The sequence below is a fragment of the Rhizobium sp. BK602 genome (assembly GCF_014195095.1).
Lineage (GTDB): Bacteria > Pseudomonadota > Alphaproteobacteria > Rhizobiales > Rhizobiaceae > Rhizobium.
Genome location: NZ_JACIBC010000007.1, coordinates 230,686 through 288,356, shown reverse-complemented (window position 1 = coordinate 288,356; position 57,671 = coordinate 230,686). Strand labels below are relative to the sequence as shown.

The 57,671-nt window shown below is 63.5% G+C and carries 49 protein-coding genes and 2 riboswitches (1 of these 51 running past the window's edge); of the genes, 29 read left to right on the top strand and 20 right to left on the bottom strand.

Translation table 11 applies throughout. The features are described from left to right. A protein-coding gene (locus FHX11_RS23085; protein WP_184361384.1) for a 5'-nucleotidase, lipoprotein e(P4) family crosses the window boundary here: on the top strand, window positions 1-765 show its 3' portion. It extends 96 nt beyond the left edge of the window; 765 of the gene's 861 nt are visible here — the last part of the coding sequence; its start codon lies off the left edge, out of view; it ends in the stop codon at window positions 763-765. Between the two features lie 264 nt (window positions 766-1,029). On the opposite strand, the gene FHX11_RS23080 is transcribed toward FHX11_RS23085, so the two are convergent. After that, window positions 1,030-2,325 carry an ABC transporter substrate-binding protein gene (locus FHX11_RS23080; RefSeq protein WP_184361381.1) on the bottom strand — a complete coding sequence of 432 codons (1,296 nt, stop codon included), beginning with the start codon at window positions 2,323-2,325 and terminating at the stop codon, window positions 1,030-1,032. 152 nt (window positions 2,326-2,477) lie between these two features. On the opposite strand from FHX11_RS23080, the gene FHX11_RS23075 reads away from it, so the two are divergent. From FHX11_RS23075 to FHX11_RS23060, 4 genes are all read left to right on the top strand, one after another. Further along, window positions 2,478-3,500 (top strand): LacI family DNA-binding transcriptional regulator, encoded by a 1,023-nt coding sequence (locus tag FHX11_RS23075; protein ID WP_184361377.1) that lies wholly within the window; start codon window positions 2,478-2,480, stop codon window positions 3,498-3,500. Window positions 3,501-3,539: 39 nt separating this feature from the next. Further along, window positions 3,540-5,396: a DUF2264 domain-containing protein gene (locus tag FHX11_RS23070; protein WP_184361374.1), complete on the top strand. Its 1,857-nt coding sequence runs from the start codon at window positions 3,540-3,542 to the stop codon at window positions 5,394-5,396. Further along, window positions 5,393-6,415: a hydroxyacid dehydrogenase gene (locus tag FHX11_RS23065; protein ID WP_184361371.1), complete on the top strand. Its 1,023-nt coding sequence runs from the start codon at window positions 5,393-5,395 to the stop codon at window positions 6,413-6,415. Before FHX11_RS23070 ends, FHX11_RS23065 begins: the two co-directional genes overlap by 4 nt. Before the next feature lie 114 nt (window positions 6,416-6,529). Next, window positions 6,530-7,117: a transglycosylase SLT domain-containing protein gene (locus tag FHX11_RS23060; RefSeq protein ID WP_184361368.1), complete on the top strand. Its 588-nt coding sequence runs from the start codon at window positions 6,530-6,532 to the stop codon at window positions 7,115-7,117. Here the strand turns inward: FHX11_RS23060 and FHX11_RS23055 are convergent, their stop codons facing one another. From FHX11_RS23055 to FHX11_RS23040, 4 genes are all read right to left on the bottom strand, one after another. Then, the gene (locus FHX11_RS23055) at window positions 7,118-8,383 is read right to left on the bottom strand and encodes a Gfo/Idh/MocA family oxidoreductase (RefSeq protein ID WP_184361365.1); all 1,266 of its coding nucleotides are present in this window, start codon (window positions 8,381-8,383) and stop codon (window positions 7,118-7,120) included. It abuts the gene before it with no gap. Window positions 8,384-8,557: 174 nt separating this feature from the next. Next, entirely contained in the window at window positions 8,558-9,970 is a 1,413-nt protein-coding gene (locus FHX11_RS23050; protein WP_184361362.1) for a mandelate racemase, read from the bottom strand. A 92-nt stretch (window positions 9,971-10,062) separates the two neighbouring features. Further along, a complete protein-coding gene (locus tag FHX11_RS23045; RefSeq protein ID WP_184361359.1) occupies window positions 10,063-11,211 on the bottom strand; it encodes a Gfo/Idh/MocA family oxidoreductase in 1,149 nt (382 codons plus the stop codon). A 240-nt stretch (window positions 11,212-11,451) separates the two neighbouring features. Further along, entirely contained in the window at window positions 11,452-12,147 is a 696-nt protein-coding gene (locus FHX11_RS23040) for a TetR/AcrR family transcriptional regulator (protein WP_184361356.1), read from the bottom strand. Window positions 12,148-12,329: 182 nt separating this feature from the next. Here FHX11_RS23040 and FHX11_RS23035 point away from each other — a divergent pair, with 182 nt between their 5' ends. From FHX11_RS23035 to ugpC, 6 genes are all read left to right on the top strand, one after another. Beyond that, entirely contained in the window at window positions 12,330-13,613 is a 1,284-nt protein-coding gene (locus FHX11_RS23035; RefSeq protein ID WP_184361353.1) for an ABC transporter substrate-binding protein, read from the top strand. Window positions 13,614-13,674: 61 nt separating this feature from the next. After that, window positions 13,675-14,586 (top strand): sugar ABC transporter permease, encoded by a 912-nt coding sequence (locus tag FHX11_RS23030; RefSeq protein ID WP_348649729.1) that lies wholly within the window; start codon window positions 13,675-13,677, stop codon window positions 14,584-14,586. Window positions 14,587-14,614: 28 nt separating this feature from the next. Beyond that, on the top strand, window positions 14,615-15,463 hold the full coding sequence (locus FHX11_RS23025; RefSeq protein WP_184361599.1) for a carbohydrate ABC transporter permease: 849 nt from the start codon (window positions 14,615-14,617) through the stop codon (window positions 15,461-15,463). Window positions 15,464-15,535: 72 nt separating this feature from the next. After that, window positions 15,536-16,561, top strand: coding sequence for a Gfo/Idh/MocA family oxidoreductase (locus FHX11_RS23020; RefSeq protein WP_184361347.1), 1,026 nt, complete (start codon window positions 15,536-15,538; stop codon window positions 16,559-16,561). A gap of 7 nt (window positions 16,562-16,568) precedes the next feature. Then, entirely contained in the window at window positions 16,569-17,639 is a 1,071-nt protein-coding gene (locus FHX11_RS23015) for a Gfo/Idh/MocA family oxidoreductase (RefSeq protein WP_184361345.1), read from the top strand. Between the two features lie 44 nt (window positions 17,640-17,683). Next, a complete protein-coding gene (ugpC, locus tag FHX11_RS23010) occupies window positions 17,684-18,763 on the top strand; it encodes a sn-glycerol-3-phosphate ABC transporter ATP-binding protein UgpC (protein ID WP_184361343.1) in 1,080 nt (359 codons plus the stop codon). Between the two features lie 195 nt (window positions 18,764-18,958). On the opposite strand, the gene FHX11_RS23005 is transcribed toward ugpC, so the two are convergent. The 7 genes from FHX11_RS23005 to epmA all read right to left on the bottom strand — a co-directional run bounded on the left by FHX11_RS23005 (window position 18,959) and on the right by epmA (window position 27,305). Then, window positions 18,959-21,430, bottom strand: coding sequence for a glycoside hydrolase family 2 protein (locus tag FHX11_RS23005; protein WP_184361340.1), 2,472 nt, complete (start codon window positions 21,428-21,430; stop codon window positions 18,959-18,961). Between the two features lie 73 nt (window positions 21,431-21,503). Further along, window positions 21,504-22,463, bottom strand: a complete 960-nt coding sequence (locus FHX11_RS23000; protein WP_184361596.1) for a DUF1839 family protein — start codon at window positions 22,461-22,463, stop codon at window positions 21,504-21,506. Between the two features lie 8 nt (window positions 22,464-22,471). After that, window positions 22,472-23,380, bottom strand: a complete 909-nt coding sequence (locus tag FHX11_RS22995; protein ID WP_184361337.1) for an amino acid--[acyl-carrier-protein] ligase — start codon at window positions 23,378-23,380, stop codon at window positions 22,472-22,474. Window positions 23,381-23,385: 5 nt separating this feature from the next. Further along, window positions 23,386-24,579 (bottom strand): acyl-CoA dehydrogenase family protein, encoded by a 1,194-nt coding sequence (locus FHX11_RS22990; RefSeq protein ID WP_184361334.1) that lies wholly within the window; start codon window positions 24,577-24,579, stop codon window positions 23,386-23,388. After that, the gene (locus FHX11_RS22985; protein WP_184361331.1) at window positions 24,579-24,830 is read right to left on the bottom strand and encodes an acyl carrier protein; all 252 of its coding nucleotides are present in this window, start codon (window positions 24,828-24,830) and stop codon (window positions 24,579-24,581) included. Before FHX11_RS22985 ends, FHX11_RS22990 begins: the two co-directional genes overlap by 1 nt. Before the next feature lie 361 nt (window positions 24,831-25,191). After that, window positions 25,192-26,244 (bottom strand): lysine-2,3-aminomutase-like protein, encoded by a 1,053-nt coding sequence (locus FHX11_RS22980; RefSeq protein WP_184361328.1) that lies wholly within the window; start codon window positions 26,242-26,244, stop codon window positions 25,192-25,194. Further along, complete coding sequence (gene epmA, locus FHX11_RS22975) at window positions 26,241-27,305, bottom strand: EF-P lysine aminoacylase EpmA (protein ID WP_184361593.1); 1,065 nt, start codon at window positions 27,303-27,305, stop codon at window positions 26,241-26,243. The genes FHX11_RS22980 and epmA overlap by 4 nt, the downstream gene beginning before the upstream one ends. Before the next feature lie 151 nt (window positions 27,306-27,456). On the opposite strand from epmA, the gene efp reads away from it, so the two are divergent. The 3 genes from efp (at window position 27,457) to FHX11_RS22960 (ending at window position 28,792) form a co-directional block, all read left to right on the top strand. Further along, window positions 27,457-28,026 carry an elongation factor P gene (efp, locus tag FHX11_RS22970; protein WP_184361325.1) on the top strand — a complete coding sequence of 190 codons (570 nt, stop codon included), beginning with the start codon at window positions 27,457-27,459 and terminating at the stop codon, window positions 28,024-28,026. 132 nt (window positions 28,027-28,158) lie between these two features. Next, the gene (locus FHX11_RS22965) at window positions 28,159-28,386 is read left to right on the top strand and encodes a DUF4160 domain-containing protein (protein WP_184361322.1); all 228 of its coding nucleotides are present in this window, start codon (window positions 28,159-28,161) and stop codon (window positions 28,384-28,386) included. Continuing rightward, the gene (locus FHX11_RS22960) at window positions 28,379-28,792 is read left to right on the top strand and encodes a DUF2442 domain-containing protein (protein WP_184361319.1); all 414 of its coding nucleotides are present in this window, start codon (window positions 28,379-28,381) and stop codon (window positions 28,790-28,792) included. The genes FHX11_RS22965 and FHX11_RS22960 overlap by 8 nt, the downstream gene beginning before the upstream one ends. Before the next feature lie 10 nt (window positions 28,793-28,802). On the opposite strand, the gene FHX11_RS22955 is transcribed toward FHX11_RS22960, so the two are convergent. Continuing rightward, on the bottom strand, window positions 28,803-30,653 hold the full coding sequence (locus tag FHX11_RS22955; protein WP_184361316.1) for an ABC transporter ATP-binding protein/permease: 1,851 nt from the start codon (window positions 30,651-30,653) through the stop codon (window positions 28,803-28,805). A 166-nt stretch (window positions 30,654-30,819) separates the two neighbouring features. Here FHX11_RS22955 and FHX11_RS22950 point away from each other — a divergent pair, with 166 nt between their 5' ends. The 4 genes from FHX11_RS22950 (at window position 30,820) to FHX11_RS22935 (ending at window position 34,604) form a co-directional block, all read left to right on the top strand. Next, entirely contained in the window at window positions 30,820-31,662 is an 843-nt protein-coding gene (locus tag FHX11_RS22950) for a MoxR family ATPase (RefSeq protein WP_184361313.1), read from the top strand. Further along, window positions 31,662-32,084, top strand: a complete 423-nt coding sequence (locus tag FHX11_RS22945) for an NUDIX domain-containing protein (RefSeq protein ID WP_184361309.1) — start codon at window positions 31,662-31,664, stop codon at window positions 32,082-32,084. Before FHX11_RS22950 ends, FHX11_RS22945 begins: the two co-directional genes overlap by 1 nt. Window positions 32,085-32,359: 275 nt before the next feature. Then, window positions 32,360-32,437, top strand: a riboswitch (SAM riboswitch). Window positions 32,438-32,486: 49 nt separating this feature from the next. Continuing rightward, window positions 32,487-33,413, top strand: a complete 927-nt coding sequence (metA, locus tag FHX11_RS22940; RefSeq protein WP_184361306.1) for a homoserine O-succinyltransferase — start codon at window positions 32,487-32,489, stop codon at window positions 33,411-33,413. Window positions 33,414-33,416: 3 nt separating this feature from the next. Continuing rightward, on the top strand, window positions 33,417-34,604 hold the full coding sequence (locus FHX11_RS22935; RefSeq protein WP_184361303.1) for a VWA domain-containing protein: 1,188 nt from the start codon (window positions 33,417-33,419) through the stop codon (window positions 34,602-34,604). 318 nt (window positions 34,605-34,922) lie between these two features. Here the strand turns inward: FHX11_RS22935 and FHX11_RS22930 are convergent, their stop codons facing one another. Then, window positions 34,923-35,480 carry a DUF308 domain-containing protein gene (locus FHX11_RS22930; protein WP_184361299.1) on the bottom strand — a complete coding sequence of 186 codons (558 nt, stop codon included), beginning with the start codon at window positions 35,478-35,480 and terminating at the stop codon, window positions 34,923-34,925. Between the two features lie 141 nt (window positions 35,481-35,621). Between FHX11_RS22930 and FHX11_RS22925 the strand changes: the two genes are divergently transcribed. The 6 genes from FHX11_RS22925 (at window position 35,622) to FHX11_RS22900 (ending at window position 41,381) form a co-directional block, all read left to right on the top strand. After that, window positions 35,622-36,209, top strand: a complete 588-nt coding sequence (locus FHX11_RS22925; protein ID WP_184361296.1) for a TetR/AcrR family transcriptional regulator — start codon at window positions 35,622-35,624, stop codon at window positions 36,207-36,209. A gap of 210 nt (window positions 36,210-36,419) precedes the next feature. Continuing rightward, on the top strand, window positions 36,420-37,445 hold the full coding sequence (locus tag FHX11_RS22920; RefSeq protein ID WP_184361293.1) for an aldose epimerase family protein: 1,026 nt from the start codon (window positions 36,420-36,422) through the stop codon (window positions 37,443-37,445). Window positions 37,446-37,568: 123 nt separating this feature from the next. Continuing rightward, a complete protein-coding gene (locus FHX11_RS22915; protein ID WP_184361291.1) occupies window positions 37,569-38,342 on the top strand; it encodes a GntR family transcriptional regulator in 774 nt (257 codons plus the stop codon). Then, on the top strand, window positions 38,339-39,370 hold the full coding sequence (locus tag FHX11_RS22910) for an SIS domain-containing protein (protein WP_184361288.1): 1,032 nt from the start codon (window positions 38,339-38,341) through the stop codon (window positions 39,368-39,370). The genes FHX11_RS22915 and FHX11_RS22910 overlap by 4 nt, the downstream gene beginning before the upstream one ends. Further along, window positions 39,370-40,527 carry an N-acetylglucosamine-6-phosphate deacetylase gene (gene nagA / locus FHX11_RS22905; protein ID WP_184361285.1) on the top strand — a complete coding sequence of 386 codons (1,158 nt, stop codon included), beginning with the start codon at window positions 39,370-39,372 and terminating at the stop codon, window positions 40,525-40,527. Before FHX11_RS22910 ends, nagA begins: the two co-directional genes overlap by 1 nt. Before the next feature lie 125 nt (window positions 40,528-40,652). Then, on the top strand, window positions 40,653-41,381 hold the full coding sequence (locus FHX11_RS22900; RefSeq protein WP_184361283.1) for an SIS domain-containing protein: 729 nt from the start codon (window positions 40,653-40,655) through the stop codon (window positions 41,379-41,381). Between the two features lie 6 nt (window positions 41,382-41,387). Here the strand turns inward: FHX11_RS22900 and FHX11_RS22895 are convergent, their stop codons facing one another. The 5 genes from FHX11_RS22895 to FHX11_RS22875 all read right to left on the bottom strand — a co-directional run bounded on the left by FHX11_RS22895 (window position 41,388) and on the right by FHX11_RS22875 (window position 49,177). Beyond that, on the bottom strand, window positions 41,388-44,567 hold the full coding sequence (locus FHX11_RS22895) for a multidrug efflux RND transporter permease subunit (protein ID WP_184361280.1): 3,180 nt from the start codon (window positions 44,565-44,567) through the stop codon (window positions 41,388-41,390). After that, the gene (locus FHX11_RS22890; RefSeq protein ID WP_184361277.1) at window positions 44,564-45,742 is read right to left on the bottom strand and encodes an efflux RND transporter periplasmic adaptor subunit; all 1,179 of its coding nucleotides are present in this window, start codon (window positions 45,740-45,742) and stop codon (window positions 44,564-44,566) included. Before FHX11_RS22890 ends, FHX11_RS22895 begins: the two co-directional genes overlap by 4 nt. Window positions 45,743-46,087: 345 nt before the next feature. After that, entirely contained in the window at window positions 46,088-47,920 is a 1,833-nt protein-coding gene (locus FHX11_RS22885) for an ABC-F family ATP-binding cassette domain-containing protein (RefSeq protein WP_184361274.1), read from the bottom strand. Between the two features lie 2 nt (window positions 47,921-47,922). Beyond that, on the bottom strand, window positions 47,923-48,576 hold the full coding sequence (locus FHX11_RS22880; RefSeq protein ID WP_184361271.1) for a thiamine diphosphokinase: 654 nt from the start codon (window positions 48,574-48,576) through the stop codon (window positions 47,923-47,925). A 73-nt stretch (window positions 48,577-48,649) separates the two neighbouring features. Next, on the bottom strand, window positions 48,650-49,177 hold the full coding sequence (locus FHX11_RS22875; RefSeq protein ID WP_184361590.1) for a MarR family winged helix-turn-helix transcriptional regulator: 528 nt from the start codon (window positions 49,175-49,177) through the stop codon (window positions 48,650-48,652). 215 nt (window positions 49,178-49,392) lie between these two features. Here FHX11_RS22875 and FHX11_RS22870 point away from each other — a divergent pair, with 215 nt between their 5' ends. The 5 genes from FHX11_RS22870 to FHX11_RS22850 all read left to right on the top strand — a co-directional run bounded on the left by FHX11_RS22870 (window position 49,393) and on the right by FHX11_RS22850 (window position 56,376). Then, window positions 49,393-50,928 (top strand): MDR family MFS transporter, encoded by a 1,536-nt coding sequence (locus tag FHX11_RS22870; protein WP_184361268.1) that lies wholly within the window; start codon window positions 49,393-49,395, stop codon window positions 50,926-50,928. A gap of 83 nt (window positions 50,929-51,011) precedes the next feature. Next, window positions 51,012-51,129: riboswitch (TPP riboswitch) on the top strand. 49 nt (window positions 51,130-51,178) lie between these two features. Next, window positions 51,179-52,204, top strand: a complete 1,026-nt coding sequence (gene thiB, locus FHX11_RS22865; protein ID WP_184361265.1) for a thiamine ABC transporter substrate binding subunit — start codon at window positions 51,179-51,181, stop codon at window positions 52,202-52,204. A 7-nt stretch (window positions 52,205-52,211) separates the two neighbouring features. Continuing rightward, on the top strand, window positions 52,212-53,852 hold the full coding sequence (gene thiP, locus FHX11_RS22860; protein WP_184361262.1) for a thiamine/thiamine pyrophosphate ABC transporter permease ThiP: 1,641 nt from the start codon (window positions 52,212-52,214) through the stop codon (window positions 53,850-53,852). Then, complete coding sequence (locus FHX11_RS22855; protein WP_184361259.1) at window positions 53,845-54,573, top strand: ATP-binding cassette domain-containing protein; 729 nt, start codon at window positions 53,845-53,847, stop codon at window positions 54,571-54,573. The genes thiP and FHX11_RS22855 overlap by 8 nt, the downstream gene beginning before the upstream one ends. 402 nt (window positions 54,574-54,975) lie before the next feature. Then, the gene (locus tag FHX11_RS22850; protein WP_246781127.1) at window positions 54,976-56,376 is read left to right on the top strand and encodes a M48 family metalloprotease; all 1,401 of its coding nucleotides are present in this window, start codon (window positions 54,976-54,978) and stop codon (window positions 56,374-56,376) included. Window positions 56,377-56,541: 165 nt separating this feature from the next. On the opposite strand, the gene FHX11_RS22845 is transcribed toward FHX11_RS22850, so the two are convergent. Further along, complete coding sequence (locus FHX11_RS22845; RefSeq protein WP_184361257.1) at window positions 56,542-57,402, bottom strand: RNA polymerase factor sigma-32; 861 nt, start codon at window positions 57,400-57,402, stop codon at window positions 56,542-56,544. Between the last annotated feature and the right edge of the window lie 269 nt (window positions 57,403-57,671).

The window sequence follows — 57,671 nt, the reverse complement described above, 5'->3', positions numbered from 1 at the left end:
CCGAACGACAATCTCAATGCCGTCCTCTGGGACCAGACCTCGGTCGAGGCCAAGGCGAATGCGCTCGGCGCCTATGCGCTCGGCCGCATCCGGCTCGACGAGGCCCTCGCGGACAAGAGCTGGACCGCAGCCCCGGTGGAACAGACGGGTAGCTTCCAGGATCTGCCGCCGGCTGTCATCCTCGACGTCGACGACACCGTGCTCAACACCTCGCCCTATCAGGCCCAGAATGTCATCGCCGATACCGGCTTCACACCGGACAGCTGGACCAAATATGTCAACGCCCAGCAGGACAGCCCCATTCCTGGCGCCGTCGAGTTCACCCAATATGCGGCGTCCAAGGGCGTCAAGGTCTTCTACGTCACCAATCGCACCGCCGACGAAGAAGGCCCGACCGTCGAGGAAATGAAGCGCTTCGGCTTCCCGATGGGCGACAATGTCGACACCTTCCTCAGTGCCAAGGAACAGCCGGACTGGGGCTCGGCCAAGGGCACGCGCCGCGCCTTCATCGCCAAGAACTATCGCATCCTGCTGCTGTTCGGCGACAATTTCGGCGACTTCACCGACGACTACAAGGGCACGGTCGAGGAGCGCCAGAAGGCCTTCGAAGCCAATGCCGCCCATTTCGGCCACGACTGGATCGCCATCGCCAACCCGACCTACGGCTCCTTCGAAAGCGCGCCCTACAAGGGCGACTACAAGCTGCCGGCAGACCAGCAGCGCAAGCTGAAACAGGATGCGCTGAAGCCCTGGGACGGGAAGTAACGATCCTCGATAGAAGCTTGTCAGGTGGGTTCACGCTTACCGTAACTCTGTGCCTGGCCCCTCACCCCAACCCTCTCCCCGCATTGCGGGGAGAGGGGGCTCTATAGTGCCCATCGCCGCTTCTGTTCGTGTGGTGAGGCCGATTGTTTTGCGCTGTCGTCCCTTCTCCCCGCCTGCGGGGAGAAGGCTAGGATGAGGGGCCAGGCACAGAGGTGCGGCAAAGTCGGCCTCACCTGACCTTCACCCCCATAGCCAGCTATCCACTCAACTCTTCCGCTTCAGCTTCGCCGCCCCTTCCTCCACCAGTCTCTTCGCCGCCTCAGCGACCGTGATCTTGCCGAAGGCGAGCTGGTCGGCGACGGGGCGCATGACGTTCTGGTCGAATTCGCCCGAGCCGAGTGGCGCCGGTGCGGGATAGGTGCCGACCTGATCCTTCAAGAGCTCAACATATCCAACCGTCTGCTGTTCCACCGGATTGAGCGTCGGCAGAATGGCGGCGCGCACGGCCGGCGACATCGGCACGCCGCGCTCGACGCCAAGGATCTTGCCGGCGTCGGGATCGTTGACGAAGAAATTGATGAATTTCGCAGCCGCCTCGCCATTCTTGCTGGTGGCGCCGACGCTCCAGATCAGCGCCGGGCGATAATAGTGGCCGGACGGCCCGCCCTTCTTTTCGCGCGGCAGCATGGTGACGGCGAGCTTGCTCTTGACCACAAGCTGATAGCCGACGAGCTGGTTAGAATAGGCCATGCCGATGGCCGATTTGCCCTGTGCCAGGCAATTGCTTTCGATGGTGTTCTGATCCAGCGTCTGGACGTCGGGCGAGACCGTGCCGCCGCGCTGACGCAGGTCCTCCCAATAGGAATACCATTCCTTGGCGTCGTCGACGCCGAAGCCGAGCCCGCCATCCTCGGAATAGAGGCTCTTGCCGCGCTGGCGCAGCCAGACATCGAGGACGTAATTGTAGCGCGCGCCATAGGGACCGCCCCAATAGGCCCGCTTGCCGGCCGCCTTGGTCAGCTCCACGACGAGATCGGCATAGTCTGCCCATGTCGTGGTCGGGCTGGGCGGCGTCAGGCCGGTCTTCCTGAAGATCTCCTCGTCGTAGAACATCGCGAAGGAATTGAGCCCGAGGCCGATGCCATAGAGCTTGCCGTCGACGGTGGTGAGCTTCAGCACATCCTTGCCGAAACTGTCGACATTCAGCGTCGAAGGCACGAACTGGTCGAGCGGCATGCAGGCGCCGCGCTTGGAATAGTCCGAAATCGTGCTCGGCTCGAGCTGGAAGACGTCCGAGATGTTCTGGCTGGCCATGCCGGTCGCGAGCTTGGCCCAGTAGCCGTCGCCGCTGATGCTCTCGCCGATGACGGAAATATCGGGGTTCTTGGCATGGAACAGCTCGGCCACGGCAACCGTGCGCTTGCCGCGATCCGGCGAGCCCCACCACATCGCCCGCAATTGCGTCGCATCGGCAAAGGCCGGCGTCGCTCCCCCACCGAAAGCGAGGCCGGCGGCGGCTCCGGCAGTTCCGATCATGAATGAACGGCGATTCATGCGCATGAGATTCCTCCTTCTCTTGCGTTGCTATCCGCGACGATCTCCCCGACGCCTTCTGCGGACAAATTCCGCGTGAGGATATGCAACTTCATTGCGAAACGCAATAAACAATCTTTTTCTTGCAAATTTGCATAATTTGCATAATTGTTGCGCCTATGAACGAACTTCGATCCAAACGCATCACTCAAGCTGATATCGCCGCGAGGGCCGGCGTTTCCGTCTCCACCGTATCGCGGGTGCTGACCAACGAGCCCGGCATCAGCGACACGATCCGCCAGCAGATCTTCAAGGTGGCGAGTGATCTCGGCTATCCGCTGAAGGCGGCAGCCGACAGCATGCCCGGCGGGCTGGCGCTGATTGCCAGCGACAGTGCCACCGGCGGTCTCAGCGTCTTCTACGAAGGCATTCTCGAAGGCCTGCGCGCCGGTGCCGCCGAGCGCGGCATGCCCTTCGACATCCGCCTGGTGCGCGAAGCCCGAACCTCGCCGGAACATATCCAAGAGCAGTTGCAGGCGACCGGCGCCGAGGGATTGTTCCTCGTCGGCATCGACCCGCCCGACGAGCTGCGCCCCTGGCTGGAACAGAGCGGCACGCCGACCGTGCTGGTCAACGGCACCGATCCGAAGCTGCGCTTCGACGGCGTCTCGCCCTCGAATTTCTTCGGCGCCTATGCCGCGACCCGCCGGCTGCTCGATGCCGGCCATCGCCGCATCCTGCATTTCACCGGTTCCCACCGCCAGACGATCCGCGAACGCGTCCGTGGCTTCGAGGCGGCGATCGCATCGGTGGACGGCGCCGAGGGCCGGCTCGTGCCGATGACCTTCCGCGGCAGCTCCAGCCAGGAGGCCCACGACACCACCGCCGCGATCCTTGCCGGGGATCGCAGCTTCACCGCCGCCTTCTGCATGAACGATTTCATCGCCGTTGGCGTGCTCGATGCCGTCACCGAAGCCGGTCTGCGCGTGCCTGAGGATTTCGCCATCGTCGGCTTCGACGACCTGCCCTGCGCCCTGATGACCCATCCGCGCCTCGCCACCATGCGCGTCGACCGCGCCGCCCTGGGACGCGAGGCGGTCAACCTGATGATCGCCCGCTTCCGCGACCGCGACGCGCCCGCCCGCCAAGTCTGCCATGCCGTCATACCCGTTCCCGGCGGCACGCTTCCGCCCGAAACCTGAGCCGCATCTCCGCGAGACGGCCATAGAAGAGCAGAACCGATGACCTACGATCCCGTCAGCACCAATCCGCTCGCCGGCAATCCGCTGGCAAACCGTGCCGACATGCGCCGCGCGCTGACCGACCTGTTCGATCCGCTGCTGCCCTATTTCTCTAAAGGGAATGCCCGCGTCCGCATCGACGCCGCCGGCGCGCATTTCGATCGCGCCGCCGCCGATCTCGAAGGCTTCGCCCGTCCGCTCTGGGGGCTCGCGCCGCTCGGCGCCGGCGGCGGCGATTTCGCCCACTGGCACCGCTTCGCCGAAGGCCTCGCCAACGGCGTCGACCCCGACCATCCGGAATACTGGGGCACGGTCAACGGTCGCGACCAGCGCATGGTCGAGCTTGCCGCGCTTGGCTTCGCGCTCGCCCTGGTGCCGGAGAAGATCTGGGAGCCACTGAACGCCCGCGCCCGCAACAACCTCATCGCCTATCTCAAGCACGCCCGCACATTCGACTATGCCGATAACAACTGGCGCTTCTTCCGCGTGCTGGTGGATATCGCCCTCGACCGGCTGAGCGCCAGCTTCGACCACAGCCTGACCGAGGCCTATCTCAACGAACTGGATGGCTTCTATATTGCCGATGGCTGGTATCGCGACGGCAATATCCGGCGCATCGACCACTACGTCCCCTTCGCCATGCATTTCTACGGGCTGATCTATTCCAGGCTCGTCGACGACGACCGCGCCGAGCGCTACCGCGAGCGCGCCACCCTCTTCGCCAAGGACTTCCGCCACTGGTTCGCGCCCGACGGCGCCACCATCCCCTTCGGCCGCAGCCTGACCTATCGCTTCGCCTGCGCCGGCTTCTGGTCGGCGCTCGCCTTCGCCAATGTCGAGGCGCTGCCCTGGGGCGAGGTGAAGGGGCTGTGCCTCCGGCACCTGCGCTGGTGGGCCGACAAGCCGATCGCCAATCGCGACGGCACGCTGCCGATCGGCTATGCCTATCCCAACCTGCTGATGTCGGAGAACTATAATTCCGCCGGCTCGCCCTATTGGGCCTTCAAGGCCTTCCTGCCGCTGGCGCTTGCCGACACGCATCCCTTCTGGACGGCAGAGGAAAAGCCGCAGGATGATAAGCCGGCTATCGTCTCGCTGAAGCACCCCGGCATGGTGATCATGCGCAGCAGAGACGACGCCGTGGCGCTCTCTTCCGGCCAGGAGAACCAGCAGATGCGCTTCGGGGCGGAAAAATATGCGAAATTCGCCTATTCAGCCCGCTATGGCTTCAGCGTCGAGAGCGACGAGCGCATCTTTGCCGGCGCCGCCTTCGACTCGATGCTCGCCTTCAGCGATGACGGCCTGCACTATCGCGTGCGCGAAACCAATCAGGAGGCGAAGCTCGCCGGCGACACGCTCTACGCCAAATGGTCGCCCTTTGCGGATGTGACCGTCGAGACATGGCTGATCCCGGCCGCCCCCTGGCATGTCCGCCTGCACAGGATCGTCTCGCCGCGGCCGCTGCAGACGGCCGAAGGCGGCTTCGCCATCGCCCGGCGCGATTTCGAGGCCGATACGCTCTCGGCCTCACCGGACGCGGCCTATGTCGTCGGCGCGGAGGATTTCAGCGGCATTCTCGATCTCGGCTCGACCGTCGCCCGCAACGGCGTGGCACAGAAGGCGCCGCCGAACACCAATCTGATCGTCGCCAAGACGCTGGTGCCGCAGCTGCGCGCCACGATTCCGGCGGGCGAAACCATCCTCGTCTCCGCCGCTCTCGCCGAGCGCGATCCCTCGGCCCTCTCCCGCGCCTGGACCAAACCGCCCGCAAGGCCGGACATCGACGCCCTGCGTGCCCTGATCGCCGAGAAAGGCATCACCGTCAGCGCCATCGAAGCGCCGGGGCGCCTGCCATGACACCATCCGCCTCGCGCCCGACCATTGCTTTTGCCATGCAGCCGTCGCGCACGCAGCATGTGCTGCCATCAGCCTTGATCCAGCGCCTCGATACGATCGGCCGCGTGCTCGATAGCGCACCGATGCTGCGCTTTGACGACGACAGGGCGCGAAAGCTGCTCGGCGAAGCCGAAATCCTGATCACTGGCTGGGGCTCGCCGCCCATCGACGCGGCGGCGCTGGCGCTGGCACCGCATCTGAAACTGGTGGCGCATGCGGCCGGCACGGTGAAGGGCCTGATCGATGATCGGCTATTCGACAGAGGCATATTGGTCAGCCACGCGGCGCAGGCCAATGCCCTGCCCGTTGCCGAATTCACCCTGGCCGCCATCATCTTCGCCGGCAAGAAGGTCTTCAGCTTCCGCGATCTCTATGTCGCCGACCGGCATCGCGCCCGCACGCAACCGATCCAGGCGGAAGCCATCGGCAATTATGGCCGCACCGTCGGCATTATCGGCGCCTCGCGCATCGGCCGGCGGGTGATCGAGCTGCTTGCCCCCTTCGACTACGAGATCCTGCTCTACGACCCGATGGTGAGTGAAGCGGAGGCCGCGCGTCTCGGCGTCGAAAGGGCCGAACTTGACGCCTTGATGGCTCGCGCCGACATCGTCTCGCTACACGCTCCCTCGCTGCCGGCGACGCGGCACATGATCGACGCCCAGCGCCTGTCGCTGATGAAAGAGGGCGCAACCTTCATCAACACGGCGCGCGGCGCCCTGGTCGACGAAGCCGCCCTGATCGCCGTCCTGAAGACCGGCCGCATCGAGGCGATCATCGACGTCACCGATCCGGAAATCCCCGAGGCGAACTCGGCCTTCTACGATCTGCCGAATGTCTTCCTCACGCCGCATATCGCCGGCGCTGTCGGGCTCGAACGCACTCGCCTCGGCGAGATGGCGGTGGAGGAAGCCATCCGCTTCATCGAGGGCAAACCGCTGCTCTATGAAATCCGCCGCGAAGACCTGGCGCGCATGGCGTGATGCAACGCGGTAAATTCATGAAAACACCCTGAAACCGCCCCATTTCGGCACAGCCGGAAAACCCGTTTTTAATCATTCGCGGCTAGCAATCATCTTAGCGAAGAGGTTCTAGTCATGCGTACTCGCGTTCTATCCATTCTGGCTGTCCTGCTGCTCGGCATGCTGGCGGGCTGCGCCACGGCGCCCAACCGCATCCGCAATGTCTGCGCGATCTTCGATCAGCGCGACGGCTGGTTCAACAACTGGCAGCGGGCAGCCGAACGCACCGAGCGCAAATACGGCGTTCCCGTGCCGATCCTGATGGCGACGATCTACACCGAATCCGGCTTCCGGCCCCGCGCCCGTCCGCCGAGACGATATCTGCTCGGCTTCATTCCCTGGAAACGCCCCTCGACCGCCTATGGCTATTCGCAGGCGCTCGACGGCACCTGGGACAAGTACAAGCGCGAAACCGGCAACTGGGGCGCAAGCCGCACCAGCTTCTCCGACGCCATCGATTTCGTCGGCTGGTATCACTACCAGACACACCTGGAAACCGGCATCCCGCTCAATGATTCCTACGATCTCTATCTCGCTTATTATTCCGGCTCGAAGGGCTATCTGCAGGGGGCATGGCGGGGCAATGCGGCCGCACTGTCCGGCGCCAAGCGCTTCAACAGCATGACGAGGCTCTACGCGCAGCAATTGCCGACTTGCAGCTAATTAAGGCCGCGTCTCCAGCAGGTTCAGGCCACCGTCCTCGCCCCAGATATCGGCGATCGAGACCTGCTGGCCGCTGCGGCTGCTTTCCAACGCCGCGATGCCACAGAGAACCGACATCGCGCCCGCGCGCGAGCCGGCACGCTGCCTGAGCTCGTCGTTCGGTCCCGACCGCAGCAGCATGTTGCGCAGCCGGTCGTCGCCGCCATAATGGCCGCCGGAGGAATGCGGCACCCAGATGCGCTCGACCTCGCCGAAATTCTTCATGACGACGATCTCGTCCGCCGGCGGAGTCGTCCAGTTCTGCTTCTCGTACTGCCTGAGCTCGATGCGGCCCTTATGGCCGTTGAAGGCGATATGGTGCCCTTCGATCGGCATATAGGTGTTCAGCGAATAGGAGACGTTGACGCCGTTGCGGTAGCGGATCGAGGCGACCATCGTATCCGGAATGTCGATGTCCTCGCGGAAGACGCAGGCATCGCGGACATAGCCGTCGACCGTCGAGGGGTCTTCGTAGAGGCTTTCGAGCAGCGGCGTGGCGCTGATATCGAGATAATAGTCGCACTCGTCCTTGTAGCGACAGGTACGACAGCGCTCGCCCCGGAACGGCCCCTTGCGGCCGTAATGTTTCAGATCGGCGAAGGCGGCAACCGTCTCCGGATCGGAATCGAGATACCAGTTCAACAGATCGAAATGATGCGTCGCCTTGTGAACGAAGAGGCTGCCGGAATTTTCGACGAAGGCATGCCAGCGGCGAAAATAATCCGCGCCATGGCTGGTATCAAGATACCAGTGAAAATCGACCGAGGTCACATCGCCGATGGCACCGGAATTGATCAGTTCCTTGATCTTCGCCGCCGTCGGCGCAAAGCGGTAGTTGAAGGAGACATCGAGCCGCTTGCCGGTGCGGGCCTCGGCGTCGAGGATGCGCTTGATCTTGTCGACCGTCGTCGTCATCGGCTTCTCGCTGATCACGTCGGCGCCGGCCTCCATCGCCTTGACGATCAGATCGTCATGGGAGGAATCGCGCGTGCAGACGATGACCAGATCCGGCTTTTCGGCTCGCAAGAGTTCGTCGAAATCGGTATAGACCGGCACCTCGGCGCCGACGTATTTCAGCGCCCGTTTGGCACGCATGGCGTTGAGATCGCAGACGGCGACAAGCTCGACCTCGTTGGCCCAGCGCTCGATCAGATCCTTGCCCCACATGGTGGCACCGCGATTGCCGGTGCCGACCAGGGCGTATCGCTTCTTCGATGACGACGGCATGTTCTTCCTCCAAGGTTTCTTACCTTCTCCCCAACGGGGAGAAGGACGCGCGAAGCGCAGGTTGAGGGGGCGTTGCACCGTAAGGAGGATCGCCTTTCGCTTTTCGTTCAAGGCCCGCTTCGCGGCCCCCTCATCCGCCCTATCGGGCACCTTCTCCCCGATGGGGAGAAGGAATCATCTCTCCATCGCGCTCCAGTCCGGCGCGACGGACGAGCCGAGACCGATGGCGCCGACGACCGAGCCGATGGCGATCCTGCCGCCTTCGATTCTCAGCCGTGTCCGATCCTTGTCCACGCGATAAAGATCGGCATGCGCCCGCGCGAAAGCCTCCTGCTCGGCCTCCGGCGCCCCCGCCATGCCGTCGACATAGTGATGACCGTTGCGTTCGATATGCGTCATGCCGATCAGCGAGGCGAGCGCCAGATCCTGCTGCACGGCAAGGCCACCCTGCGTCGTCAGATCCTCCGCCGACATGAAATAGGGGGACCTGTCGTCGGCACTCCATTTCGTCACCCGCGCCCGGTTCAGGAGCGAGCGGTAGAAGCCCTTGCAGGATTTCGAGGATATGCCGGTATAGCCGAGCTTTCTCGCCGTGACGAAGGCATCGATATCGGCGTCGGACTCGTCGATCTCGACCGGCTTGAAGGCGGCAAGCGCCGTCACCGGCTTCTCGAAAGCATGGGCTCGGGCGATCGGCTGCTCGACGAACAGGATCGACGCTGCGAAACGGCCGAGCCTCGGCTCGGCCCGGATACGGGCCAGCAGATCGGCCACCGCCTCGGCGGACGAAAATTGCTCATTGCCGTCGAGCGTCACCGAATAGGCCGGCATCTTGGCGTCGATCACCGCGGCGATGCGGCAGAGGCGATCGATATCGGCCTCGGGAACGCCCGACACCTTCACCTTGAAGAAGGTCAGCCCATAGGCATCGATCGCCTCCTCGAAGCTTTCCGGCAGGCCGTCGTTCAGGCGCTCGCCCTGGGGAACCTCGCGCGCCTCGATGGCATCGACGAGGCCGACGGTGTGGCGAGCGGCAAGGCTTTTCGCCGGCGTCAGCGTCGACAGGAAAGCCGGGAGATCGAAGCCCTGCAGATCCGGCGCCGTCGCCGCGTCGATGCCGGGGCGATTGGCGGCGATCGCCTGGGCGATCGTCAGCCCTTCCAGCCGGCAGAGCGCATCCAATATGGCCCTATTGGCAAGCGCAAGGCCGAAGGATGCGACCAGGCCGTTCAGCTTTTCAGCCGCCGCCCGCCCATGATGGGCGCCCTCGACGGAGGCATGCAGCCTAAAGGCCGTCTCCAGCCCCGCACCCTTCAGGGCATCGAGGGCAAGCGCCAGCGAGCGGCGAAGCTGGTTTTCATTGTCGGTATTGGAAAGCTCCGGCGATTTGTCGAACCATTTCGGCACCATCAGCTCGGCCGCCATCCCGGTTGCCGACCGGCCACGCCCATCCTCGATGCGGACACGCAGGAAAATCTGCCGCGCCTCCCGAAGCGTCGCGGCTCCGAAGCGGAAGGGCAGCCGCAGCGTGACCGGGCGCTCGAAGGTTTCGGCCTCGACAAGCCGGATTTTCAGGGGATCGGTCATGGTTCTAGGCGGCTCCTGTGATTGTCAGGCAAGGCTGCCTATGCCGCATCCGCATGCCCGGCCATCCCGAGGTCGAAAGAGCCGCCATGTCCTCAAATCTCCAACGGCTCGACATCCAGCCAGCGACGCTCCGCCCAGCTCTTCAGGCCAAGCGAGGCGAGCTGCACGCCCTTGGCGCCTTCGGCCAGCGTGTAGCGCCAGGGCGTATCCTCGAGCACATGCCGCAGGAACATCTCCCACTGGATCTTGAAGCCGTTGTCGTAGACCTGATTATCGGGCACCTCGTCCCAGGTGTCGAAGAAATCGATGGTCTGCGGCTGGTCCGGATTCCAGACCGGCTTCGGGGTGTTGACGCGATGCTGTGTCCAGCAACGGGTGAGCCCCGCCACCGCCGAGCCATGCGTGCCGTCCACCTGGAAGGTGACGAGGTCGTCGCGGCGCACCCGCACCGCCCAGGAGGAATTGATATGGGCGACGATGCCGCCCTCCAGCTCGAAGGTGGCATAGGCCGCGTCGTCGGCATCGGCGGCGTAGCGCCGGCCGGCCTCATCGACGCGCTCGGGAATATGGGTGGCGCCAAGACAACTGATCGCCTTCACCGGCCCGAAGAGATTGTCGAGCACATAGCGCCAGTGGCAGAGCATATCGAGAATGATGCCGCCGCCTTCGGCCTTGCGATAATTCCACGAGGGACGCTGCGCCTGCACACCCCAGTCACCCTCGAAGACCCAATAGCCGAACTCGCCGCGCACCGACAAAATCTTGCCGAAGAAGCCGCTGTCGCGCAGCATGGCGATCTTGCGCAGGCCCGGCAGGAACAGCTTGTCCTGCACGACGCCGTTCTTCAGCCCGGAGGCCTTGGCCTTGCGCGCCAGCGCCACGGCCGCATCGAGATCGTCCGAGATCGGCTTCTCGCAATAGACATGCTTGCCGGCGTCCAGCGCCCTGGAAATCAGCTCGGCGCGCATCTGCGTCGTCGCCGCATCGAAGAAGATCGCATCGTCGGGATCGGCCAGCGCGCCGTCGAGATCGGTGGTCCAGCGCTCGATGCCGTATTTGCGCGCCAGCTCCTCCAGCCGCGCCGCATTGCGGCCGACCAGCACCGGATCGGGCATGACGCGCTCGCCGTTCGACAGCAGCACGCCGCCTTCGGCGCGCAGCGCCACGATCGAGCGGATGAGGTGCTGGTTCAGCCCCATGCGTCCGGTGACGCCGTGCATGATGATACCGATGCGCTTCATGATCCCTCCCGATCGTTCAACCCGACTCCCTCCCGAGTCAGGAAAAGCAAAGGCTTGGCCGCACGACCAATGTAACTATATGGTTACACGATGGCGCTTTCCATCCGCGCTTGTCAATCGCCTTTCGAAAATTTCTCCAAAGCATGCCGCGCAAAACTGTGCAGCGGTTTTGCGAGAACGACATGCGCAAAATCAACGACCGAAAGCGCAAGACGCGAATCTGAAAGATCGCGACGCGCTTTAGGCCCGGATCGAGGCGAGCGTCACCGAGACGATGTGTTCTCCCCAGGCCTTCAAGGCCTCCGGCGCCGTCAGCTTGCGGGCAAAGATCGTCGACAGCGTATGGCGGTTGGAGAGATAGAAGAAACCGAGCGCGGCGACGGTCAGGTAGACCGATACCGGATCGACGGAGGGACGGAAAACTCCGGCTGCTTCACCACGTCGCAGCACCCCGGCAAGCTCGGCGATGAAATGCGAATGCATCGCCAGGATTTTTTCGGAGCGCTTGAGATAGCGGGCCTGATGCAGGTTCTCGGTGACCAGCAGGCTCAGGAATTCGGGATGATCGAGAAAATGATGCCAGGTGAACAGCGCCAGTTCCCGCATGCCCTGCTCGGGATTGCGGTTGGCGAGATCGAGATTCTTCTCGGCGCTGCGGATCTGCGCATAGGTCGCCTCGAGTACGGCGAGGTAGAGCCCCTCCTTGTCGCCGAAATAGTGGTAGAGCATCCGCTTGTTGGTCTGAGCCCTCGCGGCGATCGCATCCACCCTGGCGCCACCGAAGCCATGAGCGGCGAATTCCGCGGTCGCCGCGTCCAGGATCGCCGCGTGGGTGCGCTGCGGATTGCGCGCGCTCCTGTTGCGCCTCGGCGCCTGCGCCGCATCGATGCCGGTTCCGGCTGATTTTTCAGGTCCTTGCCCTGCCTTTGTCGCCATTGGCATTTCTCCTCCCCGATCTATCTACTCCGCAGCCGGCTAATCCGGCCTCGGCACATGCCGTTTCGAGCGTGACACGATTGGCGCTTGACAGCGGTCGCGTTTCTATCCAACTTGTAACCAAATAGTTATATCACGCAGAGCAGTTCGTAAATCATCGGTTAACTGGGGAGGAGACCAAGATGAGTTTGACGATCGACCGCCGGCGGCTATTGGCCGGCATGGCAGCCACGCTTGCTTTCGGCGGCATGGGACTTGGCCGCGCCAATGCGGCCACCTCGATGCGCCTTCTTTGGTGGGGGTCCAAGGAGCGAGCCGACCGCACATTCGCCGCCGTGAAGGCCTATCAGGCGAAAAATCCGGATGTGGCGATCGCCGGCGAGACCTTCGGCTGGGACAGCTACTGGACCCGTCTCGCCACCCAGACCGCCGGCGGCAATCCGCCCGACCTCATCCAGATGGACTATCGCTACATCTTCGAATATGCGCGCCGCGGCACCTTGCTCGATCTGACGCCCTATCTCGGCAAGAGCCTGGCGATCGAGGATTTCGGTGCCCCCAATATCAATTCCGGCAAGGTCGACGGCAAGATCTATGGCGTCAACCTCGGCGTCAATTCCTCCATGGTCGTCGTCAATGTGGCAGCCTGGCAGGAAGCCGGCGTCGAACCGCCGCATGACGGCATCACCTGGGAACAGCTCGGCGATGCCTGCGCCAAGGTCACCGCCGCCAAGAAGCGCCGCGGTTTCTACGGCACCGGCGATCAGAGCGGCGGAGAGCCTGCCTTCGAATGCTGGCTGCGCCAGCGCGGCAAGGCGCTCTACACAGGCGACGGCAAGCTCGGCTTCGAAGCCAAGGATGCCGCCGAATGGTTTGCGCTGTGGGGCCATATGCGCGAAATCGGCGCCTGCGTACCGGCCGACGTTCAGGCGCTCGACCAGCAGACGCTCGAAACCGATATGCTCGTGACCAAGAAGGCGGCCGTCAGCTACGCCCATTCCAACCAGTTCGTCGCCATCCAGGGCCTCGTCAAGGAAAAGCTGGACCTGATCGCCTATCCGAGCAATCCGGACAGCAAGCCCGGCCAATACCTGAAGCCGTCGATGCTGATGTCGGTCTCGGCGAGCTCCGCCAACAAGGACGCCGCCGTCGCCTTCGTGAACTATCTGGTTGAAGATCCCGAAGGCGCCAAGACGCTCGGCGTCGAGCGCGGCGTGCCCGCATCGTCGAAGATCCGCGATCTCCTGACGCCCAATCTCGACGCGACGAGCAAGCAGGTGGTCGACTATATCGGCCGGCTGACGCCGCGTGTCGGCGCCTTGCCGCCGTCGCCGCCGAACGGCGCGGGCGAGAATGCTTTCCTTCTGAAAAAGATCGCCGAGGAAGTCGCCTTCGGCAAAAGCAGCGCGCAGGACGGCGCGACGAAATTCGTCGAACAGGCAGCAGCAAACGTAACACGAGGCTGATACCGTGGGTACAAACAGCAACAGCGTTGCCGGTGGCATTGTCATCGGCGCGAATGTGCCAGTGCGCACAGAGACCGCTTACAAGGCACCGGGAGTGCTGGCGCGCAATGCGCCGGGCTACCTCTTTCTCCTGCCCTGGCTGATCGGCTTCTTCGGCCTGACGCTGGGGCCGGCGATCGCCTCGCTCTATCTTTCCTTCACCGACTACAATCTGCTGCAGGCGCCGGATTGGGTCGGGCTGGAAAATTACGCGCGCATCGCCACCGCCGACGACAAGTTCATCTCGTCGATGAAGGTGACGCTGTTCTATGTGGTCTGTTCCGTGCCGCTGAAGCTCACCTTCGCGCTGCTGGTGGCGCTGCTGCTGAACCGCGGCATTCGCGGCCTGCCCGTCTACCGCGCCATCTTCTACCTGCCGTCGCTGCTCGGCTCCAGCGTCGCCATCGCCGTGCTCTGGCGGCAGATCTTCGATGCCGACGGCGTCGTCAACACGCTGCTCTGGTATCTCTTCGGCATCAACGGCCCGAGCTGGATCTCCAATCCGGACTATTCGCTCTACACCCTCGTCATCCTGGCGGTCTGGCAGTTCGGCTCGCCGATGATCATCTTCCTCGCCGGCCTCCGGCAGATCCCGACCGATCTCTACGAGGCCGCCAGCCTCGATGGCGCCTCCAAGGCGCGGATCTTCTTCAAGATCACCCTGCCGCTTTTGACGCCGGTGATCTTCTTCAACGCCGTCGTGCAGACCATCGACGCCTTCAAGGCCTTCACCCCGGCCTATGTCATCTCGTCGGGTACCGGCGGGCCGATCGATTCGACGCTGTTCTACACGCTCTACCTCTACCAGGAGGCCTTCGGCTATTTCCGCATGGGCTACGCCTCGGCGCTGGCCTGGATTCTGGTGATCATTATCGCGATCTTCACCACCTTCTCCTTCCTCTCCGCTCGTTATTGGGTCCACTACGATGACTGACGCGAAGCTCACCCATTTTTCCGACGACATGAACCCGCCGCGCGAGCGGCCCTGGTTCCTCTCCATCCTCATCCATGTCGCGCTGATCGCCGCCTCGATCGTGATGCTCTATCCGCTTCTGTGGATGCTGTCGGGCGCGGTCAAGGACCAGAACGAGATCTTCGGCACGGCATCGCTGATCCCGTCGCATTTCGATTTCAGCTCGTTTCCACGCGGCTGGTTCGGCGGACAGGTGAATTTCGGCTCCTTCGTCTGGAATTCGGCCGTCATCGCCGTGCTTTCGGTCATCGGCAATGTCTTGTCCTGCTCGCTGGCGGCCTACGCCTTCGCGCGGCTGAATTTCTGGGGCAAGAATTTCTGGTTTGCGCTGATGCTCGGCACGCTGATGCTGCCCTATCACGTCACCCTGATCCCGCAATATATCCTCTTCCTCAAGCTCGGCTGGGTGAAAACCATGCTGCCGCTGGTCGTGCCGAAATTCCTGGCGGTCGACGCCTTCTTCATCTTCCTGATGGTGCAGTTCTTCCGCGGCATCCCGCGTGAGCTGGACGAGGCGGCGATGATGGACGGCTGCAGCCCCTGGCGCATCTACTGGCGCATCATGCTGCCGCTGTCGCTGCCGGTTCTCGCCACCGCCGCTATCTTCTCCTTCATCTGGACCTGGGACGATTTCTTCGGGCCGCTGATCTATCTCTCCGACATCAACACCTACACGGTGCAGCTCGGCCTGCGCTCCTTCGTGGATTCCACCGGAAGCTCCGACTGGAGCAGCCTGTTTGCCATGTCGAGCATCTCGCTGATCCCGGTCTTCCTGATCTTCCTCTTCTTCCAGAGGCTGCTGATCGACGGCATCGCCACGGCGGGCCTCAAGCGCTGATACGAACCATACGGTCCCGAATACCCAAGGTTCGGGACCGCATTTAAAGAAACCCATTGAAAGGAATGTCGCATGAGCGCGCTGCGCTTTGCCGCCATCGGCCTCAACCACGATCACATCTACGGCCAGGTCAACGTCATGCTGCGGGCCGGCGCAGAGCTCGTCGCCTTCCATGCCATAGAGGATGACCTCGCCGCCGTCTTCGCCGAACGCTATCCGCAAGCCCGCCGCGTCGCCGACAAGCGCGAAATCCTGGAGGATCGCTCCATCGCGCTGATCGTCAGTGCCGCGATTTCCAGCGAGCGGGCTAGCCTTGCCATCGAGGCCATGCGTCACGGCAAGGACGTGATGCTCGACAAGCCCGGCATGGTGACGCTGGATCAGCTCGCCGAGGTCCGCCGGGTGCAGGCCGAGACCAAGCGCATCGTCTCCATTCTCTATTCCGAGCATTTCGAGACCGCCTCCACCGTCAAGGCCGGCGAACTCGTCAAGGCCGGCGCCATCGGCAAGGTCATCCACACGACAGGCCTCGGCCCCCACCGGCTGCGCAAGCCGACGCGGCCGGAGTGGTTCTTCGACCGCAAGCGCTATGGCGGCATCATCGCCGACATCGCCTCGCATCAATGCGAGCAGTTCCTGTTCTTCGCCGATTCCCTTGAGGCCGAAGTGCTGTCGGCGACGGTGTCCAATCGCGCCAATCCCGAAACGCCCGGCCTGCAGGACTATGGCGATTTCCATGTGCGCACGCCGGATGTCACCGGCTATGTCCGTGTCGACTGGTTCACGCCGGACGGGCTCTCCACCTGGGGCGACGGCCGCCTGTTTATCGTCGGCACCGAAGGCACGATCGAGCTCAGAAAATATATCGACGTCGCCGGCCGGCCCGGCATCGATCATCTCTTCCTCACCGACCGCAAGGGCATGCAGCACATCGACTGCACCGGGGTCGAGCTGCCCTACGGCCGGCAGCTGGTTGCCGACATCCGTGACCGAACCGAAACCGCGATGGGGCAAGAACATTGCTTCAAGGCCATGGAGCTGGCGCTGAAGGCGCAGGCTCTGGCGGAAGCGACATCGCTCAACAGCATTCAGAGGTAATCCGCATATGTCCGACGTCAAGAAAGTCGCGATCATCGGTCTCGGCATCGGCCGCTCCCACATCGTCGAAGGCTATCTGCCGCATCCAGACCGTTACGAGGTCGCCGTCCTCTGCGATCTCAACGAGGAACGCCTGAACGCCGTCGGCGACGAATTCGGCATCGGCAGGCGCCTCAAGGATTTCTCCGAAGTCCTGAACATGCCCGATATCGACATTATCGACATCTGCACGCCGCCAGGCTCGCATTTCCAGCTCATCCTGCAGGCGCTTGCCGCCGGCAAGCATGTGGTCTGCGAAAAGCCGCTCGTCGGCTCGCTCGCCGATGTCGATGCCGTCATTGCCGCCGAGAAGACGGCCAGAGGCCGGCTGATGCCGATCTTCCAGTATCGCTATGGCGACGGCATCCAGAAGGCCAAGCGCATCATCGCTTCGGGCATTGCCGGCAAACCCTATGTCGCCACGTCGGAGACCCATTGGGTGCGCGGCGCCGACTATTATGCAGTTCCCTGGCGCGGCAAGTGGGACACCGAGCTCGGCGGCGTGCTGATGACGCATTCCATCCATCTGCACGACATGCTGACCTATCTGATGGGGCCGATCGCAGGCCTGTTCGGCCGCGTCGCCACCCGCGTCAACGATATCGAGGTCGAGGATTGCGCCAGCGCCAGCCTGCTGATGGAAAATGGCGCGCTTGCCACCATCAGCGCCACGCTCGGCTCGCAGGAGCAGATCAGCCGCCTGCGCCTCGCCTTCGAAAATGTCCTGATCGAAAGCAATCACGAGCCCTATAGCCCCGGCCAGGACCCGTGGAAGATCGTCCCCGCCAATGACGAGATCGGCGCCAAGATCGATGCGCTGCTGGCCGACTGGTCGCCGATCCCCAACCGCTTCAACACGCAGATGAAGCTGTTCCACGACGCGCTGCTATCCGGCGGTCCGCTGCCGGTCACGACGGCCGATGCCCGTCAGGCGCTGGAGCTGGTGACCGCATTCTACGAATCGTCGGAAACGCGCACCGAGGTCCGCTTCCCTGTCGGGCCGGAAGCCAAGAAATACAAGAGCTGGAGGCCGGCATGAACATTGCCCCACGAGCCATCAGGACGAACAAGGAGGAAGGGCCCATGGCGACAAGCGTCTCGCTGCAGAAGGTTATCAAGCGCTATGGCGAACTCCAGGTCGTCCACGGCATCGATCTGGAGATCGAACCGGGGGAGTTCACCGTCTTCGTCGGCCCATCCGGCTGCGGCAAGTCCACGCTCTTGCGCATGATCGCCGGGCTGGAGCCGATTTCCGGCGGCGGGCTCTATCTCGACGGCAGCCGCATGAACGATGTCCCCGCCTCCAAGCGCGGCATCGCCATGGTGTTCCAGTCCTATGCGCTCTATCCGCATATGTCGGTCTACAAGAACCTCGCCTTCGGCCTGGAAACGGCGGGCATGAAGAAGCATGAGATCCAGCCGCGCGTCGAAAAGGCGGCCGAGGTCCTGCAGATCACGCAGCTGCTGCAGCGCAAGCCGAAGCAGCTTTCCGGCGGCCAGCGCCAGCGCGTCGCCATCGGCCGCGCCATCGTGCGTGAGCCCAATATCTTTCTGTTCGACGAGCCGCTCTCGAACCTCGACGCCGAACTGCGCGTGCAGATGCGCGTCGAGATCGCCCGCCTGCACCAGCGGCTCGGCAACACCATGATCTACGTCACCCACGACCAGACGGAAGCCATGACCATGGCCGACAAGATCGTCGTGCTGAACGGCGGCCGCATCGAGCAGGTCGGCGCGCCGCTCGATCTCTACAACAACCCCAGGAACAAGTTCGTGGCCGGCTTCATCGGCTCACCGAAGATGAACTTCCTCGATGCCAAGATCGTCGCCTCCGACGACGGCTCCGCCGTCATCGACCTCAACGGCCAGACCGTCCGCCTGCCCCGCCGGCTGGGTGGCATCCAGCCCGGAGACACCGTGACGCTCGGCGCCCGCCCGGAACATCTGAATGTCGGTGATCGCGGCCTGGCGCTTAGCAGTGCCCATGTCGATTTGGTGGAGCATCTCGGCGGCCAGACGATCCTCTACGCCACCCTGCACGGGGGACAGTCGCTGACCATCGCGCTGGAAGACCAGCAGGCGATCCGCGCCGGCGAGACGGTGAATATCCGCATCGATCCCGAGCGCTGTCATCTGTTTGGGCCGGATGGGGCAACGTTGTAGACGCAGGTGGGGCCTGCCTCGCCCCTGGTGGGCGAGAACGTAAGAACTGGGGGTTAGGCGAGGGTTCGTCCATCGTCTAATTCCCAGTTTTTACAAGAGCGGGGTCGGCAGGGACGCATTCAGTTTCGGGCCTGCCATCGCAAGAAACGAACCCTCGCTCTTGCAATTTCAGTGGCTTGGAATTTTCTGCGACCATCAAACCTCAATTACTCGCCGACTACCGACAGCTCTGACCTGACCTGTCGGAACCGTCTCGACCGCAGTTCCGACCCTCGGATACAGTCTCACCTGTCTGGTCACGCCGGGCGACAGATGAAACCAGTCGTCCTCGGCCCGATAGGCCTCGAAATCGATCTGGACCAACTGCGCCAACCGGTCGCTGCGCAGATCAAGGAACCATTCCTCACCCTCCCGAAGGACCGACGCGGTGATTTCGGCATCGTGAAACGCCTTGGCTCGCCCAAGCGGAAAATGGAAAGCCTCGGCGATCACCGCGCCGCTCTCCCGCGCCGTCAGCCGCGCTACCGTGACATCATGCGACGGCGGGCCGAAGCGGAAGGCGTAGGTCGTATCGAAGAAGGCGCCGAAAAGATCAGTGCAGGCTATCTTTTGCTTGGAGCGCGGCCCGATCGACAATTCGCTGTCGCCGCCGACCACTTTCTGACGGCCGTCACGCAGGCACGAAACCTCCAGAGTCAGCTCCAGCGCCGCGTCGCCCTCGTTGATCACATGCACATCGAGGCCATTGGTGCCCTCATCCATCAACAGCACCTGCACCGGCCGGAAGGCGCGGCGCAGCCCATACCAGACCGGCTTCGGCTCGCCGGTCGAATCGATCACGCCCCAGCCAGCACCGGGCAGCAGGTCCTGCAGCGTCCAGACGAGCGCGCCGTTGCAGCCGGAGCCATGACGCCGCCATTCGGCATAGGTCTCCTCGGTGACTTCGCCGGTCACGGCCCGCGAAAGATTGAGATAGAGATCCGGGTCTTCGCGCCGCAGCCGGTTGGGCTCGAAGCCATAGAGCTCCTTCAGATAATGATCGCGCACATCCTCGAAATCCCAGGAGGCGCCGCGATCGCGTGGCACGCGCTCTTTCCATAGTGGGCTATGGACTGCAGGCACCGGCAGATGCCGGGCGAGCGTGCGGGCCTGCGGCACATGTGCGAAAGCGAGACTCTCTGCGGCAAAGCGGACGTCGGCGCGGCGCGCATCGGCAAGCGGCCGCATATAGGCGCCGACGCCATAGTAATGCGTGACGCCGGCATTCGGCGAAAACGGCATGGCGCCGCCGGAGGGCGAATTGACGACATAGGGCACGTCGGGGCGGAGCGACTGCACCAGCGGCGGAATGATTTCCTCGACGATCGGGCTTGCGCGGAAGCGCTCCGGCAGGCCCATCATCGCTGCCTGCTGATGGATCTCGCTGCCGCCGCAAAGGATTGCCAGCGAAGGCGACAGGCGCGTGCGGTTCAGAAGCTCGGAAACCTCCGCTTCGACATGGGCATTGAAGGCCGCGTCGTTCTTCGGATAGTCGAAATTGGCGAGCATGAAATCCTGCCAGACCAGCAGGCCGAGTTCGTCGCAGAGGCGGAAGAATTCCGGCGTCTCGTAGGCCATCGTGCCGCCAATGCGGATCATGTTCATGCCGGCCTGCGCTGCCAGCCGCAGCCAGCTCTCGTAATCGTCGCGGCCACCAGGCAGGCGCACGATATCGGCCGTGGTCCACACGGCACCCCGGCAGAAAATCCGCTCGCCATTGACGATCAGGGCGAAATCCTGCCCGTCGGCGCCGCGATCGACCGACAGCCGGCGAAAACCGGTCCGCCCAAGCGCATACTCGACGCCATCGACCACGAGCGCGACATCATGGAGCTGCGGCACGCCATGCGTATGCGGCCACCAGGGCGCAACATCGGGAATTTTCAGAATGGCCGTATGGCGGCCCGCGCCGCTCTTCTCGAAAGCCTGTTCGGCCTCCCCGCACTTCAGCACCAACCCTTCGACATCGCCCTCGATCGAAAGCGACGCATAGAGCCTGCCTTCGCCATTCTCGAGCAGGTCCGGCCGCAGCGAGAGATCACGGATGACGGGCGCGACCGGCCGCAGCAGCGAAACCGGCCGCCACGGGCCGACAGCCTGAACCTCCGGGCACCAGCCGGGCATATGGCCAAGCAACGTCGTGCGCACCATCCGCAGGCCTTGCGGCGTGATCATCTGCGGCCGCCAGCGGGCGCGCGGACCGGGCTCGGACAGCTTCGGCTCCAGGGCGCGGAAGCAGAGCGCCAGCTCGTCCCCGCCCACCAGGGTGACGTCGATGTCATGAGCCTCGAACATGCTGTTGGAGGTGAGGATTTTCTGGCCGTTGAGGAACACCTCACAAAGCGTCGCCAGCCCTTCCAACCGCAGGATTGCATCCCCCGCCTCCGCATCCACCAGACGGCAGATGTACCAGGCATCGCGGTCATGAAGCGGCTGCGGCTTCGCCCGGTCGAAGCGCCCGGCCTTTTCCAGGGCCTCCGCCACCGTGCCCGGCACCGGCGCCGGAATGAAGCCAGAGGTCAATGACACATCGGACGGCAGGATGCCGGTGCCCGCCTCCGTCAACACCAGATTCCAACCTTCGCTCAGCCGCACTCCGCCGCCGAGATCCGCCACGCGCCCGCCCATGCATCTTCCGGGGAATTTCCCCGCCCCAATATTTCAGAAATGACCCAGCCGCATCGCCGCCGAACGGAAGCGGTCAAAGCCTACGCTCAAGCTCTCCCACCATGGCATCCCATGCATCGGCGGCCGGATCAAGCGCCGTCAGGAGCGGCTCGAATTTCCGGCGCGTGATGGCACGGGCAAGCTGGAACTGCACCGATTTCGCTACCTCGGAAATCCGTCGCGCCTCGCCGACCGCATCGGACAGATCGGCCGAGAGCCAGTCGAAATGACTGCCGGCCAGCTCGAAATTGGCACCAAGCTGACGCAGCGTGTTGAAGGCATACTTATGGAAAAAACCGAAAGGCCGTTCGGCCAAGGCTTCCACCTGCGCCGGGAAGACTTCCGCGAAGGCGCGGATCGGATTGGCCTGCGGACGGCGACGGAAATGGAAGGAGAGAAGCTGCCGCGCCGTCTGCCGGATCGCAGCCGCGCCCGGCGCTTTCTCCGGGAATTTCGCAAATTCCGTGTAAGGCAGGAAAGGCAGGTCCTCATCCGTCAGATGCAGCTGGAACAGCCCGTCGAAATCCTCGCCCGACAGCCGGAAGAAGCCGCCATTGTGGAAATAGTCGAGCGTGCGACCTTCGATATCGAGCCGATTGATCGCCACCGTCGTCTTGCCGTGCTCGCGGCGATAGCCGACGCCCTGCGTGTCCGGCATGAAGAAGGAATCCATCTCCACCAGGCAGAGCCGGCCGCGGCCGATCTGCGCGGCGACATGCACCTCAATCTTGTCGTAGATTGCAAGCTCGGTGCAGCGGATGCCGTAGAGCGCTTCCAGATCCTCGAGCGGCACCTTGAAGAAGGTGAACTGGTCCCCCTCGAAATCCTGTGTCACCGTGAAGCCGAGCATGGCTTCCGGCGGCAGTCTCAGGCTCGAAAGCACCTCGATCCAGAGATCGATATAGCAATTGGTTTCCGGCCACATGCGTTCGCTGTCGTGCAGCGCGTGGGGCGTGTAGGCGGCGGGATCGAGCCCCTGAAAGACGGCAGCCATGGAAACGATCAGCCCCATAACGCCTTGCGCACGCTTTCGGGCCATTCCCTGGTATCGAGACCGTGGGTGTGGAACAGCGCCAGCGCGATGCGCTCCAGGCCGAAGCCGACGCAGGCCGTATGCGCGACGCTGCCATCCTCGAAATTCAGGCCCCATTTCGCGCCGAAGGCATCCTGATGATAGTTGAAGCTCATGCAGGCGGTCGGCTTGGCGACAGACGTGATCGGGATCAACAGCTCGAACTTCAGGTTCTGGTCGCGCTGGTTGTTGGCAAGCATCTTGCCGGCGCGGCCGAAGAACGGGTCGTTGGCGACATCGATGGTCACGTCGAGACCGACGGCCTTCATCATCTCGACGCCGCGATCCATCCAGCTCTGGCGGAAATCCGTCACATGCTGGTCGGTGCCCATGCAGACATATTCGCGCATGCGGAAGAGCTGCTGGCGGGCCGGATCCTTGGAGGGCTCGTGGCGGAAGCAATAGGATTGCAGATCGTAGAGTGCGCCGTTTTCCGGAATGGCGCCGCGCTTGGCAACCGTCGGATAGAGCGGATAGCAGGCCGCCGGCGTCAGCACGATATCCGTCGCCTGCTGGTCTTTCGTCCAGTCGTCGCCGACTTCCATGCACTTCAACAGGCTCATATGGTCGAGCTCGTTGCCGCAGAAGCTGTGCACCGTGCCGGCAAGCTGCGGGAAGCTCTTCATGTAGCCGCTCTTTTCGAAGAAGGCGCGGTTCATGCCGGGCGGGAAGCGGATGGCTTCGGCGCCATCGGCGCCGCCAACCCTGTCGATCAGCCGCTCGAAAGCGGAAATCACATCTTCGAACTGGCCGCTGCGGCCATAGAGGCCATCGACGCCGGTATCGATCAGGAGGCCGGATTCGAAAAGACGGTCGAGAAACGAGGCTTGCATATCCATGACGGTTACCCCAACAGGCTGGTATCTTGCTTATGGACGAGCAGCATGGTCGACGTGTTGCCGAGGATGCGGTCGTTCGAGATCATCAATTGAGCGGAATGCGCGTCGCGCAGATGGCGGCCGAGGCTGTAGGGCGTGCCGTTCTTGTAGCCCATGATGCCGCAGATCAGCATGGCATGGTTGATGATCGGCAGGATCATCTCCGACGACGCAATCTTGACGTTGTTCATGGCGACGGCAAAAGCCATCGAGGAGAGCCGGTCGGCATCGGCCTTGGCCTCTTCATAGGCTTTCAGCCCGGCCACGACATTGGATTTCACCATCTGCAGCAGGCTGGACACTTCCGCCAGGCGCAACGCGCCGGGCGGCGGCGTGCCGGGAGACTTGCGGGCGGCGGCGCGCACGAAAGCCTGGGCGCGGGCGACGGCATCGGCGGCAATGCCATACCAGACACCGCTCCATAGCAGATGCGAACTCGCCAGCATCGACTGCGCGGCGATTTCGGCAAAGGGCTTCGGCAGGATCTGCGCGGCTGGCGCCTCGCCCTTGAAGAGGAAGCCGTCGGAGCAGGTGCCGCGCATGCCGAGTGTGTTCCACTCGACCGTGCGTTCAAGCCTGTATTGGTCCTTGAGGAAAACCGTCAGCACCTGATCGGAAGAGGCCGCATCGGCATGGCTGCGCGAGGTGATCAGGATCGCATCGGCATGGGCTCCATAGGAAATGACGGTCGCATCCTTTTCCAGAAAGCAGGTGTCGCCTTCGACCGTGATGGCGCAGATGCTGTTGCGCAGATTGCCGCCGATGCCGCCCTCCGTGGTCGCCGAGGCCAGCAAAAGCTGCTCCCTGGCGATGCGGCGCATGAAGTCGCGGTGCCAGTCGCTGCCAGCGCCGTGTTCGACCAGGCTCGACAGCTTGATCTGGTGCATGGCGAAGACCATGGCGCTGGCGGCGCAGGCCTGACCGAGGATGGAGCAGAGTTCGGCGATCTGGGTGATCGACGCGGCTTCGCCGCCAAGCTCGACGGGAATCTGGATCGACAGCAATCTCTCCGCCCGCATCGCCTCCACAGCTTCGCGCGGGAAACGCCCCTCCGCGTCGACCGCATCGGCATGCTTGCCGGCAATCGCCGCGACACGCGCGGCGCGCGTCGCCAGCCCGTCACTGGCGCCCGCTGCGGCCAAAGCGATCGCCGCGCTCATCAGGCGACCTTTCGGCTGTCCAGGATCAAGCCGACCGTCTTTTCGATGGCAACGATACTGGCGAAGGATTTGCGGTTCAGGAGATTGTCGGGAAACTCGATGTCGAAAGCCTCCTCGATGCCGAGCATCAGTTGCACGGAAGCGAAGGAGGAAAGGCCCGCCGCATAGAGGTCGGCGTCATCGGCGATCTGATCGATCGTGACCGGAAGCGCGCCGAACTTGGCCAGCAAATCGCGAATCGTCTCGTTCATTCTCATCATCCTTCCAGGCAACAGCAAACATGACGGCATAGCGCAGTCTTATCCTGAGCCAGGAAGTAACAGGTAAAATAGAACATTCCGCTAAGCGACGTGGTAAATACAACCGGGATATACTTAGCAATAAAGTCGGTAATTTTAGATCTATCTAAATGAAATTTACGATATTTAAGCCATGCAACCCGCCGTTTACGAGGCAATATCCTGAATTCCTAAAATTCATGAAGGAGCGATTGCTGGGGAATGGCACTTGGCGGCAAGGTTAATGCACCAATTCGGGAGAAGCATTTTCGCTTAAAAAGTGCATGAATGCCGGCAAACCTGCAAAGTAAAGGCGACCGATCTCCGCCGCTGGCTATTCCTGCGGCGGATAGACATGCTCGCCGCCGCGATAGTCCGAAACGGAATAGCAGCCCTCGCCAAGCTCGCGGACGGCGCTCTTGCCGATGTCGGCCTTGCCGTGACCGCCGGGGATGTCGAGGATATAGGTCGGCTGGCAGAGGCCCGAAATCCGGCCGCGCAGTGCCGCCACGATCTCCCGTCCCTCCGCTATCGTCAGGCGGAAATGGCTGGTGCCGGGCGCAAGATCCGGATGATGTAGATAGTAGGGCTTGATCCGCGTCTCGACGAAGGCCTTCATCAGGGAAGCCAGCACGTCGGGATCGTCGTTGACCCCCTTCAGCAGCACGGACTGGCTGACGAGCACGATGCCGGCATCGACCAGCCGCGCGCAGGCGGTGCGCGCCTCGGCCGTCAGCTCGCGCGGATGGTTGGCATGCACAGCCACATAGACGGTCTTGCCGCTCGCCTTCAGCGCCGCGATCAAGGCCTCGTCGATTTTCAAGGGCTCGACGACGGGGATGCGGGTGTGGAAACGGACGATCTTCACATGCTCGATATCGGCGAGCTGCCGCAGCATCTCCTCCAGCCGGCGCGGCGACAGCACCAGCGGATCGCCGCCGGTCAGGATCACTTCCCAGATTTCCCGGTGATCGCAGATATAGGCAAAGGCGGCGTCGAGGGCCGCCGTATCCAGCGTTCCAAGCCCCTGCGGCCCGACCATCTCACGACGGAAACAGAAGCGGCAATAGACCGGGCAGACATGCACGGCCTTCAGCAGCACACGGTCGGGATAACGATGGACGATGCCCTCGACCGGACTATGGGCATGGTCGCCGATCGGGTCCGCCCGCTCCTCGGGCGTCACCCGCAGTTCCGCCATATCCGGCACGAATTGGCGGGCGATCGGATCGGCGGGGTCGGCCTTGTCGATCAGCCTGGCAACGGTCGGCGTCAGGGCGATGGCATAGCGATCGGCCACCGCCTCCAGCGACACAGCCGCGTCGGCATCGATGAGCCCGGCCTGCTGCAGATCGTCGATGGTCCTGATCGGGCGCATCACATTCATGAGCCGAACTCCGCGACCGGCGCCCAGAGCACCTGCTCGATCCGCGAGGCGCCGGTGGCCAGCATCACCAGCCGGTCGAAGCCGAGCGCGATGCCGCTTGCCTCCGGCATGACGGCCAGCGCCTCAAGAAAATCCTCGTCCAACGGATAGGTCTCGCCATAGACCCGCGCCTTCTCAGCCATTTCGATCTCGAACCGCCGCCGCTGCTCCCTGGCATTGGTGAGCTCACCGAAAGCATTGGCGAGCTCGACGCCGCAAGCATAGAGCTCGAAGCGTTCGGCGACCCGATGATCCGCAGCCGAAGGCCGGGCAAGGGCGGCCTCGGAGACTGGGTATTCGTCGAGGATCGTCGCCCGGCCAAAACCGAGATAGGGTTCGATCTTCTCCACCAGCACGCGGCTGAAAAGATCCGACCAATGATCGTCGGCCGCGACCCGCATGCCGACGCGGCGCATCTCGGCGGCGAGATGCTCGCGATCCGTCGATCCGTCGGAACCGACCGAGCCGAGCAGGTCGATGCCGGCATGACGCTCGAAGGCTTCGGCGACGCTGATGCGTTCCGGCGCCAGGAAGGGATCGACCTCGGCGCCGCGATAGCGGAATGTCTTCGCCCCCACCGTCTCCGCCGCCAGCGCCAGCAGCGCGGCGCAATCGGCCATCAGCGCCTCGTAGGTCTCGCCGGCCCGATACCATTCCAGCATGGTGAATTCGGGGTGATGCAGCGGTCCACGCTCACGGTTGCGGTAGACATGGGCGAAACAGGCGATGCGCTCCTCGCCGGCGGCAAGCAGCTTCTTGCAGGCGAATTCCGGCGAAGTGTGCAGATAGAAGGGCGCCTTCTGGCCGTCGGTCGTCAACGCCTCGGTGGCGAAGGCATGCAGATGCGCCTCGTTGCCGGGCGACACCTGCAGCGTCGCGGTATCGACCTCGATGAAATCGCGGCTGGCGAAAAAGCTACGCAGCGCCGCCTGGATGGCATTGCGGCCGAGCAGGAACGGCCGCCGGTCCGCATGGACGCCGCGGGTCCACCAGGGGGACGCTTTGCTGCTCTTTGGCTCCATCACACGCTTTCTTCTCGCGATCGCCGGGGTTGGGGGGTGGCTATTTCCGCTGATTTAGGGTAGTTGCGCCCCCAAGCAAACAATCGCTGCGTCTCGAGGTGCGTTCCGACAGTCCTCTACGACGCGGCAAGCCGACTTACAAGGAAGTCTTATGGTCAAGGTCATCGCCTCTTCGGTCCGCAAGGGCAACGTTCTCGACGTCGACGGCAAGCTCTACGTCGTTCTCACCGCCCAGAACTTTCATCCGGGCAAGGGCACGCCGGTCACCCAGGTCGACATGCGCCGCATCGTCGACGGCGTGAAGGTGTCCGAGCGCTGGCGCACCACCGAGCAGGTCGAGCGCGCCTTCGTCGAAGACGTGAACTTCCAGTACCTCTATGAAGACGGCGAAGGCTTCCACTTCATGAACCCGGCCACCTACGACCAGGTCGTCGTCGACGCCGAGACCATGGGCGACCAGAAGGCCTATCTCCAGGAAGGCATGACCTGCATCCTGTCGATCCATGAAGGCATTCCGCTGGCGCTCGAACTGCCGCGCCACGTCACGCTTGAGATCACCGAGACCGAACCGGTCGTCAAGGGCCAGACGGCATCCTCTTCCTACAAGCCGGCAATTCTGTCGAACGGCGTACGCACCATGGTCCCGCCGCATGTCAGCGCCGGCATCCGCGTCGTCATCGCCACGGAAGACAATTCCTACGTCGAGCGCGCCAAGGACTGAGTGATCGGCCTTTCGGTTTTACGCAAAACGCCCTGTCTGCTCGACGGGGCGTTTTTGTTTTTGGACGGCACAACACAATCGAGAAGCTTTCTCGATACTTGAAATACCTAAGTTGTTAGGTTATTTTCTCTCATGGTCACGCTTCTGCGCCAGCATGGGATGCGCTTCGTTATTTATACAGCCGATCACGAGCCTCCCCATGCGCATGTTGTCGGCGAAGGGGAAGCGCGTATCGATATCGTCAGCTTGACTGTTATCACGCAGGGCGGAATGTCGGACAGAGACGTTCGCCGGGCGGTCGCTGTGATAGAGGAAAACCAGCAATTGTTCCTCGACACTTGGAGAAAGTATCATGGTTGAGGTCACGGATGCAGAACTGGCCCAGGCGAAGCGCCGCTGGGAGGCTGAACGCGCGGAAAGGCCCATTCCAGCGTCAGTCCGCTTCGACAGTTCATCGGAACGCGTCGTTGTTGAATTTACAAACGGGGCTTCCTTCATGTTCCCGGCCCGCTCCCTTCAGGGCCTGGAAGAGGCAACCGTTGCGCAGCTGGGCGAAGTCGAACTTTTGGGCGAGACGGGACTGCACTGGGAAAGCCTCGATGTCGACTATACGATTGCCGGCCTGATGAACGGTATATTCGGCACGAAGGCATTCATGGACGCGCAACGCCGTGGCGGCCAATCCCGCTCGCCTGCAAAAATTGCGGCCAGTCGCGCGAATGGCGCCAAGGGCGGCCGCCCCAAGAAATCCGCGCAGCGCTCCTGAGGGCTTCCCGCTACCGCGACGGCGCGTTCACCTTCTTGCCGTCCGTCTCCTCCGCCGGGGCTGGCGGCGCGGCCTCGGCGACCACCTCCTCGTGCGGCACCAGCGCCTGCAGATGCAGCACGCGCGGCGACATCGCCTGGAGATAGGCTTCAGAACGGCCGATATAGATCACGGTCGCGTCGGTGAACTCCGTCAATAGCGCCGAGAACTTCGTCTGTATCTCCAGTTCCAGCCCTTCCATGACCTCGTCGAGGATGATCCATTTCGGCTTCGTCAGCAGCAGATGGGCAAAGCCGACGGCCTTCTGCTCTTCATTGTCGAGAAGGCGGTCCCAGCGCGCCTGCGTGTCGAGCCGGCTCTTCAGGCGCCCGAGGCCAACCCTGTCCATCGCGGCCTCGACGGCGGCGTCATCATAGGCATCCCGATCCTCGGGGAAGCAGACCGCCTCCCGGAGCGTACCGCTCGGCACATAGGGCACATGCGGCATGAACAGCATGTCTTCCATCGGCGGCAGGCTGATCGTGCCGGAGCCGCTATACCATTGATGCGCCAGCACCTCGAACAGCAACCGGCGGTTCACGCCATGATCGCCATTGACCATGATGTGCTCGCCGGCGGTAATCGTCACCGTGCCTTCGCGGATACGGAAGCCGTTTTCGGCCGCCTCCTCGTTGATCTTGGTGGAGATCTCCATGTCGGTCCACACCATCGTACCCGGCGCGGCTTTTTCGAAGACGAGCGCGTGCGGCATCGGCGTCTTGTCGTCCATTTCCGTCAGCGCCTGACGGAAATCGGTGACGCGCATCAGCGTCGCGCGCCATTCGGCGATCGGGCCGAAATTGGCAACATACCAGCGCAGGGCCGTGTTGACCTGATTGAAAGCGCCGACCGCCACCATGAGCTGGCCGAAAGTCAATCCGCCGGAGAAGTAGGCGGGTGCGGCCACCAGGATCGGGATGATCAGCACCAGCCAGCCGTAACCGGCCGAGACCCAGGTGAGATTGGTGTTGGCGATGGCAAGCTGGCGGATGACGGCAAGCACGGCGGAAATATCGAGATTGATGCGCCGGCGCTCGTTCTCCTCGCCGCCGGCGATGGTGATCGCCGGCATGTGCTCGTTGGCGTGCATGAGCGCGAAACGCAGCTCGGCTTCCTTGGAATAGCGGTCGGCATTCAGCCGCACCAGCCGCCGGCCGACGAACTGGCTCAAGAACGACGCCGAACCGGCATAGATGATCGCCGCCCAGACCATGTAGCCGGGAATGGAGAAGCTCATCTCGCCGTAGTGGAAGACCATGCCGCTGGACAGTTCCCAGAGCACGCCGATGAAGCTCAACAGCAGGATCGTCGCCTGCACCAGGCCGATCGCCAGCCCTGTCGTGCTTTCGGCGAGATTGCGGGCATCCTCATGCAGCCGCTGGTCCGGATTGACGCCGATCAGGCCGGAAGAAGCCAGGCGAAGCGCGCGCTTGGCCTGCAGCCACTGATTGACCAGATCGCGCGCCAGCCCCTCGCGCATGTAGAGCGCGGTCATCTGGTTGAGCCAGGCCTGGATGACATTCAGCACCAGAAGCGTGCCGGCGATGATGCCGAAGACGCCGAGCTGATGGAAGAAGGCGTCGGTATCGCGCCGCGCCAGCGAATCGTAGAAGGGTGCATTCCAGTTGTTGAGCAGGACCTGCACATAGGCCGTGAACAGGATGACCACGAACAACGAAACGGTCAGCGAGATGATCTTGATGCGAACCGCCGAATTCCAAAAGGCGGAAAACATCATCCTCAGCCGATAGAGAAGGCTCAAATCGTAGCCGACCTGCTCGTTTCCCTGGATAGTCGGCTTGGCTTGCGTTTCAACTGCCATCAGCACTTTCCTGCGACGCACATCCCGTCAGTTAACCATGACCCGCCCACATGTCCATCCATGCGACCTGTCGGCGCGATCACGTTCGTCTATACATCGTTTCACGCCTTGAACCGAACGGGACCAGCGACTAGCTTGCGCTCCAAAGATTGAAGAAAGCCTTCCGATGCAGTTTCAGGGAACCGCCGACTACATTGCCGACAAGGATCTGATGGTGGCCGTCAATGCCGCCATTCGCCTGGAGCGGCCGCTTTTGGTCAAGGGCGAGCCGGGAACGGGCAAGACCGAACTCGCCCGTCAGGTCGCCGCCGCCCTCGGCCTCGAGCTGATCGAATGGAACATCAAATCCACCACCAAGGCGCAGCAGGGCCTCTACGAATATGACGCCGTCTCGCGCCTGCGTGACAGCCAGCTGGGCGACGAGCGCGTCCATGATGTGCGCAATTATATTCGCCGGGGCAAGATCTGGCAGGCCTTCACCTCGCCGGCAAAATGCGTGCTGCTGATCGACGAGATCGACAAGGCGGACATCGAATTTCCAAACGATCTGCTGCAGGAACTCGACCGCATGGAGTTCCATGTCTACGAGACCGGCGAGACGGTCCGCGCCGCCATCCGGCCGATCGTCATCATCACCTCGAACAATGAGAAGGAGCTGCCGGACGCCTTCCTGCGCCGCTGCTTCTTCCATTATATCCGCTTCCCCGACGCCGAAACGCTGGAGCGCATCGTCGCGGTGCACTATCCCGGCATCAAGCAGGCGCTGGTACGTGCGGCACTGACGCAATTCTTCGAGATCCGCGACGCGCCGGGCCTCAAGAAGAAACCTTCGACCTCGGAGGCGCTCGACTGGATCCGCCTTCTCGTCGCCGACGATGTCGATCCCGCCACCCTGCGCGGCGATGCGAAGAACGTGCTGCCGAAGCTGCATGGCGCGCTGTTGAAGAACGAACAGGATGTCCACCTCTTCGAACGTCTGGCCTTCATGGCGCGCGGTCAGGGGAAATGATGCCGCTTTATGCCGAAAAGGTTCTGATCTACGCATTGCGCGGCCGGGATCTGCTGGTCTTCGACGAGCCAGATTTTCCGACGGTCGCGCTTCAGGTTCCGGGCGGAACCGTCGAGGACGGCGAGGACATCGCAACCGCCGCCGCGCGCGAATTCGAGGAGGAGACGGGTCTGGCGGCGACCAATCTGCGCCCGCTCGGCAGTAACGATTACCGGTTCGACAAGGATGGTCGCCAGCACCACCATCGCCGGCATTATTTCCGTTGCGACCTGCCCGAGGCGACGCCCGCCACCTGGCAGCACTTCGAGATGACGCCCTTCGACGGCAGTCCTCCGATCTGCTTCCGCTTCTTCTGGCTGCCGATTGCCGAAGCGAAACGCCGTCTCGGCTACGGCATGGACGCGCTCCTCGATCATCTATAGGCGGCCGCCAGCATCGGGGACCCAGCACCCGCTTGGCCGGCCACCACCCGCCCTCGTGCTTTGAGATGGCCCTGCGGGTCACCTCAGCATGAGGGCTGATCTTTTCGCCTAGTCACACCACGGGCTCATCCTTCATCTCTGCTTTGTCGTGGCAACGAGCCCGCTCCGCCTCACCGAGAGGTGCGGAGGCTGCAAGCCGGAGCCTCGAAGGGCGAGGCGGCCATTGAGGCCCGTCAAGAACGCCCCATTGACCAACCGAGACAGCAGGTCTATTGAGTTCTTCCCGTGGTGATTTGGCCGGCCGGCTTGCAGCCACGTTAAACAAGTCGCTAAAGGGCCGCGTGCGGACCGGTAGCGATTCATGTCGCGGCCGGTTTTTTTGTTTTTGGTCGAGTGATAACGATGCCCATCAAGATTCCCGATACGCTGCCCGCGTTCGAAGCGCTCCAGAGCGAGGGCGTGCGGGTGATGACTGAAACGGTGGCGATCCGTCAGGACATCCGCCCCCTTCAGATCGGGCTGCTCAACCTCATGCCGAACAAGATCAAGACCGAGGTGCAGATCGCGCGTCTCGTCGGCGCCTCGCCGCTGCAGGTGGAGTTCTCGCTGGTGCGCGTTGGCGGCCACAAGGCCAAGAACACCTCGGAAGAGCACCTGCTCTCCTTCTACCAGACCTGGGAAGAGGTGAAGCACCGCAAGTTCGACGGCTTCATCATCACCGGCGCCCCGATCGAGCTGCTGGATTATGAGGACGTCACCTATTGGGAGGAGATGCGGCAGATCTTCGACTGGACGACGACCAATGTCCATTCGACGCTGAACGTCTGCTGGGGCGCCATGGCGGCGATCTACCATTTCCACAGGGTGCCGAAATACACGCTGAAGGAAAAGGCCTTCGGCGTCTATCGCCACCAGAACCTGAAGCCGTCCTCGGTCTATCTCAACGGCTTCTCCGACGACTTCGCCGTGCCGGTCTCACGCTGGACGGAAGTGCGCCGTGCCGACATCGAGAAGGTGCCCGACCTGCAGATCCTGATGGAATCGGGCGAGATGGGCGTCTGCCTCGTGCACGAAAAGGCCTGCAACCGGCTCTACATGTTCAATCACGTAGAGTATGATTCCACCTCGCTGGCGGACGAATATTTCCGCGACGTGAATGCGGGCGTGCCGATCAAGATGCCGCACAACTACTTCCCGCACAACGATCCGGAGATCGCGCCGCAGAACCGCTGGCGCAGCCATGCGCATCTGTTCTTCGGCAACTGGATCAACGAGATCTACCAGACCACGCCTTACGATCTGGAAGAGATCGGCCTGGAGAGGACGTAACGCTTGTTCATTCCCTTCTTCCTGAAACTGAAGGAAGCGAAGATCCCGGTGACGCTCCGGGAATTCCTGTCGCTTCTGGAGGGGATGGAGGAAGGGATCGCCGACTACGACGTCGAGGCTTTCTATTATCTGGCCCGCGCGGCACTGGTGAAGGACGAGCGCTTCATCGACCGCTTCGACCGGGTCTTCGCCGATTACTTCCGCGGCGTCGAAGCCATCGGCGGCTCTCCGGAGGCAACGGAACCGGAGGCCATTCCCGAGGAATGGCTGCGCAGGCTCACCGAGAAACATCTGACGGATGAGGAAAAGAAGCTGGTCGAGGCGCTCGGCGGCTTCGAAAAGCTGATGGAGACGCTGCGCCAGCGGCTGGCCGAGCAGAAGGAACGGCATCAGGGCGGCTCGAAATGGATCGGCACAGGGGGCACCTCGCCTTTCGGCGCCTATGGCTATAATCCCGAAGGCGTGCGCATCGGCCAAGAGACGTCCCGGCATCGCAAGGCGGTCAAGGTTTGGGATCGCCGCGATTTCCGCAACCTCGACGACGGCGTCGAGCTCGGCACCCGCAACATCAAGGTGGCGTTGAAACGCCTGCGCCGCTGGGTGCGCGAGGGTGCGGCCGAGGAACTCGACCTCTCCGGCACCATCCGCTCCACCGCCGAACACGGCTATCTCGACGTCCAGACGCGGCCGGAGCGGCGCAACGCCGTCAAGCTTTTGATGTTCTTCGATATCGGTGGCTCGATGGACGATCATATCCGCGTGGTCGAGGAGCTTTTCTCCGCCGCTCGCGCGGAGTTCCGGCATATGGAGTATTTCTACTTCCACAATTGCCTCTATGAAGGCGTGTGGAAGGACAATCGCCGTCGCCGCGTCGACATGACCGCCACGGCCGACCTGATCCGCACCTTCGGTCCCGATTACCGCATCGTCTTCGTCGGCGACGCCTCGATGAGCCCCTACGAGATTACCCATGCCGGCGGTTCGGTGGAGCACTGGAACAAGGAAGCCGGCGACGCCTGGCTCAACCGCATCACCGGCCACTTCCGCAAATGCGTCTGGCTCAACCCCGTGCCGGAGGATTACTGGAGCCACACCACCTCCATCTCCATCATCCGCCGCCTGTTTGCCGAGCGCATGTATCCGCTGACGCTCGGCGGGCTGGAAAAGGCGACGCGGGAATTGTCGCGGTGATCTCTCGATCAGCTCCTGGCTTGGCGATGGTCAGGCAAGTGTGCCGATGCGGCAGCTTCGTGCCTGGCCCCTCACCCTGCATTGCGGGGCGAGGGGATAACAGCGCAAAACAAGCGGTCTCACCACACGAACAGAACCTGCATTGGGCATTGTAAAGCCCCCTCGCCCCGCTTGCGGGGAGAGGGGTGGGGTGAGGGGCCAAGCACAAGGCTTCGATCCGGAAGAGCTGACCTGACCAGCCCCAACAACAGCCCGCGCATCTGCCCGTCGGAGGCACGGGAGCCGAAGCAAGGGTGCATCGGCACAATGGGACAACGCCTAAGCGCCCGCCCTGCGATAGGCCGCGACGACGAGCCAGATTGCCGAAAGCAGGAAGTAGAACGCGCCGAAGCCGGCATAGGGAACGATGTCCAGAATCGTCGGCGCTACCGCGCCAAATGCCAGGCTGATCATGAAACCGCCGGCGAGCGCCGACTGGCCACCGCTCAGGATCATCACCCATTGCGCGCCATGGTGACGCCAGCGCCTGACCGCCGTGGATAGCTGCAGAAGGCCCGAGAAGATCGCCCAAATCCCGAACACCGCCAGAACGGCATGGGAGCTGTTGCTGACTGCCACGAGCACGGCGAGCGCGGTTATCGTGCTGACCACGACATTCAATGCTTGCGACGGGTTGGCCTTCAGACCGCCATTGACCTGGGCGTCAATCAGATTGGCGAGGGCATCCCACGCCGGATAGATGACAAGCAGAAAGGCAACGGCACGAGATTGCCCGCTGAGGAGAACAGCGGCGGCGATCCAGGCAATAGAGACTATGGCACGGGCGAAATAATAGGATCGCAGCCAGCTGGATGAGGTCGAAGATTGGCTTTGCATTGGCGGACTCCACGTTAAAAATCTACCTACTAGTAGGGAGATTAAATTTTTACGTCAACCGGCAGCCCAAACACCTTCTTGTGAGAAGCGAAAGCGTCGCGACAATCTTGACAAAAAGCCTACCAAAAGGTAGGCAGCGACATGAAATCAATGACTTCGACTTCAACGAAAATTCTCGACACCGCGCAGTCCCTCATCGTCGCGGGCGGCTACAACGGCTTCAGCTATGCCGATATCTCGGCCGCGATCGGCATCAGGAAGGCGAGCATCCACCATCACTTTCCAACGAAGGCCGAGCTGGTCGCCCTGCTGGTCGATCGCTACCGGCAGCAGGCCGAAGCGGGTTTGAACTCTCTTCGCGAACAGGTCTCAAGCCCTGCCGAACAGTTGCGGGCCTATCTGAATTTCTGGCAGACATGCATTGGCGATGCCTCGCTGCCCTTCTGCATCTGCGCCATGCTCGCCAGTGAAATGCAGATGCTGCCGGACGAGGTCGCGACACGTGTCCGCGCCCATTTCCACAGTCTTGCGGGATGGCTTGCGTCGGTGCTTGCGGCTGGAGCGGAGCAGGGCCTGTTCCGGTTGGACAAGCAGCCGGAAGAGGAAGCCCAAATGCTGATGGCGTCCGTTCATGGCGCAATGCTCTCCGCCAGGGCTTTCAGCGACCCCGGACTGTTCGGCACGATCGTCACACCCCAGATCGCCAGGCTGCTGGCGCCGGCTCGCTGAAGAGCGGTTAGGCGAAACTATCCGACAGGCCCAGGCGACGCCAATGCACCCGCCTGTCTTACCCATGGCACACTCCTCGCACAGTCTGCGAAGCATGGGGCTTGATCGCCCGTAAACCACCCCTAATTTTCACGTTCGGACCGGTTGCGGATCGCGGCGAATGGGGGCAGGGTCTGGCCTCGCATTTCGATAGGGAGCGGATGAGCTGAGATGACGGACAACAGTTTGCAGCGGGAAGTTTTCGGAACGACGCCAAGCGGCGAAACGGTCTATCGCGTCAAGATCGTCGGCGGCGGGCTGACGGCGCATATCATCAGCTGGGGCGCCGTCATTCAGGACCTGCGGCTGGAGGGCCATGGCCCGGCGCTGCTGCTCGGCTTCGACAATTTCGCCGACTATCCAGCCCATTCCTCCTATTTCGGCGCCACGCCCGGCCGCTGCGCCAACCGCATCGGCGCCGGCCGCTTCGCGCTGGATGGCAAGGACTATCAGCTGGAGCTCAACGAGAAGGGCGTCACGCATCTGCACGGCGGCAAGGACAATATCGCCAAGCGCAACTGGACGATCGTCGAGCACGACACCGACCGCGTGGTGCTGAAGATCGTCGATCCCGACGGCCGCGCCGGCTATCCCGGCAATTGCACGATCCAGGCGACCTATCGGGTGCATGGCAACGGCGAACTCTCCGTCACCTATGAATCGACCAGCGACCAGCCGACACTCGCCAATGTCTGCCAGCATGCCTATTTCAACCTCGATGGCCGCGACGACGCGCTCGGCCACGACATCATGATCGCCGCCGACCACTATACGCCGACGGATGAGCGGCAGGTACCAACCGGCGAAGTGCGCTCGGTCGCGGGCACCGTCTTCGACTTCCGCGAAATGGCACCGATGAAGCGTTTCGACGGCGCCGAACAGGCGCTCTACGATCATAATTTCTGCCTGTCGAGCGAACGCACCGCCAAGCGCTCCGTCGTGCTGGCGCGCAGCATCAATTCCGGCGTGTCGCTGGAAGTGCGCACCACCGAGCCCGGCGTGCAGTTCTATGCCGGCTTCAAGCTCGACGTTCCCGTGCCCGGCCATGACGGCCAAAAGATCGGCCCCTTCGCCGGCTTCTGCCTGGAAACCCAGGTCTGGCCGGATGCCATCAACCATGAAGGCTTCCCCAACGCCGTCCTTCGCCCCGGCGAAGTGCTGCGTCAGGAAACGGATTATATCTTCACCAAGAACTGAGCGCTCATCGCTCCATCCTGACAGGAAACGGCCGGGCGCTCATCACGCCCGGCCGATTCATTTTCAGCCAGCACGTTAGATTCATCTTGCGGAGTGGTTCTAAATAGGTTCTATATAATCACCATGGATAGAACCAGTTTGATCGGCGAATTGAACAGCCGCGGCCTGCGCGACGAGGCCGGGACCGGGCCGCTGTACAAGCGCCTGGCACAGGCACTGGCCGGCCTCATCCAGGAGGGTCTGCTGAAACCGGGCACGGCGCTGCCGGGCGAGCGCGATCTTGCCGAGGCCTTGCAGCTCGGCCGCGTCACGGTGCGCACCGCCTATCGCGACCTGCTTGCCTCGGGCGCCATCGAATCGCGCCATGGCAGCGGCACTTTCGTCTCGCAGCAGGTCGAGCGTATCGAGCAATCGCTCTGGCGTCTCTCCTCCTTCTCCGCCGATATGCGCTCGCGCGGCCGCGAGCCGGCGGCGCGCATCCTCCAGCGCACGGTCAGCCCGCCCGCGCCGGAGGAATCCTTCCTGCTCGGTCTCGGCCTCGAGGAGCCCGTGCTGCGCCTCGACCGCCTGCGTCTCGCCGACGGACAGCCGCTCGCCATCGAGCGCGCCGTCGTGCCCGTCAAGTTCCTCGGCGAGGATGCGGTTTCCGAAGGTTCGCTCTACGATGCGCTGGCCGGCAACGGCTTCAAGCCGGTCCGCGCCCTACAGCGGCTGACGGCGGTGACGCTCGATCCATCCTCGGCCGCGATCCTCAATGTCAAGGCCGGCGCCCCGGCGCTCTTGATCGAACGCATATCGCGCCTGGAAGACCAGCGCGTCGTTGAATATACCCGCTCGCATTATCGCGGCGATGCCTATGATTTCGTTGCTGAATTGAGAATCGGAGAAGACCTATGAGCGAGATCCAGTCCCTGATGCTGACGGAGGCAGGCCAGTCGCCCGACGTGGTCGCCACGCTGCTCGAGAAGGAAAAGCCCGCTTTCGCGGAGATCGCGAAGCTCTTCTCCTCCGCCCGCCCCTCGGTGATCACGACGTCGGCGCGCGGCTCCTCCGACCATGCCGCCACCTTCTTCAAATATCTCTTCGAAATCTCCTGCGGCGTGCCCGTCGCGTCGATCGGCCCCTCGATCGCCTCGGTCTATGGCACACCCCTGCACCTGAAGGGCGGCATCCACTTCACCGTGTCGCAATCGGGCGGCAGTCCCGACATCATCGCGCTGCAGGCCGCCGCCAAGAAGGGCGGCGCCACGACCATCGCCGTCGTCAACGTCACCGACAGCCCCCTCGCCAGGGAGGCCGACATCGTGCTCGGCCTCAATGCCGGCCCGGAAAAGAGCGTCGCCGCCACCAAATCCTTCATCGCCTCCGTCGCGGCACTGACCGGCGTCACAGCGGCGATCTCCGGGGACCAGGCGCTCTCCGCCGGCCTCGCCCGATTGCCGGAAGCGCTGGCCGCGACATCGGGGATCGACGGCAAGGCGGCCGAGGACGTGCTCTTCAATGCCACTTCGCTTTACACCGGCGGCCGTGGCCCCGCCTTCGCCATTGCGCTGGAAGCGGCACTGAAGGCCAAGGAAACCGCCGGCCTGCATGCCGAAGCCTTCTCGCTCGCCGAACTCATGCATGGGCCGATGCGGCTGGTGCAGCCGGGCTTCCCGATCGTCGCCTTCTCGCCCGACGATGCCGCTTTCGCCCACAATGCCCAAGCACTGGAGCGGCTGCAGAAGCTTGGCGCCACCGCCGTCTCCTTCTCCACAGCGGCGCTGCCCGGCATCAATCTGCGCATGCCCACGACCGGCAACGGCCTCATCGACCCGCTGGTATCGCTGCTCTGCTACTATCGCCTCATCGAAGCGGTGACCCGGCGCAAGGGCTTCGATCCGGATAAGCCGGCTAATCTTCTCAAGGTGACGGAGACCATGTGATGAACCATCAGGTCTTTACCGGCGCCCGCATCTTCGACGGCGAGCGATTTCACGAGGACAGTGCGCTTGTGGTCGGCAACGGCCGGGTGCAGGCGATCACCGCCGCCAACGACCTCCCCGACAATGCCGAGGTCATCCACCTCGATGGCGGCGTGCTGTCGCCCGGCTTCATCGACGCGCAGGTGAATGGCGGCGGCGGCCGCATGCTGAACGACGATCCCTCGCCCGAATCCATGTACAGGATCGCCGCGGGTCATCGCCCCTATGGCACAACGGCACTGCTGCCGACGCTGATCACCGACGTCGCGGCAGCCACGACGGCCGCCATCGAGGCGGCGATCGAGGCCGTCAAGGCCGATCGCGGCGTCGCCGGCCTGCATCTCGAAGGTCCGCATCTGGCACCCGCGCGCAAGGGCGCGCATCTGGCCGAACTGATGCGCCCGGTCGAGGACAGCGACGTCAAGACCTTCATCCGCGCCCGCGAGGCCATCGGCACGCTGCTGGTCACGATGGCAGCCGAACAGGTGACGGAGCGGCAGGTGCGGGCGCTCGCCGAAGGCGGCGTCATTGTCAGCATCGGTCATAGCGACTGCACGGCGGATGCGGCGGATGCCCGCTTCGACGCCGGCGCGCGTGGCGTCACCCATCTCTTCAACGCCATGAGCCAGATGGGCCATCGCGCGCCCGGCCTCGTCGGTGCCGCCATCGACCACCCGGCGCCCTGGTGCGGCATCATCGCCGACGGCCACCATGTCGATCCCAAGGCGCTGCGCGTCGCGCTGCGCGCCAAACGCGGCGAGGGCCGGCTGTTCTTCGTCACCGATGCCATGTCGCTCGTCGGCACCGATCTCGACAGCTTCACGCTGAACGGCCGCACCGTCTACCGCAGCAAGGGCGGCTACTGCTCGAAGCTGACCCTGGATGACGGCACGCTGGCCGGCTCCGACGTCGATATGGCCTCGACCATCCGCTACGGCGTCAACATCCTCGAACTGCCGCTGGCGGAAGCCCTGCGCATGGCGACCTCCTATCCAGCCCGCTTCCTGCGGCTCACCGATCGCGGACGCCTGACACCGGGCACCCGCGCCGATCTGGTCCATATCACCGACGGCATCGAAGTCACCAGGACATGGATCTCGGGCAAGCCTTCGGCCTGAGAACCTAGAGCATTTCCGCTTTTCTCCGAATCGCGAAAACGCTCTATCTCTTTGTTGTTACGCAATTCCGGACGGAAAACCGCTAACGCACTTTTCCTGGAATTGCTCTAAGGAAAGGGCGCGGGATGACCGCAATTACGGACAGCTATTTCTCCGCCCTGATCGGCCGGCTGGAAACCCTTCGCGATACGCTCGCCGAGCCGATGGCAAAAGCGGCCGCCGTCATCGCGGCGGCGGCGCGCGCCGACCGGCGCGTCTATGTCTTCGGCACCGGCCACTCGCATATGCTGGCCGAGGAGGTGCACTACCGCGCCGGTGGCCTTGCCTTTACCATTCCGGTTCTGGTCGGTTCCGCCATGCTGCATGAGGGCGCCGTCATCAGCTCGGTCTATGAGCGCACCGAGGGCCTGATCCGGCCGATCTTCGAGCGTTATGGCATGCAGCCCGGCGACGTGCTGATCATCGCCTCCAATTCCGGCGTCAATGCCGCTCCGGTCGAAGCCGCCGATTATGGCCGCGAGATCGGCGCGACCGTCATCGCCATCACCTCGCTTGCCTATTCCGCCGCCATCGCCAACGGCCGCCGCAGGCTCGCCGACATTGCCGACATCGTCCTCGACAACGGCCTGCCGCCCGGCGACGCCATCATCGATCTGCCGGAAAGCCTGCTGAAGGTCGGACCAGCGTCAACGGCGATCGGCGCCTCCCTGCTCAACGCCATCTTCGCCGAAGTCGCCGCCGATCTCTCCAGGGACGGCGACCCGCCCGTCTATCTCAGCGCCAACATGCCGGGCGCCAAGGAAACCAACCAGCGGCTGGTGAAGAAATACCGGCCACGCAATCCGCATCTCTGAACGGCATCAGTGCACGGCGGTATCCGGCACCACGGCCTCCGCCGCCGGAGCCTCCGGCTGCTTGCGCCGCCTGCGCAGCACGACATAGAAGACCGGGGTCAGGAACAGCCCGAACAGCGTCACGCCGAGCATGCCCGAAAAGACCGCCGTGCCGAGCGACTGGCGCATTTCCGCCCCAGGGCCGGTAGCGATCATCAGCGGCACGACGCCGAAGATGAAGGCAAAGGCGGTCATCAGGATCGGCCGCAGGCGCAGATGGCTGGCCTCGATCGCCGCCTCGACGGCGCTATTGCCCTCCAGTTGCGCTTGCCGGGCGAATTCCACGATCAGGATCGCATTCTTCGCCGCCAGGCCGATCAGCACGATCAGGCCGATCTGCGTCAGGATATTGTTGTCCATGCCCCTCAAATGCACCCCGATCAACGCAGCCAGCACCGCCAGCGGCACGATCAGGATGATCGCAAGCGGCAAGGTCCAGCTTTCATACTGGGCGGCAAGCGCCAGGAAGACGAAGATGACCGACAGGGCGAAAATATAGACCGCCGTATTGCCGGTGTTCTTTTCCTGATAGGCAAGCTCGGTCCATTCGAAGGTCGTGCCTGCTGGCAGCAGGTTCTTCGCCAGCCCCTCCATGGTGTCGAGGGCACTGCCGGTGGAAACGCCGGGACCGGGATTGCCCTGTACCGGAACCGAGACATACATGTTGTAGCGCTGGACGAGCGTCGGGCCGGTCGTATCGCGGATATCGACGAGGGTGCCGAGCGGCACCAATGCGCCGGTCGCCGACCGGACCTTCAGCGCCAGAATGTCCTCACGGTCCATGCGATATTGCTGGTCGGCCTGCGCCCGCACCTGATAGACGCGGCCGAAGGCGTTGAAGTCGTTGACATAGGAAGTGCCGAGATTGATCGACAGGGTTTCGAAGATATTCGGGATCGGCACGTTCAGCGCCCGCGCCTTGTCGCGGTCGATCGCCAGGAAATATTGCGGACTATTTGCCGAGAAGGTGGTGAAGACGCCGGTGACGCCCTTGTTCTGCGCCGCCGCCCCCATGAGCTGGTAGGCAAGAGGCAGGATGCGGCGCATGTCGGGATTTTCCCGGTCCATGATCTGCATCTTGAAGCCGCCGGAATTGCCGACGCCACGGATGGAAGGCGGCGGAATGGCGATGATGAAGGCCTCCTGGATGCCCTGCAGGCTGCCGAAGAGCTGGCCGATGATCTGATTGGCGCTTTCGCCGCTCTTCAGACGCTCCTCGAAGGGGGTGAACGGCGTGAAGATGACGCCGGAGTTCGAGGCATTCGTGAAGGTGGCGCCGTTGAAGCCGGCGAAGGCGACGGCGTTTGCCACGCCGGGCGTCTTCTTGATGATGTCGGTCGCTTTCTCGATGACCGCGTTGGTGCGCGCCAGCGACGCGCCGTCAGGCAGTTGCACGACGACGATGGCATAGCCCTGGTCCATGGTCGGAATGAAGCCTTGCGGCACGATCCTGCCCATATACCAGGTCGCGCCGAGCAGGCCGACGAAGACGACCAGGGCCAAGCCCACGGCGACCCAGGTGCTGACGAAGCGGCGAATGATCCAGGAATAGCCGCGACTCATCGCCTCGAAACCGCGATTGAAGCCGTCGCCGAGAGCGCGGCCGAAGCGCGAGAAGATATTGTTGGATTTCTTGTGGTCATGTGGCCGCAGCACGATGGCGGCGATCGCCGGCGACAGCGTCAGCGAATTCAGGCAGGAGATCGCCGTCGCCACCGAGATCGTCACGGCAAACTGCCGGTAGAACTGGCCCGATATGCCGGGAATGAAGGCCGTCGGCAGGAAGACGGCGATCAGCACCAGCGAGATCGCCAGAACGGCGGTGCCGACCTCGTTCATGGTCACATGCGACGCCTCTTTCGGCGTCATGCCGAGGGCGAGATTGCGCTCGACATTCTCGACCACCACGATGGCGTCGTCGACGACGATGCCGATGGCGAGCACCAGGCCGAACAGCGTCAGCATGTTCAACGAGAAGCCGAAGGCCAGCAGGAAGGCGAAGGTGCCGATCAGCGACACCGGGATCGCGACGATCGGGATGATCGCCGTCCGCCAGGATTGCAGGAAGACCAGCACGACGATGGCGACGAGCACCGCCGCCTCGAAGATCGTCTTGTAGACCTCGTTGATCGATTCCGAGATGAACTCCGTCGGATTGTAGATGATGCGATATTCGAGACCCTGCGGGAAATCCTGCGCCAGGCTCCGCATCGTCTTCTGGATATCGGCGGCGGCATCGAGCGCATTGGTGCCGGGCCGGGCGAAGACGCCGAGCGCGACGGCCGGGCTGCCGTTCAGATAGCTGTTGGTGACGTAATCCTGCGCGCCGAGCTCGATACGCGCCACGTCCTGCAGCTGCACCAGCCGGCCATCGCCCGTCGCCTTGACGATGACGTAGCGGAATTGCCGCGCATCGGAAAAGCGTCCCTGCGTCGTCACCGTATACTGGAAGGCATTGGTGCCGGACACCGGCGGCCCGCCGATCGAGCCGCCCGAGACCTGCACGTTCTGGTCCCTGAGCGCCTGGACGATATCGCCGGCGGTCATGCCGTAGGCGGCGAGCTTCTCCGGATCGAGCCAGATGCGCAGCGAATATTGCCGCTCGCCGAAGAGCTGCACATCACCGACACCGTCGAGACGCACGAGCAGGTCGCGGATGCGGGTGCGGGCGTAGTTGGAGATATAGAGCTGGTCGTAGCGATTGTCGGGCGACAGCAGGTGCACGACCATCATCAGGTCAGGCGAGCTCTTGACCGTGGTGATGCCGATGCGGCGCACCTCTTCGGGCAGGCGCGGCTCGGCGATCGAGACGCGGTTCTGCACCAGCACCTGCGCCTTGTCGAGATCGGTGCCGAGCTTGAAGGTGATGGTCAGCGCCATCGAGCCGTCGGCGCTGGAATAGGAGGACATGTAGAGCATGTCCTCGACGCCGTTGACCTCCTGCTCGATCGGCGTCGCCACCGTATCGGCGATGGTCTGGGCGTCGGCGCCGGGATAGGAGGTGCGCACCACGATGGTCGGCGGCGCAATTTCCGGATATTGCGCCACCGGCAACTGGAAATAGGCGATGCCGCCGACGATCAGCAGCACGATGGACAGGACCGAGGCGAAAATCGGCCGGTCGACGAAGAAATGGGAAAACCTCATTGGTCCGTCCCCTGAGCCGCTGCCTGGGCCGGCGCCTCGTCATTCGGCGCTTCCTGCGGCAGTTCGATCAGTTGCGGAGCGATCTTGACGCCCGGCCGGATGCGCATCAGCCCGTTGACGACGATGGTCTCGTCGCCGGTCATGCCCTCGCGGATGACGCGGTAGCCATAAAGCTTCGGCCCGAGCCGGACGGCCTTCGGCGCGACATTGCCGTCGGCGCCGACCGTATAGACGACGCGCTGGCTCTGATCGGAGCCGATGGCTTCGTCGGGAACGAGGACCGCCTTGTAGCTGTTGGAACCTTCGACCTGGATGCGCCCGAAAAGGCCGGGCTGCAGGACGAAATTCGGATTGGGGAAGCGGGCGCGCACGCGCATCGTGCCGGTTTCGTTGTCGACGCGGTTTTCCGAGAAATCGAGCTTGCCCTTGAACGGCTTCTGGCGCGGATCGGCGATCGTCACGGTGACGTTGAGACCGCCGCCGCCCTGTTGCAGGGCGCTGCCGTGCTTGCGCGCCTCGTCGGCATAGGACAGCAGCCGGCGTTCGTCGACATCGAAATAGAAATCGATCGGATCGAGCGAGACGATGGTGGTCAGGACCGTCTGGTCGGCCTGCACGAGATTGCCGACCGAGATCAGCCGCCGGTCGATGCGGCCGCTGAGCGGCGCGGTGATCTTGGTATATTCCATGTCGAGCGTGGCCCGATCGACGGAGGCCTGCGCGCCGCGAACATTGGCCTGCGCCGAGATCAGGTCGCGGCGGCGGTCGTCGAGATTGGACGCGGACAGGCTGCCGGTGCCCGCCAGGGCCTGCGTGCGGGTAAATTGCGCCTCGGCATTCGTCAGCGTCGACTTCGCGACCTCCAGGGACGCCGTGGCTTCGTTCAGCGCGTTGACATACGGCCGCTGGTCGATGACGAAGAGCAGGTCTCCCTGCTTGACCATGGTGCCGTCTTCAAAATGCACTTCCTGCAGATAGCCGCCGATACGGGAACGGACGGAGACCTCGTCGACCGCCTGGAAGCGCCCGATGAACTCATCGCTGTCGATGACATCCCGGACGACAGGCTTGGCAACCGTGACCGGGGCTGCGGGCGGCGCACTCTGCGCCAACACCTGGGATGCGGTAAGAACGGCAATTGCACAGCTGAATAGAGCGACACGCGCCAGCGTCATGAAGGCCCCCCAAGTAAACCGACGGCGGCAGCGCCGTCGCGTCAATTGTTCATTATGTCTGCCTTGCAATCTCTAAGAGGAACCTGTCGCCCATGGCGAAACCCCAGCAGGTTCCTTCGGACTTTCCCATGTATCGACGCGTCGCGCCGACCCGTCGATCATCCGGCCCAGCCGGCCGGTGATTTCGCATAATGTATAAACCCTTTGTCGAATTCGACAACAGGCAATAGCGCGATACGGCTCGCCGCAACTGTTTGTTTTTTCTAATATTGCAGGTCGATCACAGAGTTATGACGGCAATCGCGACCAAAGAGCTGGGGCGGGAAGCGGAGGCCGCGCCGTTGCTCAGCCTTCGAGCTCTTCCCGCAGCATCTCCAGCTCCAGCCATTCCTCTTCCATCCTGGCCAGGCTGTTACGCAGCTTTTCCATCTCGGCCGCGAGGCGGTTGAATGCCGCCGGATCCTTGGTGAAAAGGTTGGGATCGGCCATCTTCTGTTCGCGCACAGCGATTTCTGCTTCGGCCTTGGCCATCTCCTTCGGCAGGTTCTCCAGCGCGAATTTCTGCTTGTAGGAGAGCTTGCCCTTGCCCTTCGAAGGCTCGGCGCCAGAGGCGGCGGTCGCTTCCGAGGCCTTCGGCTTCTCGGCCGCCTTCTCCGCCCGCCTGCGCTCCTCGATCGCGCCCTTGCGCTGGGCAAGCATGTCGGAATAACCGCCGGCATATTCGATCCAGCGGCCGTCCGGGTCTTCCGGATTGGCCGGTGCGATGGTCGAGGTCACGGTGCGGTCGAGGAAATCGCGGTCGTGGCTGACGAGGATGACCGTGCCGGAAAAGCCGGCGACGATCTCCTGCAGCAGATCGAGCGTCTCGATGTCGAGGTCGTTCGTGGGTTCGTCGAGGATCAGCAGGTTGGTCGGCCGCGACAGGATGCGCGCCAGCATCAGCCGGGCGCGCTCGCCGCCGGAGAGATTCTTGATCGGCGTACGCGCCTGTTCCGGCTGGAACAGGAATTCCTTCATGTAGCCGGTCACATGCCGCTGCTCGCCATTCACAAGCAGGTTCTCGCCGCGGCCGTCGGTCAGGTAGTTGGCGAGCGTGTCTTCCGGATTGAGCTCCTCGCGCTTCTGATCGAGGGTGGCGATCTCCAGATTGGTGCCGAGCTTCACCGTGCCGCTATCCGGCGCGAGTTGGCCGGTCAGCATCTTCAGGAGCGTCGTCTTGCCGGCACCGTTCGGACCGACGAGGCCGATGCAATCGCCGCGATGCACGCGGATCGAAAACGGCGCAACGATAATGCGCTCGTCATAGGCCTTGGTGATCTTGTCCGCCTCGATCACCAGCTTGCCGCTTTCCTGCGCGTCGGCGGCAGCGGCCTGCACCGTGCCCAGAGCGCCCTTGTGACCGCGATGGCGCGCACGCATGTCCTGCAGCTCGCCAAGGCGGCGCATATTGCGCTTGCGCCGCGCGGTGACGCCATAGCGCAGCCAATGTTCCTCGCGCTCGATCGCCTTGCCGAGCTTGTGCTGCTCCAGCTCCTCGGCTTCCAGCACCTGATCGCGCCAGGCCTCGAAATGGGCAAAGCCCTTGTCCAGCCGCCGCGAGGTGCCGCGATCGAGCCAGACGGTCGCGGTCGACACCTTTTCCAGGAAGCGGCGGTCGTGCGAGATCAGCACCAGGGCGCTGCGGCTCTTCTGCAGCTCGCCTTCCAGCCATTCGATGGTCGGCAGATCCAGATGGTTCGTCGGCTCGTCGAGCAGCAGAATATCCGGCTCCGGCGCAAGGACGCGGGCCAGAGCCGCGCGGCGGGCTTCGCCGCCCGAGAGGGTCTTCGGGTCTTCCTCGCCGGTGAGACCGAGATGGGACAGCAGGTAGGTGACGCGATAGGGATCGTCGCCCGGTCCAAGCCCTGCTTCGGCATAGGCCGCCACCGTCTTGTAGCCGGCGAAATCCGGCGCCTGTTCGAGATAGCGCACCGTGGAGGAGGGATGACGGAAGACCTCGCCGGATTGCGCCTCGACCATGTCGGCGGCGATCTTCAGCAGCGTCGACTTGCCCGAGCCGTTGCGGCCGACCAGGCAGATCTTGTCGCCCGACTCGACCTGCAGCCCGGCGCCGGCCAGAAGCGGCGCGCCACCGAAGCTCAGGAAGATATCGTCGAGTTTCAGAATGGGAGGGGCCAAGATCAGACTCCACTAAGATCATAGGGGCGGGCAAGGACGATGGCCCTGCCGCTGCCGAGCGAAAGGCGCACGGGGCCTTCCGCCACATTGGAAATGGTGCGCGATGTGCCGAAGGGCAGATGGAAATCGCGCAGCGGATAGCGGGCATTGTGAATGAACAGGCCCGCCAGGTCGCTGAAGCCGAGAACGGAGAATAGCGAGCCCGCAGGCAGCGCCAGCTCCATGTCGCCCGGCAGCAGCGGCACCGCCTCTTCGTCGCCCGAGGTCAACAGCACGTTAAAGCCCTTTTCGGCAAGCTGGATGCCGTAGAGCAGATGCTGGATCGCATGATCCGAGCGCTCTCCGCCCATGGCGCCGGCAAGGATCAGCCGCGTGGCGCCGCGATCGATCGCTTCCGTGACGGCGATCTCGCCGTCGGTCGCCGCCTTGGCGGCGGGATAGGGCTGCTTTGGCACATCGGGAAAGGCGCCGCGCAGGTCCGGCGGCGTCGAATCGAAATCGCCGACCCAGAGCTCGGGCGTCACGCCGAGCGCCACGGCATGGCGCATGCCGCCATCCGCCGCGATGAAACGACTGCCGGCGACCGCGGCACGCAGCCGGTCCGTCAGGCGCAGCTCGCCGCCGAGCAGGATGGTAAAGGTGGTGGATTGGCTCATGTGCCAAGCCCATAGCGCAAAGACATGGTCCTAGGGAAGAGCGGCGTTGGCGAGAACGCGCCTTGCCGGCTCCTCAGTCGCCCGCTTCCTTGATACTCGCCTGGAAAATATTCTCGTAGCCCGTCACATACCGATCGAACAGCAGCGAGAACCGTTCGATCTCCTCAGGCGTCCAATCGGCGAAGATGCCGCCGATGACGGCATATTTCTGCGCCTGGATCTCCGACAGCAACCGCTGCCCGAGCGTGGTGAGCACGACGACGATCCGCCGCGCATCCGCCTGCGACGCCTTGCGGCGCAGGACGCCGCGCGTCACCATGTCGGCAACGATGCGGCTCGCCCGCGACGGGTCGATGCGCAGATTGTCCGCGATCGTCCCGACGGTCACCTCGCCGGTGGCCTCCGCCCGCCTGACGACGTCGAGCACGTCGAGATGCGAAAGCTCGAGGCCTGGGGCAACATGCTGAATGGCGAGCCTGCCGATCATGCGGCGGCCGGTCAGCACGCGCATGCGTGACATCGCCTGGCCGATGCGCAGGAGATTCTCGTCGTCGGGCAACGTCGGGGCTTCGATTTCCCGTGTGTTCGTAACTGATGTCATCATTTCAACATATCAGAGATGGGCCGGAATTAAAACATGCAAACGGCAATCATCTGCTGTTGACAATTATATGCTGATAGCACATATATTGTCCCGGAACATTCCGCTTTCGAATATCCATCCGAAAACGCCATGCTCCGAATTCAGGAACCGGGGCGTTCCCATGCGTTCGGTCGAGCGCGTAGCGTTCCGGGCAAGCTCGGATTTCTCGTTCCATGGATATGCAAACCACGCCCGCGCCACTCGTGGCAGATCACCGCCGCCGGCTTATTCTCTTCTTTTTCCTGATGACGGCCATGTTCATGGCGACGCTCGACAACCAGATCGTATCGACGGCGCTGCCGACCATCGTCGGCGAGTTCGGGCATCTGGAGCGCTTCGGCTGGATCGGCTCGGCCTATCTGCTCGCCTTGTCCGCCTCCATGCCGGTCTACGGCAAGCTCGGCGATCTCTTCGGCCGCAAATATGTGATGATGGCCGCGATCGCCATCTTCACCGTCGGCTCGGCGGTGTGCGGCCTTGCCATCTCGATGAACACGCTGATCGCCGCCCGCGTGCTGCAGGGTTTCGGCGGCGGCGGCATCCTGGTGTCGATCTTCGCCGTCAATGCCGACCTCTTCGAACCGCGCGAGCGTGCCCGCTACCAGAGCTATTCCAGCCTGGTGCTGATGGCGTCGGGCGCCATCGGCCCGGTCCTGGGCGGCACCATGAGCGATCTCTTTGGCTGGCGCTCGATTTTCCTCGTCAACGTGCCGATCGGCTTCATCGTTCTAGCCGGCCTCGCCGTCATGCTCCCCTACCGCAAGCCCGCCCGCAAGCCGAAGATCGACTATGCCGGCGCGCTGCTGCTGGCGATGACCACCACCAGCATCGTGCTCGCCGCCGACGGCACGGAACTTTTCGGCTCACTGCTGTCGCCGCAATGCCTCGGCATCATCGCCTTCGGCGCGCTCTCGGCCCTCGCCTGGGTCTTCGTCGAGCGCCGTGCTCCCGAACCGATCGTGCCGATGACGCTGTTCCGCAATCCGACCTTCGCCCTGCTGCTGATCATTTCCGTCACCAGCGGCGCGGTCGCCATCGGCATGGTCAATTATTTCGCGCTCTTCCTGCAGACTACGACCGGCCTGTCGCCGTCCATGGCCGGCCTGCTCTTCATCCTGTTGACCGGCGGCATCGTCTGCGGTTCGCTTTCCGCCGGCCGGCTGATCTCGGCCAAAGGCCGCTACAAGCCCTTCGCCATCGCCAGCGCCGCCTGCAGCACCGTCGCCTTCAGCACGCTCGCCTTTGTCCATGCCGGCACGCCCATCGCCGTCATCGGCGCGCTGATGCTGCTGCACGGCATCGGCATCGGCTTGGCGCAGCAGGTGCCGGTCATCGGCGTGCAGAATGCCGCCGCCAGCCGTGACGTCGGCGCGGCCACCGGCGCCGTGACGCTGTCGCGCATGGGCGGCGCCTCGATCGCCATCTCCATCTACGGCGCCATCATCGCCGCCAAGCTCGGCGGCCCCGGCCTTTCCATCGCCGGCGTTCCCGACGTCAAGGAGCTGACGCCGAAGATGATGGCCGCCCTGCCGGACGCCACGCGCGAAGCCGTCGCCAACGCCTATGCCGGCGCCTTCAGCCCGCTATTCCTGACCGCCGCCGCCTTCTGCTGCGCCGGCCTCTTCACGGCGATCTCGCTGAAGAACGTCCAGCTCCCCAGCGCGACGAAGAAGCGCGAGAGCACTGCCGCCGCCGAAGCTGCCGAATAGGCCACGCATCGCTGCAATCGAGAGGGAATCATTCCCCCTCGTCACCCCCCTTGTCATCCCTTCGTCACAGGGCTAAATCTGCCAGCGCTCTAACGGGGTGCCTTATGTCTTTCAAAGACATCTGGCTGAGAGGCCTTCACCAGCCAACCCGCGGAACCTGATCCGGCTAACACCGGCGGAGGGATTAGACGCGTGACGAAATCATGGCGCCCTTTCCCCTTCAAGACGAAACCCAAGAGGAGGCGCTGCCATGCCCAACCGATCGCTGCTGTCCTTGTTCACCGGCCTGGCCCTTGCCGCCGGCACCACGCTTTTTTCCGCCCATGCCGAAGCGGCCGACAAGACGCTCACCATCTACACCTATGAGAGCTTCACTGCCGAATGGGGTCCCGGCCCCAAGGTCAAGGCCGCTTTCGAGAAGACCTGCGGCTGCACCGTCAACTACGTCAGCGTCACCGACGGCGTGGCGCTGCTGTCCCGGCTGAAGCTGGAGGGCACGGGCACCAAGGCCGATATCGTTCTCGGCCTCGACACCAACCTTGTCGACGAGGCCAAGGATACCGGCCTGTTCGAGGCAAGCGGCATCGACACCTCCGGTCTCAAGGTTCCCGGCAATTTCAAGGATGACGTCTTCGTGCCCTATGACTACGGCCATTTCGCCGTCGTCTACGACACCCAGGCGATCAAGACCCCGCCAAAGAGCCTGAAGGAACTGGTCGAGGGCGATCCCCAGCAGAAGATCGTCATCGAGGACCCGCGCACCTCGACGCCGGGCCTCGGCCTGCTGCTCTGGGTCAAGTCGGTCTATGGCGACAAGGCGGGCGACGCCTGGACCAAGCTCAAGGGCCGCATCCTCACCGTGACGCCCGGCTGGTCGGAAGCCTATGACCTCTTCACCAAGGGCGAGGCGCCGATGGTGCTCTCCTATACGACGTCGCCGGCCTACCACATGATCGCCGACAAGACCGACCGCTACCAGGCCGCCGCCTTCTCCGAAGGCCATTATATCCAGATCGAAGTGGCCGGCCTGATCAAATCGTCACCGAACAAGGATCTCGCCCGCGACTTCCTGAAATTCATGATCTCGCCCGGCTTCCAGGACACGATCCCGACCAACAACTGGATGATGCCGGTCTCGGCCACCTCCGAGCCGCTGCCGGATGCCTTCGGCAAGCTGGTCGTCCCGTCCAAGACCTTCCTGATGAGCCCCGATGTGGTCGAGAAGAACCGCAAGGCCTGGATCGACGAATGGCTGACGGCCACCAGCGCGAACTGATAGCGGGATGATACCGACCGCATCCGAGAGAAGGCATGCCATTGCCGGCGGGGCGTTCAGCCTCGCCGGCATTGCGCTTTTCATCGGCCTCGCCGTCATCACCCTGCTGGCCGCCGGCATCGAATCCTCCGGCGGCAATCCGCTGACCGATCCCTATCTTATTCGGGTGCTGCGCTTCACCCTGCTGCAAGCGACGCTCTCCACCCTGCTGTCCGTGGCGCTGGCCATCCCCGTCGCCCGCGCCCTGGCGCGCCAGCCGCATTTTCCCGGCCGGCTCTGGCTGATCCGCCTGATGGCCGTCCCCATGGGCCTGCCGGTGCTGATCGGCGCACTCGGCCTGCTCGGCATCTGGGGACGTCAGGGCATCCTCAATCAGGCGCTGGCCGGGCTCGGCCTGTCGCAGCCGGTCAGCATCTACGGGCTGACCGGCATCCTGCTCGCCCATGTCTTCTTCAACCTGCCGCTCGCCGCCCGCCTGATGCTGGCGGGACTGGAGCGGGTGCCGGCGGAATATTGGCTGATGGCGGGCGGCCTCGGCATGCGCCCCGGCTCGGTCTTCCGCTTCATCGAGTGGCCGCTGCTGCGCGGCCTCATTCCCGGCATCGCCGGGCTGATCTTCATGCTCTGCGCCACCAGCTTCACGCTGGTGCTGATCCTCGGCGGCGGCCCGGCCGCCACCACGATCGAGGTGGCGATCTACCAGGCGCTGCGCTTCGATTTCGATCCCGGCCGGGCCGTCGTCCTGTCATTGCTGCAGATCGTCATCACCGCCGCGGTCCTCGCCTTGATGGCGATGCTTCCGGCGCCGGACGATCACGGGCTGACCAGCGGCCGCGCCGTCAGGCGTATCGACGGCGCCTTGGCCACCGCCCGATGGGCGGACGCCGCGCTGCTGCTGGCCGCCGCCCTGTTCATCGGCTTGCCGCTGGCCTCCGTCGTCGTCACCGGCCTGGAAGCCGACCTCGCCAAGCTCGTCGTCCAGCCGATCTTCCTGCAGGCGACCTTGACCAGCCTTGCCATTGCCCTTGCCGCCGGTCTCCTCGCGGTTCTCGCCTCCTTCGCCATCGTCCGCGCCCGCTCCGTCATCGCGGCCGAGCGCCGAAGCACGACGGGCCTGCGCAGTCTGGCGATCGGCTTGAGCGGCACCTCCTCCTTGGTGCTGCTGGTACCGCCGATCGTATTGGCGACCGGATGGTTCCTGGCGCTCAGGCCGCTCGGTGATCCCGCCCGCGTCGCCGCCCTCCTGATCGTCGCCATCAATGCGCTGATGGCGCTTCCCTTCGTCATCCGCGTCGTCGAGCCGGCCTATGCCGTCCATGTCAGCCGTACAGGTCGCCTGGCGGCAAGCCTCGGGCTCACCGGCCTTGCCCGGCTGCGGCTGGTCGACTGGCCCGGCCTGCGCAAGCCCTTCTTCACGGCGCTCTCCTTCGCCATGGCGCTGTCGCTCGGCGACCTCGGCGCCGTCGCCCTCTTCGGCTCCGACAGCCTGATGACCCTGCCCTGGCTGCTCTACAGCAAGCTCGGCAGCTACCGCACCAACGATGCCGACGGGCTTGCTTTCATCCTCGGGCTGATATGTCTTCTCCTGACCATTGCCGGCACGGCCGGTCAGGGGCTGCGCGACAAGGAAAGCGGACGGAATGACTGACGGACGGGAGATTGCGGCAGGGGGCATCGCGATGCGCGGCGTCGAATTGCGCCTCGGCACGCATGATTTCCGCTTCGACTGCGCTCTGCCGCCGGGCAGGATCATCGCCGTCACCGGCCCATCCGGATCGGGCAAATCGACCTTCCTCAACCTGCTCGCCGGCTTCGAGACACCGGACCGCGGCCACATTCGGCTCGCCGGGCAGGACGTCACGGGCCTGCATCCCTCCGAGCGGCCGGTCTCGCTGGTCTTCCAGGACAACAACCTCTTCGCCCATCTCGATCTCTTCACCAATATCGGTCTCGGCATCCATCCGTCGCTGAAACTGTCGGCGGGTGACCGCGAGAGGATTTCGCAGGCCCTGGCGCGTGTCGGCCTCGCCGGCTACGAAAAGCGCTTACCCGGCACGTTGTCCGGCGGCGAGCGGCAGCGCACCGCCTTCGCCCGGGCGCTGGTGCGCGACAAGCCGATCCTGCTGCTCGACGAGCCCTTCGCCGCGCTCGATCCCGGTCTGCGCGCCGGCATGGCCGAACTCTTGACGGCGCTCCATCGCGAGACCGGCAATACCGTGCTGCTGGTGTCGCACGATCCGGCGGAAGTCCGGCGCCTTGCCGATCATGCTGTTTTCATCGAGAGCGGTGCGATCCGGCTTTCGGCGCCGATCAAGGACTTCCTGACGCAAGGCGGCATCCCGGCGCTGACCACATTTTTGCAACATTAAGTGCAATGCAGCATTCGGGCGGCGATTTTGCCTTAATTTCGTCTCGGCATCCGGTTGAAAGTCCTGGTAAATGCTTGCCAAAATACAACGCAGTCACAATTAAGCGGAGTCTCGCTATGCAACGGCTGCCGAAATCGGCTACAGCAAAAGCTTGGATCATCCGGTTGAACTCAGGTCTGATCGCGATGGATGCAATCTTATACGACACGCGGCCATGATCGGCCGGGTCATGATCAGGCAAGTTTGGCGCCCAGCCGGTATGGCAGCGAAATGAGTGGGATACAGGCACTGAAGCAAAGCAAGCACGCAGAACGAAGGATCAGCGCGATCACCGCCGCCCATGCGCGCCGCTTCGCCGTCGTCCTTCTGGCCGCGACGGTGCTCAACAGCTGCCAGTCGGTGATGGACCAGTCCTATCAGCCGAACGTCTCGCCCTCGGCCAATCCGCAGATCGTTTCCGAGGTACAGAAGAACGACCCGCGCGCGCAGATGGGCGCCCGCGAGCATCCTCGTATTCTCGCGAGCTATGGCGGCGAGTACAAGGACGCCAAGACCGAGCGCCTCGTCGCCCGCATCGCCGGCGCGCTGACCAGCGTCTCGGAAAATCCGCAGCAGTCCTACCGCATCACCATCCTCAATTCGCCATCGATCAACGCGTTTGCGCTGCCCGGCGGCTATCTCTACGTCACGCGCGGCCTGTTGGCGCTCGCCAACGACGCCTCGGAGGTCGCCGCCGTGCTGTCGCACGAAATGGCGCATGTCACCGCCAATCACGGCATCGAGCGCCAGAAGCGCGAGGAGGCCGAGGTCATCGCCAGCCGCGTCGTCGCGGAAGTCTTGTCGAGCGATCTGGCCGGCAAGCAGGCGCTCGCCCGCGGCAAGCTGCGGCTGGCCGCCTTCTCGCGCCAGCAGGAGCTGCAGGCCGACGAGATCGGCATCCGCACGCTCGGCCAGGCCGGCTACGACCCCTATGCCGCCGCCCGCTTCCTCAATGCCATGGAAGACTACAGCCGCTTCATGACGGCCAATTCCGACGCCGACCAGAGCCTGGACTTCCTGTCGAGCCACCCGAGCACGCCGCAGCGCATCGACCTTGCCAAAAGCCACGCGCGCGAATTCGGCGAGGAAGGCAAGGTCGGCGACACCGGGCGCGACTATTATCTAAACGGGATCGACGGCCTGCTTTACGGCGACAGCCCGGAAGAGGGCTATGTGCGCGGCCAGACCTTCCTGCATGGCGGTCTCGGCATCCGTTTCGACGTGCCGCCCGACTTCCGCATCGACAACAAGGTCGAGGCTGTGATGGCGACCGGCCCCGGCGATATTGCCATCCGCTTCGACGGCGTCGCCGACAGCCAGAACCAGAATCTCACGAATTATATTTCCAGCGGCTGGGTTACCGGCCTCGATCCCAATTCGATCAGGCCGATCACGGTCAACGGCATGGAGGCGGCAACCGCGCGCGCTTCGGCCGACCGCTGGGATTTCGATGTCACCGTCGTGCGCGACCGCTCGCAGATCTTCCGCTTCCTGACGGCGGTGCCGAAAGGCAATGTCACGCAGCTGGAGCAGACCGCCAATGTGCTGCGGTCGAGCTTCCGGCACATGACACCGGAAGAGGCCTCGTCGCTGAAGCCGCTGCGCGTCCGGGTCGTCACCGTCAAGGCGGGCGACACCATCACCACGCTCGCCGCACGCATGATGGGCACCGACCGCAAGCTCGATCTGTTCAAGCTGATCAACGCATTGCCGACCGGCGCCTCGATCGCACCGGGTGACAGGGTCAAGATTATCTCGGAATAGCAATATACCCGGCTTCGCCCCTACGGGGAGAAGGTGCGCGGTGTGCACGGCTGACTGGCATCGCCGCAGCGCTGCCCTTCGCCCGCGCCAAAGACGTTGGGAAACGAACGCTCCTCGTCCCCTTATCCGCCCCCGGCCCCTTCTCCCCGAGGGGAGAACGATGTGTCACGCATAGCTCGCCATGCGCGGATCGGCGTCGACCAGCGCGCTGCGCAGCTTTTCCATGGCGCGGCTCTCGATCTGGCGCACGCGTTCCTTGGAAATTCCGAGATCGGCGCCCAGCTCCTCCAGCGTCGCGCCGTCCTCGACCAGCCTGCGAGCACGGATGATCTTCATCTCGCGCTCGTTCAGATGCTTCAGCGCGGAGGCCAGCCAGATGCGGCGGCGCTCGCCGTCGATCATGTTGGAAACCTGCTCGTCCGGCAAAGGCTCGTCGCTGATCAGGAAGTCCATCCGTTCCGCACTTTCGGCGTCGCCGGAGATCGACGGCGCTTGCAGCGAGGCATCATTGCTGGAAAGACGCGCATCCATGGTCTGCACGTCGGCGAGGCTGACTCCGAGGGCGACGGCGATTTCCTCATGGATGGACTGGACGGTGACGCCGGTATTGCCCCTGGCGAGCTTGGCGCGCAGCCGGCGGAGATTGAAGAACAGCGCCTTTTGCGCCGAACTCGTGCCGCCGCGCACGATCGACCAGTTGCGCAGGATATAATCCTGGATCGAGGCGCGGATCCACCAGCTTGCATAGGTCGAAAAACGCACTTCCCGTTCCGGTTCGAACCTTGCCGCCGCTTCGAGGAGCCCTACATAGCCTTCTTGTACCAGGTCGCTCATCGGCAGGCCGAAATTGCGGAATTTCCCCGCCATGGAAATGACGAGCCGCATATGGGCGGTGGCGATCTGATTGCGGGCACTACGGTCGTCGTGATCCTTCCAGCGGATGGCGAGATCGTGCTCTTCGTCGCGGGCGAGATAAGGAGCGGCCATTGCGATCTTTATCATGCGCCGATCTGCGGACATATTCATATGTATCTCCCTAAAATTCGGCCCAATGATCGTTTCCGTGCCGCGGTCGATGAAAAAGGCAGCAAACATCATCTCCGAACATTGCTGCGCGGATGAAAATCTATGAATGGAATGCAATTGGAGACCGATGCCCGGAAAATCCGGACGGTCGGTTACGGGTCTAGCTCGATTTCGCTGAAATAACCTGGCGAGCGAAGTGGCTTCAGATCGCCGGGAAATTTCCAATCAGAATGCATGGGCCGGTCCTCGTGACGTCAATGGAAACGACC

Coding starts and splice junctions, on each gene's coding strand:
- FHX11_RS23025 (WP_184361599.1), top strand. CDS start 14,615: ATGAACCCGCCGCGCGAGCGGCCCTGGTTCCTCTCCATCCTCATCCAT.
- FHX11_RS23020 (WP_184361347.1), top strand. CDS start 15,536: ATGAGCGCGCTGCGCTTTGCCGCCATCGGCCTCAACCACGATCACATC.
- FHX11_RS23075 (WP_184361377.1), top strand. CDS start 2,478: ATGAACGAACTTCGATCCAAACGCATCACTCAAGCTGATATCGCCGCG.
- FHX11_RS22900 (WP_184361283.1), top strand. CDS start 40,653: ATGACCGCAATTACGGACAGCTATTTCTCCGCCCTGATCGGCCGGCTG.
- FHX11_RS23000 (WP_184361596.1), bottom strand. CDS start 22,463: ATGGCTGCCGTCTTTCAGGGGCTCGATCCCGCCGCCTACACGCCCCAC.
- FHX11_RS23045 (WP_184361359.1), bottom strand. CDS start 11,211: ATGAAGCGCATCGGTATCATCATGCACGGCGTCACCGGACGCATGGGG.
- nagA (WP_184361285.1), top strand. CDS start 39,370: ATGAACCATCAGGTCTTTACCGGCGCCCGCATCTTCGACGGCGAGCGA.
- FHX11_RS23040 (WP_184361356.1), bottom strand. CDS start 12,147: ATGGCGACAAAGGCAGGGCAAGGACCTGAAAAATCAGCCGGAACCGGC.
- thiP (WP_184361262.1), top strand. CDS start 52,212: ATGATACCGACCGCATCCGAGAGAAGGCATGCCATTGCCGGCGGGGCG.
- FHX11_RS22915 (WP_184361291.1), top strand. CDS start 37,569: ATGGATAGAACCAGTTTGATCGGCGAATTGAACAGCCGCGGCCTGCGC.
- FHX11_RS22890 (WP_184361277.1), bottom strand. CDS start 45,742: ATGACGCTGGCGCGTGTCGCTCTATTCAGCTGTGCAATTGCCGTTCTT.
- efp (WP_184361325.1), top strand. CDS start 27,457: ATGGTCAAGGTCATCGCCTCTTCGGTCCGCAAGGGCAACGTTCTCGAC.
- FHX11_RS22925 (WP_184361296.1), top strand. CDS start 35,622: ATGAAATCAATGACTTCGACTTCAACGAAAATTCTCGACACCGCGCAG.
- FHX11_RS23070 (WP_184361374.1), top strand. CDS start 3,540: ATGACCTACGATCCCGTCAGCACCAATCCGCTCGCCGGCAATCCGCTG.
- FHX11_RS22910 (WP_184361288.1), top strand. CDS start 38,339: ATGAGCGAGATCCAGTCCCTGATGCTGACGGAGGCAGGCCAGTCGCCC.
- FHX11_RS22960 (WP_184361319.1), top strand. CDS start 28,379: ATGGTTGAGGTCACGGATGCAGAACTGGCCCAGGCGAAGCGCCGCTGG.
- FHX11_RS22920 (WP_184361293.1), top strand. CDS start 36,420: ATGACGGACAACAGTTTGCAGCGGGAAGTTTTCGGAACGACGCCAAGC.
- FHX11_RS22995 (WP_184361337.1), bottom strand. CDS start 23,380: ATGGATATGCAAGCCTCGTTTCTCGACCGTCTTTTCGAATCCGGCCTC.
- FHX11_RS22965 (WP_184361322.1), top strand. CDS start 28,159: ATGGTCACGCTTCTGCGCCAGCATGGGATGCGCTTCGTTATTTATACA.
- epmA (WP_184361593.1), bottom strand. CDS start 27,305: ATGGAGCCAAAGAGCAGCAAAGCGTCCCCCTGGTGGACCCGCGGCGTC.
- FHX11_RS23060 (WP_184361368.1), top strand. CDS start 6,530: ATGCGTACTCGCGTTCTATCCATTCTGGCTGTCCTGCTGCTCGGCATG.
- FHX11_RS22950 (WP_184361313.1), top strand. CDS start 30,820: ATGCAGTTTCAGGGAACCGCCGACTACATTGCCGACAAGGATCTGATG.
- FHX11_RS23055 (WP_184361365.1), bottom strand. CDS start 8,383: ATGCCGTCGTCATCGAAGAAGCGATACGCCCTGGTCGGCACCGGCAAT.
- FHX11_RS22990 (WP_184361334.1), bottom strand. CDS start 24,579: ATGAGCGCGGCGATCGCTTTGGCCGCAGCGGGCGCCAGTGACGGGCTG.
- FHX11_RS23035 (WP_184361353.1), top strand. CDS start 12,330: ATGAGTTTGACGATCGACCGCCGGCGGCTATTGGCCGGCATGGCAGCC.
- FHX11_RS22855 (WP_184361259.1), top strand. CDS start 53,845: ATGACTGACGGACGGGAGATTGCGGCAGGGGGCATCGCGATGCGCGGC.
- FHX11_RS22955 (WP_184361316.1), bottom strand. CDS start 30,653: ATGGCAGTTGAAACGCAAGCCAAGCCGACTATCCAGGGAAACGAGCAG.
- FHX11_RS23005 (WP_184361340.1), bottom strand. CDS start 21,430: ATGGGCGGGCGCGTGGCGGATCTCGGCGGCGGAGTGCGGCTGAGCGAA.
- FHX11_RS22850 (WP_246781127.1), top strand. CDS start 54,976: ATGGACCAGTCCTATCAGCCGAACGTCTCGCCCTCGGCCAATCCGCAG.
- metA (WP_184361306.1), top strand. CDS start 32,487: ATGCCCATCAAGATTCCCGATACGCTGCCCGCGTTCGAAGCGCTCCAG.
- FHX11_RS23015 (WP_184361345.1), top strand. CDS start 16,569: ATGTCCGACGTCAAGAAAGTCGCGATCATCGGTCTCGGCATCGGCCGC.
- FHX11_RS23080 (WP_184361381.1), bottom strand. CDS start 2,325: ATGCGCATGAATCGCCGTTCATTCATGATCGGAACTGCCGGAGCCGCC.
- FHX11_RS23050 (WP_184361362.1), bottom strand. CDS start 9,970: ATGACCGATCCCCTGAAAATCCGGCTTGTCGAGGCCGAAACCTTCGAG.
- FHX11_RS22880 (WP_184361271.1), bottom strand. CDS start 48,576: ATGAGCCAATCCACCACCTTTACCATCCTGCTCGGCGGCGAGCTGCGC.
- FHX11_RS22945 (WP_184361309.1), top strand. CDS start 31,662: ATGCCGCTTTATGCCGAAAAGGTTCTGATCTACGCATTGCGCGGCCGG.
- FHX11_RS22845 (WP_184361257.1), bottom strand. CDS start 57,402: ATGAATATGTCCGCAGATCGGCGCATGATAAAGATCGCAATGGCCGCT.
- FHX11_RS22985 (WP_184361331.1), bottom strand. CDS start 24,830: ATGAACGAGACGATTCGCGATTTGCTGGCCAAGTTCGGCGCGCTTCCG.
- ugpC (WP_184361343.1), top strand. CDS start 17,684: ATGGCGACAAGCGTCTCGCTGCAGAAGGTTATCAAGCGCTATGGCGAA.
- FHX11_RS23065 (WP_184361371.1), top strand. CDS start 5,393: ATGACACCATCCGCCTCGCGCCCGACCATTGCTTTTGCCATGCAGCCG.
- FHX11_RS22895 (WP_184361280.1), bottom strand. CDS start 44,567: ATGAGGTTTTCCCATTTCTTCGTCGACCGGCCGATTTTCGCCTCGGTC.
- FHX11_RS22875 (WP_184361590.1), bottom strand. CDS start 49,177: ATGACATCAGTTACGAACACACGGGAAATCGAAGCCCCGACGTTGCCC.
- FHX11_RS22980 (WP_184361328.1), bottom strand. CDS start 26,244: ATGAATGTGATGCGCCCGATCAGGACCATCGACGATCTGCAGCAGGCC.
- FHX11_RS22870 (WP_184361268.1), top strand. CDS start 49,393: ATGGATATGCAAACCACGCCCGCGCCACTCGTGGCAGATCACCGCCGC.
- thiB (WP_184361265.1), top strand. CDS start 51,179: ATGCCCAACCGATCGCTGCTGTCCTTGTTCACCGGCCTGGCCCTTGCC.
- FHX11_RS22930 (WP_184361299.1), bottom strand. CDS start 35,480: ATGCAAAGCCAATCTTCGACCTCATCCAGCTGGCTGCGATCCTATTAT.